The sequence below is a fragment of the Allobosea sp. AAP35 genome, from assembly GCF_001295925.1.
Lineage (GTDB): Bacteria > Pseudomonadota > Alphaproteobacteria > Rhizobiales > Beijerinckiaceae > Allobosea.
Window position 1 is genome coordinate 1 of the sequence record NZ_LJHQ01000010.1, and the last position, 56077, is coordinate 56077.

Annotated in this window: 54 protein-coding genes and 3 tRNA genes (1 of these 57 cut by a window edge); 45 read left to right on the forward strand and 12 right to left on the reverse strand. The window is 66.2% G+C overall.

What is annotated here, in order from left to right; all coding sequences use genetic code 11:
* Positions 1-109: 109 nt before the first annotated feature.
* Positions 110-844 (reverse strand): PRC-barrel domain-containing protein, encoded by a 735-nt coding sequence (locus IP69_RS04650; RefSeq protein ID WP_156323285.1) that lies wholly within the window; start codon positions 842-844, stop codon positions 110-112.
* 290 nt (positions 845-1134) lie between these two features.
* Here IP69_RS04650 and IP69_RS04660 point away from each other — a divergent pair, with 290 nt between their 5' ends.
* Entirely contained in the window at positions 1135-1350 is a 216-nt protein-coding gene (locus tag IP69_RS04660; RefSeq protein WP_054141664.1) for a hypothetical protein, read from the forward strand.
* A 33-nt stretch (positions 1351-1383) separates the two neighbouring features.
* Here the strand turns inward: IP69_RS04660 and IP69_RS21705 are convergent, their stop codons facing one another.
* Together IP69_RS21705 and IP69_RS04665 are read right to left on the reverse strand one after the other, a co-directional pair.
* Positions 1384-1548, reverse strand: a complete 165-nt coding sequence (locus IP69_RS21705) for a hypothetical protein (protein WP_156323286.1) — start codon at positions 1546-1548, stop codon at positions 1384-1386.
* Positions 1545-1766, reverse strand: a complete 222-nt coding sequence (locus IP69_RS04665; RefSeq protein ID WP_054141665.1) for a hypothetical protein — start codon at positions 1764-1766, stop codon at positions 1545-1547. Before IP69_RS04665 ends, IP69_RS21705 begins: the two co-directional genes overlap by 4 nt.
* A gap of 178 nt (positions 1767-1944) precedes the next feature.
* Between IP69_RS04665 and IP69_RS21710 the strand changes: the two genes are divergently transcribed.
* Complete coding sequence (locus IP69_RS21710; protein ID WP_156323287.1) at positions 1945-2238, forward strand: hypothetical protein; 294 nt, start codon at positions 1945-1947, stop codon at positions 2236-2238.
* 39 nt (positions 2239-2277) lie between these two features.
* Here the strand turns inward: IP69_RS21710 and IP69_RS04675 are convergent.
* Positions 2278-2352 (reverse strand) — tRNA-Lys (locus tag IP69_RS04675).
* A 79-nt stretch (positions 2353-2431) separates the two neighbouring features.
* On the opposite strand from IP69_RS04675, the gene IP69_RS04680 reads away from it, so the two are divergent.
* From IP69_RS04680 to IP69_RS04735, 12 genes are all read left to right on the forward strand, one after another.
* Positions 2432-3583 carry a hypothetical protein gene (locus tag IP69_RS04680; RefSeq protein WP_054141667.1) on the forward strand — a complete coding sequence of 384 codons (1152 nt, stop codon included), beginning with the start codon at positions 2432-2434 and terminating at the stop codon, positions 3581-3583.
* A gap of 54 nt (positions 3584-3637) precedes the next feature.
* Complete coding sequence (locus IP69_RS04685; protein WP_054141668.1) at positions 3638-3949, forward strand: septum formation initiator family protein; 312 nt, start codon at positions 3638-3640, stop codon at positions 3947-3949.
* Between the two features lie 316 nt (positions 3950-4265).
* Positions 4266-5366, forward strand: coding sequence for a pyruvate dehydrogenase (acetyl-transferring) E1 component subunit alpha (gene pdhA, locus IP69_RS04690; RefSeq protein ID WP_054141669.1), 1101 nt, complete (start codon positions 4266-4268; stop codon positions 5364-5366).
* 58 nt (positions 5367-5424) lie between these two features.
* Positions 5425-6858: a pyruvate dehydrogenase complex E1 component subunit beta gene (locus IP69_RS04695; protein WP_054141670.1), complete on the forward strand. Its 1434-nt coding sequence runs from the start codon at positions 5425-5427 to the stop codon at positions 6856-6858.
* 11 nt (positions 6859-6869) lie between these two features.
* Positions 6870-8240 carry a pyruvate dehydrogenase complex dihydrolipoamide acetyltransferase gene (locus IP69_RS04700; RefSeq protein WP_054141671.1) on the forward strand — a complete coding sequence of 457 codons (1371 nt, stop codon included), beginning with the start codon at positions 6870-6872 and terminating at the stop codon, positions 8238-8240.
* Between the two features lie 9 nt (positions 8241-8249).
* Positions 8250-8735, forward strand: coding sequence for a hypothetical protein (locus tag IP69_RS04705; RefSeq protein ID WP_054141672.1), 486 nt, complete (start codon positions 8250-8252; stop codon positions 8733-8735).
* A 27-nt stretch (positions 8736-8762) separates the two neighbouring features.
* Positions 8763-10202, forward strand: a complete 1440-nt coding sequence (gene lpdA / locus IP69_RS04710; RefSeq protein WP_054141673.1) for a dihydrolipoyl dehydrogenase — start codon at positions 8763-8765, stop codon at positions 10200-10202.
* A gap of 194 nt (positions 10203-10396) precedes the next feature.
* On the forward strand, positions 10397-10735 hold the full coding sequence (locus tag IP69_RS04715) for a GlsB/YeaQ/YmgE family stress response membrane protein (RefSeq protein ID WP_156323288.1): 339 nt from the start codon (positions 10397-10399) through the stop codon (positions 10733-10735).
* Positions 10736-10828: 93 nt separating this feature from the next.
* A complete protein-coding gene (locus IP69_RS04720; protein WP_054141675.1) occupies positions 10829-11107 on the forward strand; it encodes a GlsB/YeaQ/YmgE family stress response membrane protein in 279 nt (92 codons plus the stop codon).
* 120 nt (positions 11108-11227) lie between these two features.
* Positions 11228-12250 carry a lipoyl synthase gene (lipA, locus tag IP69_RS04725; RefSeq protein ID WP_082358970.1) on the forward strand — a complete coding sequence of 341 codons (1023 nt, stop codon included), beginning with the start codon at positions 11228-11230 and terminating at the stop codon, positions 12248-12250.
* Between the two features lie 16 nt (positions 12251-12266).
* Positions 12267-12746 (forward strand): type II toxin-antitoxin system RatA family toxin, encoded by a 480-nt coding sequence (locus IP69_RS04730; protein ID WP_054141676.1) that lies wholly within the window; start codon positions 12267-12269, stop codon positions 12744-12746.
* 42 nt (positions 12747-12788) lie between these two features.
* A complete protein-coding gene (locus IP69_RS04735; RefSeq protein WP_054141677.1) occupies positions 12789-14903 on the forward strand; it encodes a fused MFS/spermidine synthase in 2115 nt (704 codons plus the stop codon).
* Positions 14904-14911: 8 nt separating this feature from the next.
* Here the strand turns inward: IP69_RS04735 and IP69_RS04740 are convergent, their stop codons facing one another.
* Both IP69_RS04740 and IP69_RS04745 read right to left on the reverse strand, forming a co-directional pair.
* Complete coding sequence (locus IP69_RS04740) at positions 14912-15406, reverse strand: nicotinamide-nucleotide amidohydrolase family protein (protein ID WP_054141678.1); 495 nt, start codon at positions 15404-15406, stop codon at positions 14912-14914.
* Positions 15407-15410: 4 nt separating this feature from the next.
* A complete protein-coding gene (locus IP69_RS04745; protein WP_054141765.1) occupies positions 15411-16619 on the reverse strand; it encodes a bifunctional 2-C-methyl-D-erythritol 4-phosphate cytidylyltransferase/2-C-methyl-D-erythritol 2,4-cyclodiphosphate synthase in 1209 nt (402 codons plus the stop codon).
* A gap of 181 nt (positions 16620-16800) precedes the next feature.
* Between IP69_RS04745 and dusB the strand changes: the two genes are divergently transcribed.
* The 9 genes from dusB (at position 16801) to IP69_RS04790 (ending at position 28516) form a co-directional block, all read left to right on the forward strand.
* The gene (gene dusB, locus IP69_RS04750; protein WP_282568228.1) at positions 16801-17793 is read left to right on the forward strand and encodes a tRNA dihydrouridine synthase DusB; all 993 of its coding nucleotides are present in this window, start codon (positions 16801-16803) and stop codon (positions 17791-17793) included.
* 82 nt (positions 17794-17875) lie between these two features.
* The gene (locus tag IP69_RS04755) at positions 17876-18952 is read left to right on the forward strand and encodes an ATP-binding protein (RefSeq protein ID WP_054141766.1); all 1077 of its coding nucleotides are present in this window, start codon (positions 17876-17878) and stop codon (positions 18950-18952) included.
* A gap of 20 nt (positions 18953-18972) precedes the next feature.
* Complete coding sequence (ntrC, locus tag IP69_RS04760) at positions 18973-20421, forward strand: nitrogen regulation protein NR(I) (RefSeq protein ID WP_054141680.1); 1449 nt, start codon at positions 18973-18975, stop codon at positions 20419-20421.
* Between the two features lie 126 nt (positions 20422-20547).
* A complete protein-coding gene (locus IP69_RS04765) occupies positions 20548-22839 on the forward strand; it encodes a PAS domain-containing sensor histidine kinase (RefSeq protein WP_248306708.1) in 2292 nt (763 codons plus the stop codon).
* Positions 22836-24203, forward strand: a complete 1368-nt coding sequence (locus IP69_RS04770; RefSeq protein ID WP_054141682.1) for a sigma-54 dependent transcriptional regulator — start codon at positions 22836-22838, stop codon at positions 24201-24203. The genes IP69_RS04765 and IP69_RS04770 overlap by 4 nt, the downstream gene beginning before the upstream one ends.
* A 214-nt stretch (positions 24204-24417) precedes the next feature.
* Entirely contained in the window at positions 24418-24666 is a 249-nt protein-coding gene (hfq, locus tag IP69_RS04775; protein ID WP_054141683.1) for an RNA chaperone Hfq, read from the forward strand.
* Between the two features lie 5 nt (positions 24667-24671).
* The gene (gene hflX, locus IP69_RS04780) at positions 24672-26054 is read left to right on the forward strand and encodes a GTPase HflX (protein ID WP_054141684.1); all 1383 of its coding nucleotides are present in this window, start codon (positions 24672-24674) and stop codon (positions 26052-26054) included.
* Between the two features lie 117 nt (positions 26055-26171).
* A complete protein-coding gene (locus IP69_RS04785) occupies positions 26172-27707 on the forward strand; it encodes a bifunctional aminoglycoside phosphotransferase/ATP-binding protein (protein WP_054141685.1) in 1536 nt (511 codons plus the stop codon).
* Positions 27708-27988: 281 nt separating this feature from the next.
* On the forward strand, positions 27989-28516 hold the full coding sequence (locus IP69_RS04790; protein ID WP_156323289.1) for a hypothetical protein: 528 nt from the start codon (positions 27989-27991) through the stop codon (positions 28514-28516).
* Here the strand turns inward: IP69_RS04790 and IP69_RS04795 are convergent.
* Positions 28486-29211 carry a response regulator gene (locus IP69_RS04795; protein ID WP_054141687.1) on the reverse strand — a complete coding sequence of 242 codons (726 nt, stop codon included), beginning with the start codon at positions 29209-29211 and terminating at the stop codon, positions 28486-28488. The genes IP69_RS04790 and IP69_RS04795 overlap by 31 nt on opposite strands.
* A 157-nt stretch (positions 29212-29368) precedes the next feature.
* On the opposite strand from IP69_RS04795, the gene IP69_RS04800 reads away from it, so the two are divergent.
* Positions 29369-30103 (forward strand): helix-turn-helix domain-containing protein, encoded by a 735-nt coding sequence (locus IP69_RS04800; RefSeq protein ID WP_054141767.1) that lies wholly within the window; start codon positions 29369-29371, stop codon positions 30101-30103.
* A gap of 27 nt (positions 30104-30130) precedes the next feature.
* Positions 30131-32059, forward strand: a complete 1929-nt coding sequence (locus tag IP69_RS04805) for a PAS domain-containing sensor histidine kinase (protein WP_054141688.1) — start codon at positions 30131-30133, stop codon at positions 32057-32059.
* Here the strand turns inward: IP69_RS04805 and IP69_RS04810 are convergent.
* The gene (locus IP69_RS04810; protein ID WP_054141689.1) at positions 32056-32649 is read right to left on the reverse strand and encodes a phosphoribosyltransferase family protein; all 594 of its coding nucleotides are present in this window, start codon (positions 32647-32649) and stop codon (positions 32056-32058) included. The genes IP69_RS04805 and IP69_RS04810 overlap by 4 nt on opposite strands.
* Before the next feature lie 249 nt (positions 32650-32898).
* Here IP69_RS04810 and exbB point away from each other — a divergent pair, with 249 nt between their 5' ends.
* From exbB to IP69_RS04845, 7 genes are all read left to right on the forward strand, one after another.
* Positions 32899-33975, forward strand: coding sequence for a tonB-system energizer ExbB (gene exbB, locus IP69_RS04815; protein ID WP_248306709.1), 1077 nt, complete (start codon positions 32899-32901; stop codon positions 33973-33975).
* Positions 33976-33978: 3 nt separating this feature from the next.
* The gene (gene exbD, locus IP69_RS04820) at positions 33979-34446 is read left to right on the forward strand and encodes a TonB system transport protein ExbD (RefSeq protein WP_054141690.1); all 468 of its coding nucleotides are present in this window, start codon (positions 33979-33981) and stop codon (positions 34444-34446) included.
* Complete coding sequence (locus tag IP69_RS22475) at positions 34443-35369, forward strand: TonB family protein (protein ID WP_082358972.1); 927 nt, start codon at positions 34443-34445, stop codon at positions 35367-35369. Before exbD ends, IP69_RS22475 begins: the two co-directional genes overlap by 4 nt.
* Positions 35370-35955: 586 nt before the next feature.
* Positions 35956-37122 (forward strand): ABC transporter substrate-binding protein, encoded by a 1167-nt coding sequence (locus IP69_RS04830; RefSeq protein ID WP_197279679.1) that lies wholly within the window; start codon positions 35956-35958, stop codon positions 37120-37122.
* Between the two features lie 164 nt (positions 37123-37286).
* Positions 37287-39176 (forward strand): ABC transporter permease, encoded by a 1890-nt coding sequence (locus tag IP69_RS04835; RefSeq protein WP_197279680.1) that lies wholly within the window; start codon positions 37287-37289, stop codon positions 39174-39176.
* Positions 39173-39979: an ABC transporter ATP-binding protein gene (locus IP69_RS04840; protein WP_248306710.1), complete on the forward strand. Its 807-nt coding sequence runs from the start codon at positions 39173-39175 to the stop codon at positions 39977-39979. The genes IP69_RS04835 and IP69_RS04840 overlap by 4 nt, the downstream gene beginning before the upstream one ends.
* A 162-nt stretch (positions 39980-40141) precedes the next feature.
* A complete protein-coding gene (locus IP69_RS04845; protein WP_054141692.1) occupies positions 40142-40852 on the forward strand; it encodes an ABC transporter ATP-binding protein in 711 nt (236 codons plus the stop codon).
* A 23-nt stretch (positions 40853-40875) separates the two neighbouring features.
* On the opposite strand, the gene rnd is transcribed toward IP69_RS04845, so the two are convergent.
* Positions 40876-42015 carry a ribonuclease D gene (gene rnd, locus IP69_RS04850; protein ID WP_054141693.1) on the reverse strand — a complete coding sequence of 380 codons (1140 nt, stop codon included), beginning with the start codon at positions 42013-42015 and terminating at the stop codon, positions 40876-40878.
* A gap of 160 nt (positions 42016-42175) precedes the next feature.
* Between rnd and aspS the strand changes: the two genes are divergently transcribed.
* From aspS to IP69_RS04875, 5 genes are read left to right on the forward strand one after another with little or no spacing between them, the layout of a single operon-like run.
* Positions 42176-44065, forward strand: a complete 1890-nt coding sequence (aspS, locus tag IP69_RS04855; RefSeq protein WP_054141772.1) for an aspartate--tRNA ligase — start codon at positions 42176-42178, stop codon at positions 44063-44065.
* A gap of 5 nt (positions 44066-44070) precedes the next feature.
* Positions 44071-44442, forward strand: a complete 372-nt coding sequence (locus IP69_RS04860) for a hypothetical protein (protein WP_054141694.1) — start codon at positions 44071-44073, stop codon at positions 44440-44442.
* Between the two features lie 16 nt (positions 44443-44458).
* Positions 44459-44758: a hypothetical protein gene (locus IP69_RS04865; RefSeq protein WP_054141695.1), complete on the forward strand. Its 300-nt coding sequence runs from the start codon at positions 44459-44461 to the stop codon at positions 44756-44758.
* A 43-nt stretch (positions 44759-44801) separates the two neighbouring features.
* On the forward strand, positions 44802-45686 hold the full coding sequence (locus IP69_RS04870) for a glycosyltransferase family 2 protein (protein ID WP_054141696.1): 885 nt from the start codon (positions 44802-44804) through the stop codon (positions 45684-45686).
* Positions 45683-46738 (forward strand): acyltransferase, encoded by a 1056-nt coding sequence (locus IP69_RS04875; protein ID WP_054141697.1) that lies wholly within the window; start codon positions 45683-45685, stop codon positions 46736-46738. The genes IP69_RS04870 and IP69_RS04875 overlap by 4 nt, the downstream gene beginning before the upstream one ends.
* Here IP69_RS04875 and IP69_RS04880 read toward each other — a convergent pair.
* Both IP69_RS04880 and IP69_RS04885 read right to left on the reverse strand, forming a co-directional pair.
* The gene (locus IP69_RS04880) at positions 46710-47429 is read right to left on the reverse strand and encodes a CatB-related O-acetyltransferase (RefSeq protein WP_282568229.1); all 720 of its coding nucleotides are present in this window, start codon (positions 47427-47429) and stop codon (positions 46710-46712) included. The two genes, IP69_RS04875 and IP69_RS04880, sit on opposite strands and share 29 nt — an antisense overlap.
* On the reverse strand, positions 47426-49243 hold the full coding sequence (locus tag IP69_RS04885) for a hypothetical protein (RefSeq protein ID WP_156323291.1): 1818 nt from the start codon (positions 49241-49243) through the stop codon (positions 47426-47428). Before IP69_RS04885 ends, IP69_RS04880 begins: the two co-directional genes overlap by 4 nt.
* Before the next feature lie 183 nt (positions 49244-49426).
* On the opposite strand from IP69_RS04885, the gene IP69_RS04890 reads away from it, so the two are divergent.
* The 7 genes from IP69_RS04890 (at position 49427) to IP69_RS04920 (ending at position 53729) form a co-directional block, all read left to right on the forward strand.
* Complete coding sequence (locus IP69_RS04890) at positions 49427-49957, forward strand: DUF192 domain-containing protein (protein ID WP_054141774.1); 531 nt, start codon at positions 49427-49429, stop codon at positions 49955-49957.
* A gap of 85 nt (positions 49958-50042) precedes the next feature.
* Positions 50043-50119: transfer RNA gene (locus IP69_RS04895), tRNA-Pro, on the forward strand.
* Positions 50120-50217: 98 nt separating this feature from the next.
* Entirely contained in the window at positions 50218-50523 is a 306-nt protein-coding gene (locus IP69_RS04900) for an ETC complex I subunit (RefSeq protein WP_054141775.1), read from the forward strand.
* A 72-nt stretch (positions 50524-50595) separates the two neighbouring features.
* Positions 50596-50672 (forward strand) — tRNA-Arg (locus IP69_RS04905).
* Between the two features lie 192 nt (positions 50673-50864).
* The gene (locus tag IP69_RS04910) at positions 50865-52553 is read left to right on the forward strand and encodes a glycosyltransferase family 39 protein (RefSeq protein WP_054141699.1); all 1689 of its coding nucleotides are present in this window, start codon (positions 50865-50867) and stop codon (positions 52551-52553) included.
* An 88-nt stretch (positions 52554-52641) separates the two neighbouring features.
* A complete protein-coding gene (locus tag IP69_RS04915) occupies positions 52642-53391 on the forward strand; it encodes a glycosyltransferase family 2 protein (protein WP_054141700.1) in 750 nt (249 codons plus the stop codon).
* Positions 53388-53729 carry a lipid-A-disaccharide synthase N-terminal domain-containing protein gene (locus IP69_RS04920; RefSeq protein WP_054141701.1) on the forward strand — a complete coding sequence of 114 codons (342 nt, stop codon included), beginning with the start codon at positions 53388-53390 and terminating at the stop codon, positions 53727-53729. The genes IP69_RS04915 and IP69_RS04920 overlap by 4 nt, the downstream gene beginning before the upstream one ends.
* A gap of 92 nt (positions 53730-53821) precedes the next feature.
* On the opposite strand, the gene metC is transcribed toward IP69_RS04920, so the two are convergent.
* Positions 53822-55012 carry a cystathionine beta-lyase gene (gene metC, locus IP69_RS04925; protein ID WP_054141776.1) on the reverse strand — a complete coding sequence of 397 codons (1191 nt, stop codon included), beginning with the start codon at positions 55010-55012 and terminating at the stop codon, positions 53822-53824.
* 258 nt (positions 55013-55270) lie between these two features.
* Between metC and IP69_RS04930 the strand changes: the two genes are divergently transcribed.
* Positions 55271-56077 carry the 5' portion of an amino acid ABC transporter substrate-binding protein gene (locus IP69_RS04930; RefSeq protein ID WP_054141702.1) on the forward strand. Its footprint extends 219 nt past the window's final position, so the window shows 807 of its 1026 coding nt (coding positions 1-807); the start codon lies at positions 55271-55273; its stop codon lies off the right edge, out of view.

A 56077-nucleotide genomic window follows, 5' to 3' on the forward strand; every position in this document is an offset into this window, starting at 1 on the left:
CCCGGCTAAAACGCGAGCGGCCCGCCTCCGGAGGAGGCGGGCCGCGACGCACAGTCAAACGCAACTCACGTCGGCAATCAGTGGAGCAGACAACCGCCCCTATGATGACTTAGCTGCCGGGATAGTTGACGGCCGGTGCGCTGGTAAGCTGCTCCTTGGTGAGCGTGATCTTCCCATGATCGGGATGCATCATCTGGGTGCGCTGCGCGTTGGCATTGGCCGTGGCGTTGGTGTTCCCGGCCATCGTGCCGGAAGTGCCCGTCGCCACGCCGCCGGCCGGGGCTGCCGTGCCTGTCGCGGGAGCTGTGCCGGCCGCTGTACCGGTACCGGTAGCCATGCCACCAGCGGGGGCTGCGGTGCGAGCTGCGGAGCCCGCATCCATCGGCCGATCGCTCCAGGTAATCTGGCTGAACGGGATGGCAACGTCCTTCTGGCCGATGCCGAGGAATCCGCCGACGCCAACGGTGATCATCTCGACCTTGCCGTTGCGGTCGAACAGGACCTCGGTCACGTCACCGACCTTCTCGTTGTTGGTGCCGTAGATGTCGACGCCGATCAACTGGGTGGAGCGCCACATGCCCTGCCAGGAGGTATTGGCGGGAGCGACCGTGGTCGCCGAACCGGCGGCTGGCGCAGGCGTTGCGGAGGGCGCCGTCGGAGCCGTGGTGGGGGCGGGAGCAGTGGTTTGAGCGATGGCGGTCGCGCTCATCAGCGCAAAAGCCAACGATGTCGCGGCGATGTGACGTTTGAACATGAAGTTCTCCTCATAAATCGCGTTGCTGGGCATCCGCCTCAAATTCGAGGCGGGATACTTGATCAACACCTCAAGGCCGGGATGGTTCACCGTCACGACGCAAAAAACGCGCGAGAATTGCGAACAGATGGCATGGCCGCGTCGGAAATGGCGCGAGGCTTATTCGCTCGCGATCACGATCGAGGAGCGCCTGCGTGTCGGCAATCTGTGGCGGCCATCTGAACCTTCGGCGCATCTGCCGAGAGGGTGAGGCCAAATTCGGTACGCCGACTAAATATCTCGAACCGCGCTAATCGCTTCTATGGGGAACAGCTATGCGAGCTGCCGGGTTGGCGATGATATGGACTTTTGAGCGAGCATCACAGCAGGAGATCTGAAGCATGACCGAAGCATCCGTCACGGTGATATTGACCGGTCCGCAGCAGGACGCGCTCGATGCCTATCGTCGATCTGCCAATCCCGTAATCAGCCGCGATGAGGCTCTGCAGTCGATCCTGTCGGAATGGCTGGCTCACCACACCATGTCGGCGTCGCCAGATGGTGAAGCCGACGAGGGTCTGAAGCCCGACGAACTCAATGCGAGCAACGACATCTGAAGCGAGTGTCGCGGTTCGATGCCACGCCAGTCGTCAGTGGGTCTCGTCGAGCCTGAGCTGGAAGACCAGCAGGGCCTCGGCGATCGCCTGCAATTCGCCCTCTTTGTCGGGGCTGTCTGGCTCAGCCTGAAGCGCGGCAATGCGTTGCTGGGCAACCTGCCGTTCTTCCTCGGTCTGAATTGTGATCGGGCCGCTCATGTCTTGTCCCTCCAGCGTGTCGCATCGTCATGGGAACGGTCCCAGCGCGCGACCGCCTGCAGCAGCGCCTGTCTTTCGCGCTCGTCGGCCTCGGCTCGCGCGCAGGCGTCGAGGTCAGCGATCCGGCGCGTTGCCAGTTCATAATCCTCGATCGTCTCGATCTCGAAATGGGAACGGTCGGCGCCGGTATGGGTCGCCTCTTCGATCGTGCTTCGCATAGCCTTCCTTTCGGGTCGTCGAACGATGGGGGTTGGGTCCGCCTCCGTGAACTACCCGCGATGGGGAGTTGGGTTCCGCGCCGGGCGCCGCCGCGCCTTAAAGCTTCGTCAAGGTTTCGATGGGTGATTCGATCGTCTGATGCCCGAGCCCATGAAGGCGGGGCAGGGAGCCCGCGCCATGAAAACGTCCCCCTTCGGCAAAGCCTTCATCGCATTTTTGGTTGCGGGCGCAGGATTCGTATCCGCAGAGCGCGCGCAGGCGTTCTGGCAGCGTTCGCAGGTGTCGATGTGCGCAGACGCCGTCTCGGAGAGGGAGCGCGCGCGCCATCGTTGCGACGAATTGAACGGCTTTGCCGATCCGGGCTGGCCGGCGTTGGGCCTTGGCGGCGCCGGTCACCGGTCTGGTCTGCACCTGTCGCCAGGCTACCGCGACATCCCCGCCAATCGGCCACCCGTCCGCCGTCTAGGTTGACCGGTCGCCAGAGAAGCCGCGCTGCGGAAGGGAATATGTTGGTGAGCGGGGTGGGTATCGAACCCACGACCACATGATTAAAAGTCACGTGCTCTACCACTGAGCTACCCGCCCTCACGGGGGCTGACATACGGATGCCTCGGCTGCGGGTCAACATTGTTCCGGCGCTGTCTTTCATGGCAGAAGCGCGGCCATGCAGCGCACCGAACGCAATGGAGAGAGCCAGGGGGAGGCCGATCGCGGCCTCGACGATCCCCGTATTGCGTCCGAAACGCTTCAGGCAAGCGCCTGGCTGCTTTGGACGCGGTGGTTCGCCTTGGCCGCGCTGGCCTGCCTCTTGACCCTGTGGGGTTTTGCCGCGGCGCTCGATCCGTTCGGCCTGCGCGTCGGGCCCGGTCAGTCGCCGCGCCCGATCATGGATATCAACCAGCGCTTCATGTATCCGCAGCTGGTGCGGTCGGGCGGCTTCGATTCCGCCGTCTTCGGCACCTCGACGATGAGGCTGCTCGACCCCGCTACACTCTCGGACAGATTGGGCGGCCGCTTCGCAAATCTGGCGATGAACGCCGCCACGCCCTGGGAGCAGACGCAGATGGCGGAGCTGTTCACCCGCCAGGTGGCCGCCCCCAAACTGGTGCTCTGGGGCATCGACGGGACCTGGTGTGCGGCGGATGCGACCGACGCTGCCAAGCGGCTGACGCCGCGGCCGTTCCCGCCATGGCTCTATGACGAGATCGGCTGGCGCGACTGGCCGCAGCTGATGAATCTGACGACGCTCGAGATCGCCGCGCGCCTGTTGGCCCATCGCCTCGGCCTGATGCCGGCGCGCATCCGCGGCGACGGTTACGAGGTCTTCACGCCGCCCGAGGCACTTTACGATCCTGCACGCGCCCGCCGGCATCTTTATGCCGACCGGGGCGGGGTTGCCCCCATTCAGGCGCCGCTCGTCCCACCGGAACCCGTCGCTGCGCAGACGCGGGCGCAGTGGCGCTCTCCCGCTCTGGCCTGGCTCGATCAGGCGCTTGGACGGCTGCCAACCGCGACCCGCATCATGCTCGTGCTGCCCCCGACCCATTACGCCACGCTGCCGCGCGAAGGCACGGCCGAAGGGCAGCGCTATGCAGCCTGCAAAAGCGAACTCGCCGCCGTCGCATCACGTCACCGGGCGACGCTCGTCGATTACGCGCGGGCTTCCCCGATCACCAGTCGCGACGACAATTACTGGGACCCTTTGCATTTCCGTCTTCCGATCGCGCGGCGCATCGAAACCGACCTCGCGGCCGTCATGGCCGGGCAGGCACCCACCGCCGACGGGTCCGTCGTCGTCAGCGGAGAGATGCGCTGAAGCTCCGGCTCCGCGTTAACCAGTCTTCAACCAAGCCGACATAACGCTTCGGGCATGGTCATCCGCCGTGGCGTCAGATCCGTCTTCATCACACTCGCGCTCTACCTCGTGTCGGGCGCGGTGGTGGCGTATTTCATGTTCCACGCGCAGCATGGATCGCGCGGCCTCGACGCCCGCGACACGCTGCAGGAAACGCTGCGCGAGACGGAAACCGAACTGGCGAGCCTGAGCGCCGAGCGTAAACTGTGGGAACAGCGGCTCTCGCTGGTTCGCGATGAGGCCGTCGATCGCGACGTGCTCGAGGAACGGGCCCGCGACAGCTTGGGCCGAACCCATCGCAACGATATCATCATCATGGGCCGCTGACGGATCTTTGGTGGCCCCGGTCCCGGCGTTGTCCCGTTCAGATCGATTCCATGCCGCAGCTGGAAAGCACCGCCTCTGGTCATGGCGGCCAAACCGCGGACGGCGCCGTCTTCATCTCACCGGCCTGGCGTTGCCGATCATGCCCTCGCTTACGCCGGCAAATAGTCCCAGGCGTATCGATTAACTGAATTTCGGTTATTTCCGAGATTCTGTTTAATTCCAGTGGCTTGGTCGATGCTGCATTGCGAGATAGCCTCCTCGCCAAGGGTTTTGCGATCCTCTACAACCAAGGTCGCATCTTCCTGGAGGACCGCCGATGGCCGTTGCCGCGCGCAAGACGAACGCTCCCGCCGAAGCCAGGGTCGCCGCCAAGCCGGCGAAGTCCCGAGCCGCCAAATCCGTCAATGACAAGGGCGCCGGGGCCGCGCCGAGCAACATCCCGACCTTCAGCAAGGACGAGGACCTCCACGCCTATCGCGAGATGCTGCTGATCCGCCGCTTCGAGGAGAAAGCCGGCCAGATGTACGGCATGGGCCTCATCGGCGGCTTCTGCCATCTCTATATCGGCCAGGAAGCGGTCGTGGTCGGCATGCAGATGGCGTCCAAGGAAGGCGACCAGGTCATCACCGGCTATCGCGATCACGGTCATATGCTGGCCTGCGGCATGGAATCGCGCGGCGTGATGGCGGAACTGACTGGCCGGCAGGGGGGCTATTCCCGCGGCAAGGGCGGCTCCATGCACATGTTCTCCCGCGAGAAGAACTTTTATGGCGGGCACGGTATCGTCGGGGCGCAGGTCTCGCTCGGCACGGGGTTGGGCTTCGCCAACTGGTATCGCGAGGATGGCCGGGTCTCGATGGCCTATTTCGGCGACGGCGCCGCCAACCAGGGCCAGGTCTATGAGAGCTTCAACATGGCTCAGCTCTGGAAACTGCCGGTCGTGTTCGTGATCGAGAACAACCGCTACGCCATGGGCACCTCGGTCAACCGCGCCTCGGCGCAGACCGACTTCTCGCGTCGCGGCTTGTCCTTCGGCATTCCCGGCGAGCAGGTCGACGGCATGGATGTCCGCGCCGTGCGCGACGCAGCAACGCGAGCCATCGATCATGCACGCGGCGGCAAGGGGCCCTACATCCTCGAGATGCAGACCTACCGCTATCGCGGCCACTCGATGTCGGACCCGGCCAAGTATCGCTCGAAGGACGAGGTCCAGCGCATGCGCGAGGAGCACGACCCGATCGAGCAGGTGAGGGGGCGTCTGAGCCGCGAGTTCAAGGTCGGCGAGGACGAACTCAAGGCGATCGACGCCAAGGTCCGTGAGATCGTCAACGACGCGGCCGAATTCGCGACGCATGATCCCGAGCCGGATGTGTCGGAGCTGTTTACCGACATTCTGCTGGAGCCGGCGAAGGCCTGAGGCCTCCGTAAAGCCGCCTTAGTCCTTTCCGCCTCGTTCATTGACTCCGGGTGCGTTCATGCCGATCGACATTCTCATGCCTGCCCTCTCGCCCACCATGGAGCAGGGGAAGCTCGCCAAATGGCTGAAAGCCGAGGGCGATAGCGTCAAGGCCGGCGACATCATCGCCGAGATCGAGACCGACAAGGCAACCATGGAAGTCGAGGCCGTGGATGAAGGCATCCTCGCCAAGATCCTGATCGCCGACGGCACCGACAACGTCGCGGTCAACACACCCATCGGCATCATCGCCGCCGAGGGCGAGGATGTGAAGGCGGCTGCCAGCGGCGGCGCCGGCCAGTCCGACAAGCCTGCCGCCACCTCGCCGCAGGCCGCCCAGGCGGCCCCGCCGGCCGCGATGGGCGAGGCGCCCAAGGTCGCCGCCGCACCCAAGGCCGAATCAGCCGTCGCCAACCCGCCCGCCACCGCCAAGAGCTACGACGCCTCTTCGGAATTCCCGGCCGGGGCCGAGATCGTCAGCATGACCGTCCGCGAAGCCTTGCGCGACGCCATGGCCGAGGAGATGCGCCGCGACGGCGATGTGTTCGTCATGGGCGAGGAGGTCGCCGAGTACCAGGGCGCCTACAAGGTGACGCAGGGGCTGCTGCAGGAGTTCGGCGCCAAGCGCGTCATCGACACCCCGATCACGGAGCATGGCTTCGCCGGCATCGGCGTCGGTGCGGCCTTGACGGGCCTCAAGCCCATCGTCGAGTTCATGACCTTCAACTTTGCCATGCAGGCGATCGACCAGATCATCAACTCCGCCGCCAAGACGCTCTACATGTCCGGCGGTCAGATGGGCTGCCCGATTGTCTTTCGCGGCCCCAATGGCGCAGCCGCCCGCGTCGGCGCCCAGCACAGCCATGACTATGCCGCCTGGTACTCCAACGTGCCCGGCCTCAAGGTCGTCGCGCCCTACAGCGCGTCCGACGCCAAGGGCCTGCTCAAGAGCGCCATCCGCGACCCCAACCCGGTCATCTTCCTCGAGAACGAGATCCTCTACGGCCGCTCCTTCGACGTGCCCAAGGGCGACGACATCCTGGTGCCGATCGGCAAGGCCAAGGTCGTGCGCCCGGGCAAGGACGTCACCATCGTCTCCTTCAGCATCGGCATGACCTATGCGCTGGCCGCCGCCGAGGCGCTGGCCAAGGAGGGCATCGACGCCGAGGTCATCGACCTGCGTACGATCCGCCCGATGGACATCGAGACGGTCATCGCCTCCGTGCAGAAGACGCATCGCTGCGTCGCGGTCGAGGAGGGCTTCCCGCAATCGGGCGTCACCGCCGAGATCGGCATGAAGATCATGGAAGCGGCGTTCGATTATCTCGACGCCCCGGTCGCCCGCGTCACCGGCAAGGACGTGCCGATGCCCTACGCCGCGAACCTCGAAAAGCTCGCTTTGCCGAATGTCGGCGAGGTCATCGCGGCGGCCAAAGCCGTCTGCTACCGCTGAGAGGCTGACCGATGGCAACCAACATCCTGATGCCCGCGCTCTCTCCCACGATGGAGAAGGGCAATCTCGCCAAGTGGCTGAAGAAGGAAGGCGACACCATCAAGTCCGGCGACATCATCGCCGAGATCGAGACCGACAAGGCGACGATGGAGGTCGAGGCCGTCGATGAGGGCATCCTGGCCAAGATCCTGGTCCCGGACGGCACGGCCGATGTCGCGGTCAACGAGATCATCGGCGTGATCGCCGCTGAGGGCGAGGATGTGAGCGCGGCTTCCGCCCCGGCCAAGGCCGAGGCGCCGAAAGCTGAGGCTCCCAAGACTGAAGTGCCCAAGTCTGAGGCTCCCAAGGCAGAGGCTCCCAAGGCCGATGCACCAAAGGCCGAGGCCGCTCCCGCGAAGCCGGCCGAAGCTGCGCCGACTTCGAGCGGCGACCGCCCCTTTGCCTCGCCCCTGGCCCGTCGTCTCGCCAAGGAGGCCGGGCTCGATCTCGCCAAGGTCCAGGGCTCGGGGCCGCATGGCCGCATTGTCGAGAAGGACATCGAAGCGGCCAAGGCGGGCGGCGGTGCCAAGGCTGCGCCTGCATCCGCCCCTGCGGCAGCGCCGGCAGCCGCAGCAAAGCCCGCCAGCGCTCCGCTCGCCTCCGGCATGTCGGACGAGACGATCAAGAAACTGTTCGCGCCGGGCTCCTATGAGGAAGTGCCCCATGACGGCATGCGCAAGACGATCGCGCGCCGCCTGCTGGAATCCAAGCAGACGATCCCGCATTTCTACCTGACGATCGATTGCGAGCTCGATGCGCTCTTGAAGCTGCGCGCCGAGCTCAACGCGGCCGCCCCCGAAAAGGACGGCAAGCCGGCCTACAAGCTCTCGGTCAACGACATGGTCATCAAGGCGATCGCGCTCTCGTTGCGCGCCGTGCCGGACGCCAATGTGAGCTGGACCGAGAACACCATGCTCAAGCACAAGCATGCCGATGTCGGCGTCGCCGTCTCGATCCCCGGCGGGCTGATCACGCCAGTGATCCGCGACGCCTGCCACAAGACGCTCTCGCAGATCTCCAACGAGATGAAGGACCTCGCGGCCCGCGCCAAGAACCGCAAGCTGAAGCCCGAGGAGTATCAGGGCGGCACCACGGCGGTCTCCAATCTCGGCATGTTCGGGGTCAAGGATTTCGCCGCGATCGTGAATCCGCCGCATGCGACGATCCTGGCGGTGGGCGCCGGCGAGCCGCGCGCGGTCGTCAAGAACGGCGCGCTCGCGGTCGCCACCGTGATGTCGGTGACGCTCTCGACCGACCACCGCGCGGTGGACGGCGCGCTCGGCGCCGAGCTGATGGCGGCGTTCCGTGGCTATATCGAGAAGCCGATGGCGATGCTGGTGTGAGGTCACGCCATGGCAGGCGCAGACAGCGGGTCGTCCGGGGTCAATCGCCTGGCCATGGTGTCGGTCGTCATCGCGCTGATGTCGCTGGCTGCGGCTGTTCTGCAGAACGTCAATTACGCCCGCAGCATTGACAGTATCCAGCGCAACGTCCTGCGAGCGGAAAGTCTGCGGAGCTGCAAGGACATCATCGGTGTGTTCTTTGAGTTTCGGCTGAAAGCAGAGGCGGCCAACATGAGCGGATCGGCTGGCATGGCTGCCATCGAACTCAGGACCCTTGCCTATCGCTTCGGCGCGCTGGGAACCTTCCTGGCCAACTTCCAGGAGCAGCCGGCGCGGGACCGCTACACCGCGCTGGCCTGGCATCTCGACCGGATCGCGGGAGAGGCTGCCAGCCTGCCAAAGACCGAATTCGACGCGCTGTTCAACGAAGCCGACAAGCAGTTCACCGCGATCAACAATGATTGCGTCAGGGCAGCGACCGGCCATCTCCTCTGACATCACAATGACCGGGAGCGCCTGCTCATGGCTGACTACGACATCATCATCATCGGCTCCGGCCCCGGCGGTTACATCGCAGCGATCCGGGCGGCACAGCTCGGCTTCAAGACGGCCATCGTCGAGCGCGAGCATCTGGCGGGCATCTGCTCGAACTGGGGCTGCATCCCGACCAAGGCGCTGCTGCGCTCGGCCGAGATCCTGCATTACGGCCAGCACGCCAAGGATTACGGGCTGGTGCTGGAAGGCACGTTCAAGGCCGATCTGGAGGCCATCGTGAAGCGCTCGCGCGGCATCGCCGCGCGCATGAACAACGGCGTCCAGTTCCTGATGAAGAAGAACAAGGTCGACGTGATCTGGGGCGAGGCGACCCTCACAAAGCCCGGCACGATCTCGGTCGTGCCGACCAAGAAGCCGCCTGTCCAGCCGCAGGTGCCGCCGCCCAAGAACACCAAGGGCGAGGGCACGTATACCGCCGACCACATCATCGTCGCGACCGGCGCCCGCCCGCGCGCGCTGCCGGGGCTGGAGCCCGACGGCAAGCTGATCTGGACCTATTTCGAGGCGATGATCCCGGCGAAGATGCCGAAGTCGCTGCTGGTGATGGGCTCGGGCGCGATCGGAATCGAGTTCGCCTCCTTCTACCGCACGATGGGCGTCGAGGTGACGGTCGTCGAGGTGATGCCGCAGGTGGTCCCCGTGGAGGACGCCGAGATCGGCGCCTTTGCGCGCAAGGCCTTCGAGAAGCAGGGCATCAAGATCCTGACCTCGGCCAAGGTTACCAAGGTTGAGAAGGGCGCCGACAGTGTCACCGCCCATATCGAGGACGAGAAGGGCAGCAAGCTGACGATCACCGCCGACCGGATGATCTCGGCCGTCGGCGTCGTCGCCAATATCGAGAATATCGGGCTGGAGGCGGTCGGCGTGAAGACCGATCGCGGCTTCATCGCCATCGACGGGCTCTGCCGCACCAATGTGAAGGGCATTTATGCCATCGGCGACGTCGCCGGCCCGCCCTTGCTCGCCCACAAGGCCGAGCATGAAGGCGTGATCTGCGTCGAGGCCATCAAGGGCCTGCACCCGCACCCGATGGACAAGCTGATGATCCCGGGTTGCACCTATTGCCACCCGCAGATCGCCAGCGTCGGCCTGACCGAAGCCAAGGCCAAGGCCGCCGGCTACGAGCTCAAGGTCGGCCGTTTCCCCTTCGTGGCCAATGGTAAGGCGGTGGCGCTCGGCGAGGATTCAGGGCTCGCCAAGACGATCTTCGACGCCAAGACCGGCAAGCTGCTCGGCGCCCATCTTGTCGGTCCCGAGGTCACCGAGCTGATCCAGGGCTTCGTCGTGGCGATGAACCTCGAGACCACCGAGGAAGAGCTGATGCACACCGTCTTCCCGCATCCGACGCTGTCCGAGGTGATGAAGGAAAGCGTGCTCGACGCCTATGGCAAGGTGCTGAACGCCTGACATCGCATTGAAGTCTTGGTTCGGAAACACCTCGTCATCCCGGGCTTGCCCCGGGATCCATCATAGGACGCGACGGTGCCCTCCGATGGATCCCGGAGCCCCGCTTCGCTTCGTCCGGGATGACGGCGTGCGTCTGGCGCACAGAATGTGATGGCCGTCTGGACTTCGCGGCCGGCGATCCGCATATGCCCGCCATGGCGCCCCGCACCCGCAAACCCAAAGACCCCGACCGCGTCGTTCCCGACGAGAAGGTCGAGATCCTTCCGCCCGGCCGAGGCCTGCTGCTCGACTGGCGCGTCATCGTACCGACGGTGGCGCTAGGCACCGTCACGGGCTTCGCCGCCAGCCTCGTCGTCGGCGGGGGCGGGCTTGTGCGTCACGCCGTCGTTGGCCTGCTCGGCATGCTGGTCGGGCAGGGGCTCGTGCGGCTGACCGGCTGGCGCGTCCGCACCGGCTATCGCGGTCTCGATGACGCCGCCATGGCGGTGATCGGGGCGATCCTCGTCGTGCTGCTGGCGCGCTTCATCGCCTGACAAGCAGGCTTGACGGAACCTTGGCCCGCCGGGCTTGTTTGAAGCGTGGTTCCGCCAGCAAGCGCTGCGCGGACGGCTTGGGGATATACGACGATGGATACTGTTGCCGCCACCATGGCCCAGCCGGGCTATGGCTTCTTCGCCACGATCTTCATCGGCATGCTTGCCGGCTGGATCGCCGAGAAAATCACGTCGGCCGATCACGGCCTGTTCACGAACATGCTTGTGGGCGTCGCCGGCTCCTTCCTCGGCAGCCGCCTCGCCGAGTTGCTGGACATCCAGATCTTCGGTTTCTGGCGGACATTGGCGGCCGCAATCGCAGGCGCAGTCGTCGTGATCGTGATCTGGAACGCGGCACGCGGTCGCAAGTGACAGCGCTGGGGGCCCGAAAGGGCGCGCGGTCCGTGGGGCAGAGGTTGCCCTGCGCGGGCGAGGGGATTAGCTAGAGGGCGGGCGGCGGCCAGTGGGGCGCCGCAATGGACCCTATTCCCCATGGCTCTCGTCCTCGACCTGCTCAATCGCGATCCGCGCCCCAATAGCGGCAATCCCCAGGATGCGGGCAACGCCCCGGGGACCAACGCCGAGTTGCCTGCGGAGCTGCGCCATCCAGAGAAGCGCAGGCGGCCGGAAAACCCGATCCTGCGCAAGCCCGACTGGATTCGCGTCAAGGCGCCGGGCTCGCCGAAATGGGCCGAGACGCAAAAGATCGTGAAGGCGGAGGGGCTGGTCACGGTCTGCGAGGAAGCCGGATGCCCCAATATCGGCGAGTGCTGGGAGAAAAAGCACGCCACCTTCATGATCATGGGCGACACCTGCACGCGGGCCTGCGCCTTCTGCAACGTCAAGACCGGCGTGCCGCAGGCGCTCGACCCGCTGGAGCCGGCGAAGGTCGCCCAGGCCGTCGCCAAGCTCGGGCTGGAGCATGTCGTGATCACCTCGGTCGATCGCGACGATCTCAAGGATGGCGGTGCCGAGCATTTCGCGCAGGTCATCCGTGCGATCCGCAGGGCGTCGCCGGGCACGACCATCGAGATCCTGACGCCGGATTTCCTGCGCAAGCCGGGCGCGCTCGAAGTCGTGGTCGCGGCCCGGCCCGACGTCTTCAACCATAATCTCGAGACGGTGCCCGGTAAATATCTGACGGTACGCCCCGGTGCGCGCTATTTCCACTCGCTGCGGCTGCTGCAGCGGGTCAAGGAGCTCGACCCGACGATCTTCACCAAATCCGGCATCATGGTCGGGCTCGGCGAGGAGCGGAACGAGATCCTGCAACTGATGGACGATCTGCGCTCGGCCGATGTCGACTTCATTACGATCGGCCAGTATCTCGCGCCCTCGCGCAAGCACCACGCCGTGATCCGCTTCGTCACGCCCGAGGAGTTCAAGGGTTTTGAGGCCATCGCCTATGTGAAGGGCTTCCTGATGGTGTCCTCGACGCCGCTGACGCGGTCCTCGCATCATGCCGGCGAGGATTTCGCGCGCCTGCGCGCGGTCCGTGCCGCCAGGAACAGCTGAGCGGAAACGCACCCCCATGCCGATGTTCAACAACACCCGCCGGGTGAAGCACAGCCCGGAGCAGATGTTCGCGCTGGTTGCCGATGTCGAGAAATATCCCCAGTTCCTGCCGCTTTGCGAGGGGCTGACGGTGCGCCGCCGCACGCCGCAGGAGGGCGGCGGTGAGGTGCTGCTGGCCGATATGAGCGTCGGCTACAAGGCGATCCGCGAAACCTTCAGCAGCCGCGTCACGCTGGATCCCGAGAACCTCAAGATTCTCGTCGAATATGTCGACGGCCCGTTTCGCTATCTGGAGAACCGCTGGACCTTCAAGCCGCACGCGACCGGTTGCGAGATCGGCTTCTTCATCTCCTATGAATTCGCCAGCCGGATGCTCGGCCTGCTGATGGGAGCGATGTTCGACAGGGCCTTCCGCAAATTCGCCGAGGCCTTCGAACGCCGGGCCGATCTCGTCTACGGCGATATGCCAACCAAGACCCCGGTGACGGCGCTTTAAACAGTTCTTGCCAAGGTGGTCCCGAGCGATTGGGGACTGTTCATGGACGCGCCGACGACACATGCCGATAGCCGGCGCGAAGCCCGCCGCCTCGCGACGACGCTGCCGCTCTATGCCGGCACCATCTTCCTCTCCGCCTTTCTGCTGTTCGGCATTCAGCCGATGTTCGCCAAGATGGTGCTGCCGCGGCTCGGCGGCTCGCCCGGCGTCTGGTCGGTGGCCATGGTGTTCTTCCAGACCGTGCTGCTTGCCGGTTATGGCTATGCCCATCTCCTTGTCAGCCGTTTCACGGTGCGCCGTGCCGCGCTGATCCACATTGTGTTGATGGCTCTGGTGCTGCTGGTGGGGCTGCCGATCGGCATCGCGGCCGGGTTCGAGCGGCCGCCTCAGCAGGGTGAGACGCTCTGGCTGGTCGCCTTGTTCACGGCGTCGGTTGGCCTGCCCTTCTTCGCGGTGTCCGCGAACGGTCCGCTGTTGCAGGCCTGGTTCGCACGCACAGGTCACGATCAGGCCGCCGATCCGTATTTTCTCTATGCCGCCTCGAATGTCGGCAGCTTCCTTGCCCTGATCGCCTATCCGTTTCTGGTCGAGCCCTTCCTGACCCTGTCGGTGCAATCGACGGCCTGGAGCTGGGGCTTCGGCCTCCTGCTCGCGGGTATTGCGGCTTGCGCTGGTCTCGGGCTGGCTCGCGCGCCGGCCGATGTCGCGATCGCTGCCGGGGGGCTGGCCCCCACGGCGATCCCGACACGGCAGAAGCTGGCTTGGGTGGCGCTGGCCTTCGTGCCTTCGGGGCTGCTGGTGGCGGTCACGGCGCATATCTCGACCGATGTGGCGTCGGTGCCGCTGCTCTGGGTCGTCCCGCTGGCGCTGTTCCTGCTGACCTTCGTCATCGTCTTCCAGCGCAAGCCGCTGCTGCGTGCGAGCTGGATGCTGAATGCGCAGCTCGTCTTCGTCGCGGCCTTCCTGGTCAAGATGGCGTTCCAGTGGAAGATCGGCTGGGGCGGAGAACTCGCCCTGCATCTCGGGCTGTTCTTCACCAGCGCGATGGTCGCGCATGGCGAACTGGCACGTCGGCGGCCCGATGCCGCCAATTTGACCCAGTTCTATCTCTGGATGTCGGTGGGCGGCGTGCTCGGCGGTCTGTTCTGCGGCCTGATCGCCCCGACGCTGTTCAACTCGGTGGTCGAATATCCGCTGCTGATCGTGCTCGCGGTTCTATGCCGTCCCGGCTTCACGGCGATCCGATTGCCGCCTCTGGTCCGCGCCGGCCTTGCCGTCCTTGCACTGGCCAGCTTGGGCGCGCTGGTGGTTAAGGAACAACAGCGCACCGACTCCGTCCGCTCCTTCTTCGGCGTCAACAAAATCTACGATGACGAAGAGGGCCGCTTCCGCAGCCTCGTCCATGGCAGCACCGTCCACGGGGCCCAGCGACTGCGCAACGACGACGGCTCCCTCGTGACAGGCCGGCCCGAGCCGCTGACCTACTACTTCACGGGCGGCGCCATCGCCGACGGTATCGACGCGGTGCGCCAGGCACGTGGCGGCACCCTGGGGGCCGTCGCGGCAATCGGTGTCGGCACCGGGTCGCTCGCCTGCCAGACGCGCCCGGGCGAGGATTGGACATTCTACGAGATCGATCCGCAAGTCGTCCGCATGGCGACGGACGCGACCCGATTCCGCTTCGTGAGCGACTGCGCGCCCGATGCGCGCTTCGTGCTCGGCGATGCGCGACTGACGCTCGGCGATGCGGAAGCCAGCTCGCTCGATCTGATTGTGGTCGATGCCTTCTCCTCGGACTCCATTCCGATCCATCTCATGACGAGCGAGGCCATCGCGCTCTATCTGGGCAAGCTCAAGCCTCACGGCGTCGTGCTCTTCCATATCTCCAACCGCAACATGGATCTGGGGCCGGTCGTGACGGCGACAGCCCATGCGAGGGGGCTGACCACCTGGCTGAGGCCCTCGCGCCAGACTCCCGAGTTGATGGCTCAGATGAAGTATTCCCCCCATGTCGCCATAGTTGCACGCAAAGCGCAGGATGTCGGGCTCGATCCTGCGCAAGGCTGGGTCCGGCAGGAGGGGCCCGGCACGGCCCGGGCCTGGCGCGATGACTACGCTGACGTGATCGGTGCGATCTGGCGCAAGCTTGCGCCGTGATGCGCCGATCAGCGCGGGGACGCTGCCTCGCGCAGCATGTCGAGCGCGGTCAGCACCGAAAGCCGCCGGATCTCGTCGCGCGACAGGGCACCAAAGCGCATTTCGCGATGCCTTGTCCCAGCGGGGCCACAGCAGGCGAAATGGACGAGGCCAACCGGCTTCTCGGCGCTGCCGCCGCCAGGTCCCGCGACGCCTGTGATGGAAACCGCGTATGTGGCCGACAGGGCTGATCGCCCACCGGCCGCCATCGCCCGCGCCACGGGTTCGCTGACGGCGCCATGGGCGGCGAGCAGCGCGCCCGGCACGTCCGCCAGAGCCGTCTTGGCCTCGTTTGAATAGGTGACGAGGCCACCCAGCACGACGTCGGACGAGCCGGCAATCGCGGTCAGCGCGCCGGCGACCAGCCCGCCGGTGCAGGATTCCACCGTCGCCGCGGTCGCGCCGGTCGCCCGGCAGGCTTCCAGGACAGCGGTGGCGAGGCGTGTCGTCTGCGCGTCGAACATGGCTTCAGCCCTTCGTTTCGGGCAGGCGGATGGTGGCGGTGGCGAGCGCCGCCAGCCCCTCCTTGCGGCCGGTGAACCCCAGGCGCTCCGAGGTCGTTGCCTTGATCGCGACCTTGTCGATCCCGATGCCGGCGGTCGTCGCAATGGCATTGCGCATCGCCTCGCGCTGCGGCCCGACCTTGGGCGCCTCGCAGATGATCGTCAGGTCGAGAAAATCGATCCGCCCGCCACGGGCGAAGACTCGCTGCGCCGCAAATTCGAGGAAGCGCAGCGAGGTCGCGCCGCGCCATTGCGGGTCGCTCGGAGGGAAATGCGTTCCGATATCCCCATCCGCCAGCGCGCCGAGCAGCGCATCGGTGAGCGCATGCAGCGCGACGTCACCATCGGAATGGGCCAGCACGCCGCGCTCATGATCGATGCGCACGCCGCCAAGCCAGACATGATCGCCTTCGGTGAAGGCATGGACATCGTAGCCTGTGCCGACCCGCACGATGAAGGCGCGCTCCGTACCGCCGGCACGGACGAAATCCTCAGGATGGGTGAGTTTCACGTTGGCAGGGTCCCCCGGAAAGGTCGCGACGGAGTGGCCCGCCCATTCCATTAGCGCGGCATCGTCGGTGAAGCCGTCCCGGCCCGCCGCGAAGGCGGCTTCATGCGCGGCCAGCAGCGGGCGGAAGGCGAAGGCTTGCGGCGTCTGGACACTGACGAGCCGGTCGCGTGGCGGCGTTTCGGCGATGACGCCATCGGCATCGATCCGCTTGATCGTATCAGTGACCGGCAAGGCGGGGATCGCCGCCACGCCATCCGGGCCGATCGCCGCGATGGCGCCCTTGACCAGGCTCGCGGAGACGAAAGGGCGCGCTGCATCATGCACCAGAACAACGCCGTCAAAGCCCGCTTCCGCGAGGGCGAGCAGGCCGAGCCGGACCGAATCCTGCCGGGTCAGGCCGCCCTGGGTCGGCGGCGCCAGCCGCTCGTCGACAAGATCGGCGACCGCATCGGCATAGCGGGCCTCGTCGCCTGGCCCGATCACCACCGCAATGCGTGTCAGGACAGGCTGCGCCAAAAAAGGCGCCAGCGCGTGGCGCAGGACCGGCCGTCCGTCAAGCAGGCGATACTGCTTGGGCCCATCGCCGCCTGCCCGGAGGCCCCGGCCGGCGGCGACGACGAGAGCTGCGACCGATCGGCTGTTATCAGGTGGTTCGGCGGGCACGGCGCATGGTCCTGGCTGGAGTCCGGTGATAAGCGCCGCCGTCGCGATCGCCAAGCCCGAAAGGGTGCCGCGTGAAGCGGGGCGGTGATGCGCTGCACTATCTGAAGACAAGCACTTGCGCTCCTGCAGCAATGTCCAATAAATATGCATCATGCCCGTTGCCTTAAATGCAGGCTCTGACGTGACCGTCGCGCCATTTTCAGACCTCGCATCCCGCGCCTTCCTGGCGCCGATGTCCGGCGTGACCGACATCGTCATGCGCCGGATCGCCGCGCGCCATGGCGCTGGTATCGTCGTCTCCGAGATGGTCGCCTCCGACGAATTCGTCCGGGGAAGCGAGGAGGCGCGGCTGCGGGCGGAGGGCGCCGGCGTCTCGCCGCATGTCGTGCAGCTCGCCGGCTGCGATCCGCACTGGCTCGGCGAGGCAGCGCGCCTGGCCGAGGCCAACGGCGCGGCGGTTGTCGACATCAACATGGGCTGCCCGGCCAAGAAGGTCACCGGAGGCTGGGCCGGCTCGGCGCTGATGCGCGATCTCGACCATGCCGTCACCCTGGTCGAGGCTGCGGTGTCCGCCGTCGAGATTCCCGTCACCGTCAAGATGCGGCTGGGCTGGGACGATGCCTCGCGCAACGCGCCCGAGCTGGCGCGCCGCGCGGTCGCCGCCGGTGCGCGGCTGATCACGGTGCATGGCCGCACGCGCCAGCAATTCTACAAGGGAACCGCCGACTGGGCCGCGATCCGTGCCGTGCGCGAGGCAGGGGATTTCCCCCTCGTCGCCAATGGCGATATTCGCGACGTCGCCGATGCGCGGGCCTGCCTGGCGCAGGCGGGGGCGGATTTCGTCATGGTCGGCCGGGCGGCGCTGGGACGGCCTTGGCTGGTCGGCGCGATCGGCGCCGCTTTGGCAGGACGCACACCTGCGAGCCTGACGCTGCCGCAGAAGCTGTCCGTTGCCCTTGAGCATTATGAGGGGCTCCTGAGCCTTCTCGGCCAGGCGCATGGCGTGCGCCATGCGCGCAAGCATCTGGCCGCCTATGCCGATGAGGCGCTTGCCAGCGGCGGCACGGCCGATCCCGAGCGGCGGCGCGTCCTGCTCACATCGGATGATCCGCGCCAGGTGAGCATGGCGCTGGCGCAGCTGTTTTCCCCCGAGTCCAGCCGCGCTGCGGCTTGAACCAAAGGTGTTGCGTATGACGATGGCGTTCGCCGAGAACGGCGGAAAGGGCAGGGACGAACTCCTGCTCGATCCGATCGAGATGCAGGCGCTGAATGTGCTGCCGATGCCGGTGCTTGTCATCGGCGAGGGCCATCGCATCCTTTATGTGAACACCGCCGGCGAGGACTTCTTCCAGTCGAGCGCGGTCGTGCTCAAGCGCCAGCGCATCGACGACCTGATCGCCTTCGGCTCGCCCGTTCTGGCGCTCATCGACGAGGTTCAGCGTCGTGGTTCGAGCGTCAGCGAATACCGGCTTGATCTCGGTTCGCCGCGGCTCGGCGCTGATCGGGTGGTGGATGTTTTTGCATCGCCTTTGCCCAATCAGAGCGATAGCGTCGTGGTTATGCTGCAAGAACGAACAATTGCCGAAAAAATGGACAGACAACTGACCCATCGGGGGGCAGCCAGGTCCATTACAGCGCTGGGTGCCATGCTCGCCCACGAGATCAAAAACCCGCTCTCGGGCATTCGCGGCGCGGCGCAGTTGCTCGAAGCCACGGTTCCCGACGAAGAGCGCATCCTGACGCAGCTGATCTGCGACGAGACCGACCGCATCGTGAAGCTGGTCGAACGCGTCGAACTGTTCGGCGATGAACGTCCCACCGAACGTGATCCGGTCAATGTCCATGACGTGCTCGATCACGTCAAACGTCTGGCACAGTCGGGCTTTGCCCGGCACATCCGCTTCAACGAGATCTATGACCCCTCGCTGCCGCCGGTTTCAGGCAATCGCGACCAACTTGTCCAGGTCCTGCTGAACGTGATGAAGAATGCGGCCGAGGCGATCGGGACGCATGCGATCGACGGCGAGATCACGCTGACGACCGCCTATCGCCCGGGCATCCGGATGCAGTTGGCAGGATCGTCGGGTCGGATCGCGCTGCCGCTCGAGATCGGCATCCGCGACAACGGCCCCGGCGTGCCCTCCGACCTGCTGCCGCACCTGTTCGATCCGTTCGTTACAACCAAGGCTCAGGGCAGTGGCCTTGGACTTGCACTTGTCGCCAAGGTGATCGGGGATCACGGCGGCATCGTCGAGTGCGAGTCCGTCCCCCGCCGCACCACGTTTCGAATTCTGCTGCCCCTGCATCAGCTTCGCGCAAGACAGGCAGTTTAAGGCCTACAGGACCACAGTGAATGCCGACCGGTAACATTCTCGTCGCGGATGACGACGCCGCCATCCGCACCGTCCTCAATCAGGCGCTCGCAAGGGCCGGATATGAAGTTCGAACCACCGGCCAGGCGGCGACGCTCTGGACCTGGGCCGCGCAGGGCTTGGGCGATCTGATCATCACCGATGTGGTGATGCCGGACGGCAATGCCTTCGACCTGCTGCCACGCATAAAGCGCGTCCGGCCCGACCTGCCGATCATCGTCATGAGTGCGCAAAACACCTTCATGACCGCGATCAAGGCGTCTGAACGGGGGGCCTACGAGTATCTGCCCAAGCCCTTCGACCTGAAGGAACTGGTCGCGATCGTCGGCCGCGCCCTGTCGCGGCCCCGCGGCGATGGCGGTCGGGCGCTCGCAACCGAGCCCGACGACATTCCGCTGATCGGCCGCTCCCCGGCAATGCAGGACGTCTATCGCGCGCTCGCCCGCCTGATGCCGATCGACCTGACGGTGATGATCAACGGCGAATCCGGAACCGGCAAGGAGCTCGTCGCGCGGGCGCTGCATGACTACGGCAAGCGCAAGAACGGCCCCTTCGTCGCGATCAACATGGCGGCAATTCCGAAGGACCTGATCGAATCCGAGCTGTTTGGCCATGAGAAGGGCGCTTTCACCGGCGCGTTGACGCGCTCTTCGGGCCGTTTCGAGCAGGCCGAGGGCGGCACGCTCTTCCTCGACGAGATCGGCGACATGCCGATGGAGGCCCAGACGCGGCTGTTGCGCGTGCTCCAGCAGGGTGAATACACCACCGTCGGCGGCCGCACTCCGATCAAGACCAATGTCCGCATCGTGGCGGCCACCAACAAGGACCTGCGTATCTCGATCGCGCAGGGGCTGTTCCGTGAGGATCTGTTCTTCCGGCTGAACGTCGTGCCGATCCGCCTGCCGCCCCTGCGCGAGCGCGTCGAGGACATTCCCGATCTCGCCCGCCATTTCTTCACGCTCGTCGAGAAGGAGGGGTTGCCGCGCAAGCAAATCGATTCGGAAGCGATGGACGTGATGCGTCGCTACCGCTGGCCGGGCAATGTCCGCGAACTGGAGAACCTGGTTCGCCGGCTTGCAGCGCTCTATCCCCAGGAAACCATCACGGCGCCGATCATCGAGGCCGAACTGCAGCCGGCGAGCGCTTCGACCAGCTTCTCAGGAGGGTCGTCGCAGGAGCGCGCCGAGACCTTGTCGGGCTCCGTCGAGCGCCATCTCAACCAGTATTTCGGGGGCTTCGGCGACAATATTCCGCCGCCTGGCCTGTATCACCGGATCTTGCGCGAGGTCGAACCGCCGCTGATCGCAGCCGCGCTTGCAGCCACGCGCGGTAACCAAATCCGTGCCGCCGAACTGCTGGGCCTCAACCGCAATACGCTGCGCAAGAAGATCCGCGAGCTTGACATGCAGGTGGTCCGCTCGCCGCGCTGACCAGGCAAAGGTCGGCCGCCGCCTTTCATATGTCATATTTTGACAACACCGTTGCGTCGGCGCATCAGTGCCGCGCTGTGACCGGACTCGCGTCGAGTTTCGGCCGCCCGGGAGTTGTTCGAGATCGTGTCAGCCTCAGCCAGTGACGTCAGGATCGTGCCGCGCGCCGAGGATACGCCGCGTCGCGTCTCGGGATGGCTTGGTGCGACCGTCGTCGTGTTTGCGCTCGTCTCCGCCCTCGTCACTTTTCTGGTGCTCTCGGGCGTCACTCCGGTTGTTCCTGTCCATGAGGTCGTCGTCGGCGTCTTCGTCCTGAACGGCTTCCTGATCTTGCTGCTGCTGGTGGTCGTCGCCTTCGAAGCGGCGGTGCTGATCCGGGCGCGGCGTGCGGGTGCAGCCGCGGCGGGGCTGCATGTCCGGATCGTCGGGCTCTTCAGCATCATTGCCGCGCTGCCGGCGATTCTGGTCGCGATCATCGCCACGGTGACGATCGAGCGCGGTCTCGAACCCTGGTTCTCGGACCGCATGCGCGACGCGATCTTCCGCTCGGTCGATGTCGCCGACGCCTATGCGGGCGCGCAGTGCCAATCGCTCGGACGGGAGATCCGCCTGCTGGCCGACGATCTGTCGCGTGCCAAGGCGGCCTATGATGTTGACCGCAAATGGTTCGAAACATTCTTGACCGCCCGCGCGACGGCGCTGGGCGTGCCGGTGGTCGCGATCCTGCAGCCGCCCGACAAGGTCCTCGTCCGCGCCAATATCGATGTGCTGCGCGGCGCCCCAAAGCCTGACGAAGCCGCGTTCGAGGACGCTCAGTCGTCCCCCGAACCGATTTGCGTCGTGCCCTCCGCCGGCCGCATCTTCGGTGCGCTGGTCAAGTTGCCGGCCTATGACAATGCCTTTCTGCACATCGCCCGCGAGGTCGATCCGCTTGCGGTCGAATTCCCGGCCGTGGCCCGGGCGGCGGCGGCGGAATATCTGTCGATCGATGCGCGTCGCAAGGGTGTCCAGATTGCCTTCGCCTCGATGTACGGGCTGATCGCCTTCATTCTGCTGCTCTCGGCGATCTGGCTCGGTCTATCCTTCGCCAACGGCCTTGTGGCGCCGATCCGGCGCATGATCCATGCCACCGACCAGGTGTCGAGCGGCAATTTCTACGTTCAGGTGCCGATCCGCCGCTCGGAGGGGGACCTCGCCCATCTCGGCGAGACCTTCAACAAGATGACAGCCGAACTGCGCCGCCAGCGTGATGGTCTAGTCACGGCCAGCGAGGTCATCGACCGCAGGCGGCGCTTCACCGAAACCGTGCTCTCGGGCGTCTCTTCGGGCGTACTCAGCCTGGATGCAGACGGGCACATCACCATCATCAACCGCTCGGCCGAAGCACTTCTGGCGACGGGCGGCCGGCTGCTGGGCGAATCGATCGCATTGGTCGCCCCCGAGATCGCGGCCTTCGTGACCGACGCCTTGCAGGGACGCCAGCGCCAGAGTTCCGGCCAGATCGCGATCACGCGCGGCGGGCGGGACCGCATGGTCAATGTCCGCGCCGTCCGCGAAGGCGAGGGCGTCGGGGCCGGGTTGGTGATCACGTTGGACGACATCACCGACCTCGTCTCGGCCCAGCGCACCGCCGCCTGGGCGGATGTGGCCCGCCGCATCGCCCATGAAATCAAAAACCCGCTGACGCCGATCCAGCTCTCGGCTGAACGCATTCGCCGCAAGTTCGGCCGCGTGATCGTCGAGGACAAGGACATCTTCGATCAGTGCACGGCAACGATCGTGCGCCAGGTCGAGGACATCCGGCGCATGGTCGACGAGTTTTCATCCTTCGCCCGCATGCCGAAGCCGTCGCTCATGCAGGACGACATCGCCGAGACCGTGCGCCAGATCATCTTCCTGATGCGCGTGGGCAACCCTGAACTCACGATCACGGAGAACCTGCCGGAGGGATCGGTCCCGGCCCGGTTCGACCGGCGGCTGGTGTCGCAGGCGCTCACCAATGTCATCAAGAACGCGACGGAAGCGATCGAGGCCGTGCCGATGGACCAGCGCGGCCCGGGTCGCATCGACGTTGTCTTTGAGCGGCGCGAGGATGGACGGCTCGTCATCGATGTCATCGACAACGGCAAGGGCCTGCCGGCAGACCAGCGCCAGAAGCTGCTGGAGCCCTACATGACCACCCGCGAAGGCGGCACCGGGCTCGGTCTCGCCATCGTCGGCAAGATTCTCGAGGACCATGGCGGCGGGATCGAACTGCTGGATCGGCCCGATATGTCCGAGGGACGGCGCGGCGCGCGCGTCAGGCTCTGGTTCCCCGAAGGCGGGCCGCCGGCCGACGAGAACCCGGTGGGCAGCGGCGGCGACCAAGGGCATGGCGCGGCGGCAGGACGTGAAAAGCATGATGGGATACGGGCATGAGCGCTGACATTCTGGTCGTCGATGACGAGACCGACATTCGCGAACTGGTCGCAGGCCTGCTCGAGGACGAAGGCTATCGCACCCGTAAGGCGGGTTCGGCCGACGAGGCGCTCGCCGCCATCGCTGCGCGACGGCCGAACTTGGTCTTCCTCGACATCTGGCTGCAGGGCAGCCGCCTCGACGGACTTCAGGTGCTGGAACTTATCAAGCAGGGCCATCCCGATCTCGCCGTCGTCATGATTTCCGGCCACGGCAACATCGAGACGGCGGTGTCCGCCATCAAGAGCGGCGCCTATGACTTCATTGAGAAGCCCTTCAAGGCCGATCGACTCGTGCTCGTTGCAGAACGTGCGCTCGAGGCGTCGCGGCTGCGCCGCGAGGTTCGCGAACTCAAGAAGGGCTCGGTTCAGGCCAGCCGCATCGTCGGACGTTCGACCACGGTCAACCAATTGCGGCAGACGATCGAGCGCATCGCGCCGACAAATGCGCGCGTGCTGATCACGGGCGAGCCGGGCTGCGGCAAGGAACTGGCCGCGCGCACCCTGCATGAGGCCTCGACGAGGTCCTCGGGGCCCTTTGTCGTGATCAACGCCGCGACGATCACGCCCGAGACGATGGAGGAGGAGTTGTTCGGCGTCGAGGCCGGTGAGGGCCGCTCGCGCCGGGTCGGCGCGCTCGAGGAGGCCCATGGCGGCTCGCTCTATATCGACGAGATTGGCGACATGCCGCGCGAGACCCAGAACCGTATCCTGCGCGTGCTGGTCGACCAGAACTTCCAGCGCGTCGGCGGCGCAACCCGGGTCCATGTCGATGTCCGGATCATCTCCTCGACCAGCCGCGACCTGGCTCAGTTGATCGCCGACGGGCAATTCCGCGAGGATCTCTATCACCGCCTGTCGGTGGTGCCGGTGAAGGTGCCGCCGCTCTCCGAGCGGCGGGAGGATGTGCCGGAACTGATCGAATTCTTCATGGACCAGATCTCGGTTGCATCGGGCCTGCCCAAGCGCCGCATTGGACCGGACGCGATGGCGGTGCTGCAATCGCATGAATGGCCGGGCAACGTCCGAGAGCTGCGCAACAATGTCGAGCGGCTGATGATCCTGACCAAGGGTGATCACACCGCCGACATCACGATCGACATGCTGCCAGCCGAGGTCGGCGCCATGGTCCCGACGACGCCGTCGGGATCGGGCGGCGAACGTCTGATGAGCCTGCCACTGCGCGACGCGCGCGAGATTTTCGAGCGCGAGTATCTGATCGCGCAAATCGCGCGCTTCTCGGGCAACATTTCGCGCACCGCCGAGTTCATCGGCATGGAGCGCTCCGCGCTGCACCGCAAGCTGAAGTCGCTCGGGGTGGGTTGAAACCCTATTTCAGGCGCATTCTGCATGCGTGCCTGCGTGCAGCGCAGGCAATCGCTGCATTGCAAAGCAATGTTGCACTTGCGTTGTCGGCTGACTCGACGATCTAATGAACCGTCGGTGTCTCGAAGCGGCGGGCATTCGCCTGCGCCGCGAACGGGACGAAATGGATCGCGGGCTTGAACCCGATCAGCGATCCCAACAACAGGGGCTACCCATGGCCGCAGAGCGGGCACAAAATCTACAGGACACGTTCCTCAACTATGTACGCAAGCAGAAGATTCCGCTCACCATCTTCCTCGTCAACGGCGTGAAGCTCCAGGGTGTCGTGACCTGGTTTGACAATTTCTGCGTGCTGCTGCGTCGCGACGGGCATTCGCAGCTCGTTTACAAGCACGCCATCTCGACCATCATGCCCGGCCAGCCGGTGCAGCTGTTCGAGCCCGAGGAACAGGACAAGGCCTGACCCCGATGAGCGCCCGCAGCGATGCGGATGAGGCACGGGCGGCTGTGAAGCCGCTCGATGCCATCGAACGCGAGATCGCCGCCAACACCCGCGCCTATGTGATCGGCCCCTACCAGCAGCGCCGCGGCGCCAGCGACGCCAACCAGCGCTCTTTTGCTGCGCGGCTCGACGAGGCGGTGGGGCTGGCTGCCGCCATTGATCTGACTGTCGTCGAGCCAATCCAGGTCATGCTCACCGCGCTGCGGCCGGCGACTTATCTCGGCAAGGGCAAGGTCGAGGAGATCGCCGAGCGCATCAGGATCGAGGAGATCGGCCTAATCGTGATGGATTGCGCGCTGTCGCCGGTCCAGCAGCGCAATCTGGAGAAGGCCTTCGGCTGCAAGGTCATCGACCGCACCGGCCTGATCCTGGAGATCTTCGGCCGCCGCGCGCGCACCAAGGAAGGCGCGCTGCAGGTCGAACTCGCCCATCTCAATTACCAGAAGAGCCGGCTTGTCCGGTCCTGGACCCATCTGGAGCGCCAGCGCGGCGGCTTCGGCTTTCTCGGCGGCCCCGGCGAAACCCAGATCGAGGCCGATCGGCGCATCATCCAGGAGCGCATGACCAAGATCGAGCGCGATCTCGAAGCGGTCAAGCGCACGCGCGGGCTCCACCGCGCCAGCCGCAAGCGCGTGCCTTATCCGGTGGTTGCGCTGGTCGGCTACACCAATGCCGGCAAGTCGACCCTGTTCAACCGCCTGACCTCGGCGGAGGTCCTGGCGCAGGACATGCTGTTTGCCACGCTCGACCCGACCGCGCGCGCGCTCAAGCTGCCGCATGGCGCCAGGATCATGCTGTCGGACACGGTCGGATTCATCTCCGATCTGCCGACGCAGCTCGTCGCCGCCTTCCGCGCCACGCTGGAGGATGCGATCGAGGCCGACGTCCTGCTGCATATCCGCGACGTCGCGCATGAGGACACGCAGGCGCAGGCTGCCGATGTGCAAGCGATCCTGCGCGATCTCGGGATCGACCCCGATGATGGCCAGCGTGTGGTCGAGGTCTGGAACAAATCCGATCTGCTGACCCCGGAGGAGCGAGAGCGCCAGCTCGGTCTGGCCGGGTTGAAGCCTGAAGTCTCGCGTCCGGTTCTGGTATCGGCGGTGACCGGAGACGGCATGGGGCGGCTGACCGACGCGATCGAGATGCGGATCGCCCGCAGCCGGCCGATCTACCGCCTGTCGCTGGCGCCCGGCGACGGGCAATCCTTGGCCTGGCTGCATGCCAATGGCGAGGTTCTCGACCGAAGCGATGCCGAGGACGGCGCCCTGGCCCTGCGGGTGCGGCTCCCGCCGGAGCGAGAAGGGGCCTTCGGGGCGCGATTCCCGCAAGCAGAACGCGACAACTGAAGCCTGCGCGAGGCGCCATCGGATAGCGGCGCGGCTTGCGGCAGCGCAATGCTGCCGGATGGGCGGCGTTCAATGATGATGTCGGCGCGGGCCCAGTGGCGAAGGCGAGGATGCAAGATGGCCACGAGCCATGACGAGGTCGTTGCCTTCCTTAAAGCTGATGCCGAAGCTGGCGTTGCCGATGCCCGCACGATCATAACGCATATCTCGACCGTCCTGCTCATCGGCGAGCGGGCGTTCAAGCTGAAACGGCCCGTCGCGCTGCCTTATGTCGATTTCTCCACGCCGGAGAAGCGGCTGGCGGCTTGCGAGCGCGAATTGCTGCTGAACCGTCGCACAGCGCCGATGCTCTATCTCGCGGTGCACCGCATCACTCGTGAAAGCAACGGGGGGCTGGCGTTCGATGGGGCCGGCCAACTCGTCGATGCCGTGGTCGAGATGGTGCGGTTCGATGGCAACGGGCTGTTCGACACGATGGCCGGGGAGGGCCGGCTCACACCCGCCTTGATGACGGCGCTGGCGCAGCGGATCGCAGCGTTCCATGCCGAAGCCGAGATCGACCGCAGCCGGGGCGGGGCGCGGGCGATGGCGGGCGTGCTGGACATCAATGCGCGCGGCCTCGCGCTGACGAATCTGTTTTCCGCCGAGGATGTCGCCACGCTAAACGGCGCCTGCCAGGCGGCGCTCATCGGCCATGGCGCGCTGTTGGACGCCCGGGGGCGCGAAGGCAAGATCCGTCGCTGCCATGGCGATCTCCACCTGCGCAACATCTGCCTGGTCGATGGCGTTCCGACCCTGTTCGACTGCCTCGAATTCGACGAGGCGCTGGCGACCACGGATGTTCTCTACGACCTCGCCTTTGTGCTGATGGACCTCTGGCATCGGGGCCTGCAAGGCTGTGCCAACACGCTGCTGAACCGCTTTCTGGACGAGACGGGAGACGAGGAGGGCCTGCCGCTGCTGCCCTTCTTCATCGCCGTCCGCGCGACGGTACGGGCCCATGTCGTCGCACTGCAGGCGAGGGGCACAAGCGTTGACGCCGGAGCGCGGCGAGCTGAGGCGCAGTCCTATCTCGATCTGGCGCTGGCCTGCCTTTGGCCTTGCGAACCTCGGCTCGTCGCGGTCGGCGGCTTGTCGGGCTCAGGCAAGTCCTCGGTCGCGGCAGCTGTCGCGCCGGAGATCGGCCCGGTGCCCGGCGCGCGCATTCTCGCCAGCGACCGGCTGCGCAAGAGACGTTTCGGCGTGGCCGCCGAAACGCGGTTGGCGCCCGAGGCCTATCGCCCGGAGGTCTCCGCTGCCGTCTATGCGCAGATGAGCGAGGATGCGGCCCGAATCCTGCGCCTTGGCCATGGCGTCGTCACTGATGCGGTGTTCGACCGTGAGCCGGATCGCGAGCATATCGAAAAGGTCGCCATTCAGGCAGGAGTGCGCTTCCAGGGGCTGTGGCTCGAAGCCGGTCTCGACACACTGATCCGCCGCGTCGAGGCGCGTCGTCATGATGCATCCGATGCGACCGCCGACATCGTCCGCCAGCAGGCAATCCGGCGGCCCACGAGCGTCGGCTGGCCGCGGCTGGACGCCGAGGCGGGTCCCGAGGCGGTCTCCCGGGAAGCGCGCCACATCGTGGGGAGCCGGCCGCCGCGCCTGGCCTGACCCGATCCGAAACGGAGAGGACGCATTCGGCTCCTGACGCTCAGTTCGATCGCATGGTCGTGGATGCGTGACGCCACGAAAGCGCGCCCGGGAGCGGCTGGCTTGATCTTGCTCAAGGCTGACGTGCCGATACGCCCTATCATGCCCTTACATGCAGAAGGACGTTGTCATGGGCATCAAGAGGAACGGCTCGCTCCGGCCCGCGACTCTCGTCTCGGCCGCGGCGGCCGGGCAGGCGGCGGCGTGATCCTGCTGTCCCCCTGCCGGTGAGGAGCCTCGTGATGCCAGTGGGCCACGCCATGCAAGGGGGGTATACCGTCGCGCCTCTGTCGCCGGAGACGAGCGACGCCGCCTTTCTGCTGGTCGGCGCGCTGGCGCCGGGGCTGGGGATCGCGCGCTGGCGGCGCTATTGCGATGGTCCGGACGCTGGCGCGGGCGCAAGCGAGCCCCGGCTTGAGGTTCGTGTCGCGATCAATCCACGCGGGCATGTGCAGGGCTTGTGCCTGTGGTCGCAGGCAAGGCACGCGGTTCATGGCCGCATTCTTGACGTTCCCATCTTCATCGTCGCCAGTGCCGCCGACGAATCCGGCGTCGCGGCGGCGCTCGTGGAGGATCTGTGCACGATCGCCGGCCGGCTCGACTGCGCGGCGCTGCGCATCCGCAGCGAAGCTTCGCCCCGGTTGCTCGCTCAGTTTCAAGTGCCCAAGCGGCGGGATGGCCGCAGCATCGCCCTGATTCTCGATCCCCACCCGCTTCTCGACGCGCCCTGGGGGCCGTCTCAGGACGACAGTTTGCCCGTGAAGACATAGCCGATGCCGCGCACCGACTTGATCAGGGTCGGCCGTTTCGGATCGGACTCGATCTTCTTGCGCAGCCGCGCGATCTGCGCGTCGATCGTGCGGTCGAAGGCTTCGAGGCTGCGGCCATGGGTGAGATCCATCAGCACGTCGCGCGAAAACACCCGGCCAGGATAGCGCGCCAGCGCCGCCAGCATCTCGAACTCGCCGGTGGTGAGAATGATTTCCCTGTTGTCGGCCGTGACGAGTTGCCGGCAGCCGAGATCCAGCCGCCACCCCTCGAAATGGATGGTTTCATCCGCCGCAACGCGCGCCGGCGCCGCAGGCTGCCGGCGCCGCAGGACGGTCCGCAGCCGCGCCAGGACCTCGCGCAGGTGAAACGGCTTGGGGATGTAGTCGTCTGCACCGATCTCGAGACCGACGATCCTGTCGACGACGTCGTCGCGCCCGGTCAGCATGATGATCGGGACATCCGAGCGGGCGCGAACCTCGCGCGCCAGCATCAGGCCGTCCTCGCCACCGGGCAGGATGAGGTCGAGCAGGATGATGTCAATCGTCAGCCGCTGCAGACAGTCGCGCATCGCCGCGCCGTCGGCGGCGGCCGTGACGCGATAGCCTTCATCTTCGAAGTAGGAGATCAGCATCTGCCGAATGCGAACATCGTCATCCACGACCAGGATGTGTTCGTTGCGGGCTGGCTCGGTCATATCGGGCCGTTCGATTCCTTCGCCGACATCCGCGTCACAAACCGTCACATTTTCGCACGGGCTGTTACCGTGGCGGCGTTCGGCCGTTACCGGACTCGGTTCAATTCGGCACGTCGATCAATTGAAGGATGACGCGCCGATGCTTTCGCAAGCCACCATGTCACAGCCGCACGCGGCTGTCAGGCAATTCGCGACGGTTAAGCCCCGGGCCAGCCTCAACAGCCTGTTCGGCGGCCAGCCGATCGAGACCTTCGAGCCCGGTACCGCCGTGTTCTGGGAGGGCGACGAGGCGCGCCATGTCTTCGAGGTCGTGGAGGGCGTGCTGCGGGTGTTCCGCATTCTCAGCGACGGGCGCCGCGTCATCACCGGCTTCCTCTACCCCGGCGATCTGCTCGGGGTCTCGCTGAAGGAGCAGTACCTCTACACCGCCGAAGCCGTGACCCGCACAAAACTGCGGCGTTACGAGCATGGGCGCTTCCAGGACGAGATCAACCGTTCCCCCGAGCTTCGCCCGCAACTCTTCGCCTGCCTCTGCGACGAGATGGCCGCGGCCCAGGACCAGATGGTCCTGCTCGCCCGCAAGAGCGCCGAGGAGCGCGTCGCGAGCTTTCTGCTTGTGATCGCGAGGCGGCTGCTGGGCGACGAGCGCCAGCCGGTGATCGAGATCCCGATGACGCGGCTCGACATGGCCGACTATCTCGGCCTGACGATCGAGACGGTATCGCGCACGATGACGCGGCTGACCAATTGCGGCGTCATCGCGCCCAGCAGCCGCCACGCGATGGTTGTGCGCAAACTCGGCAAGCTCGCCGTTCTTGCAGGGGAGGGTGATGCCGACGATAAATGCGCGGCCGGATTCGGCGGGGTCCAGCAGGCGGTCTGGCCGAACTGAACGAGAGCGTCGAGGTTTCGTCGAGATATGAGAGACACGACTGCGAGCGAGTTCAGCCTCGAGGATTTCGCGCGCATTCTCGACAGCGCCAACATCATCGTCCACGGGTTTGACGGCGTCGTCACCCGCTGGACCAGCGGCTCGGAGGCGCTCTATGGCTGGTCGCGGGCAGAGGCGCTCGGCCAGATCGCCTTTGACCTGCTCGAGACGGTGTTTCCGCAGCCGCTGGCGGACATCGCGGCGCATCTGCGCAAGGATGGCGTCTGGACCGGGGAGCTGACACAGCGCCGGAAGGACGGCACGGTGATTTCTGTCGCCAGCCGTTGGGTCGTGACCGATTCGCGCGGGGGCGACGATTTCGCCATCGTCGAAACCAATGTCGACGTCAGCGATCTGCGCACGATGCAGGCCCATCTCGTCGCGCGCGAGGCGCATCTGCGCTCGATCCTGGACACGGTTCCCGAGGCGATGGTGGTCATCGACGACAAGGGCACCATCACCTCCTTCAGTGCCGCGGCCGAGCGGCTCTTCGGCTACGACACCAGCGAAGCGGTCGGGCGCAATGTCCGCATGCTGATGCCGCAGCCGGACTGCGACCGCCATGACGGCTACATGAACCGCTATCTCGACACCGGAGAGCGTCGCATCATCGGCTATGGCCGGGTCGTCACCGGTCAGAAGAAGGACGGCACGCATTTTCCGATGGAGCTGGCGATCGGCGAGGCGCGCGCCGCCGGCCGCCGGATCTTCACCGGCTTCATCCGCGACCTGACGAGCCGCCACAGGATCGAGGAGGAGCTGCGCCAGGCTCACAAGATGGAAGCCGTCGGCCAGCTCACCGGCGGCATCGCCCATGATTTCAACAACCTTCTCACCGTGGTCAGCGGCAATCTCGAGATGATCGAGCGGCGCCTCACAGACGACCGCTCGCGCGCCTTGCTGCGCGAGGCGCAAAGCGCGGCCGAGGACGGCGCCAAGCTGACCGCGCAACTGCTCGCCTTCGGGCGCAAGCAGCCGCTCAACGCCAAGCTCGCCGATGTCGGCCAGCTCGTCTCGCAGTTCTCGCATCTGCTGCGCCGCGCACTCGGCGAGGCGATCGAGCTGCGCACCATCGTGTCGGGCTCGCCGGGCACCGCGCTGGTCGATTCGTCGCAGCTCCAGAACGCCCTGCTCAATCTCGCGCTGAACGCTCGCGACGCGATGCCGCGCGGCGGGCGCCTGACCGTCGAGATCTCGACCGCCCGGCTCGATTCCGATTATGCGAGCATGTATCCGGACGTCCGGACCGGCAGCTATGTGCTGATTGCCGTCACCGATACCGGCAGCGGCATGTCGGCCGAGGTCCGCCAGCGCGCTTTCGAGCCGTTCTTCACCACCAAGGGCGTCGGGGCGGGCACCGGGTTGGGGCTCAGCATGGTCTATGGCTTCACCAAGCAGTCGGGCGGGCATGTCCAGCTCTATAGCGAGGTCGGGCAGGGGACGAGCGTGCGGCTGTTCCTGCCGGCGGCCAGCGCGGCGTTGCGAGACGTCCCGCCGACGGTGTCGGAGGGCCACGCGCCTCAGACAAGGCTGCCTGGTGGATCCGAGACGATTCTCGTGGTTGAGGACGATGCGCGGGTGCGGCGGGTCGCCGTCGCGCGGCTCGAGGATACCGGCTACCGCGTGCTGGAGGCAAAAACCGCCGCCGAGGCCCTGCGGATGCTGGCGTCCCACCCCGAGATCGCCCTGCTCTTCACGGATATCGTCATGCCCGGCGGCATGTCGGGCGACGAATTGGCGCGCGAAGCCCGCCTGCTGATGCCTGCTCTCAAGATCATCATGACCTCGGGCTTTGCCGAGCCGAGTGTCGTGGTGCGGGAATTTGCGGCCGAAGCGAGCTGGCTAAAGAAGCCTTACAGCGCGATGGAACTGGCGGTCCGCATCCGCGATTTGCTCGACGAGCGCCCCGCCGCTTAGGCTTGCTTTGCGTCCTCCGGCTCGTCCGGCTCGGCCTGCGGCAGTGATCGCAGGCTGATAACATCGACGCCGGCATCTTGCAGGAGCGCACGGCCGCCCATCCCCTCGAGTTCGAAGACGAACATCGCCCTGTCGCAGGGGCCCCCGAGGCGGCGGATGAGCCTGATGGCGGCCAGTGCGGTTCCTCCCGTCATCAGGCAATCATCGACGATCGCCACGCGGCGCCCGTCGATCCGGCTTGCCCTGGAGATCGCCACGCCGTCGCCGAGTTCGTAATTCGCCATCAGGGTGCGGATCACCTCGACCCTGATCGAGCCGACCTTGCGAATATCGAGCAGACCAAGACCATTGCGATAGGCCAACGCGCCGGCGATCCCCAACCCGCCGACATCGAGGCCAGCGACGATCTCGCTGTCGTCCGCCATGCGCTCGCCCAGCGCATCGACCAGCTCTCGTGTTGCGGCGGCGTCGGTGGCCAAGGGGGACAGATCGGGAAAATCGATCCCTGGTCCCGGATGGTTGCGCCAACGGCGGTATCGCACCGAAACGCTGGTGCCGTCGGTGCGGTCGATGGTCGTGACACGTTCCATGAAGCCCTGCGCCCCATCTCGCCGGTTCCCGCGCCTTCCTATGGCACGAGCGTCACCACGATCAACGGGCATGATGCAGCGGTAACGGAGCGCCGTCTTGCGGGCACGGCGCAGGAGACGCGGCACGCCGACCTTCGATGGCCCGCCCGGAAGTCATGGCTTGACATGAGCTGACGCATAGCCGACGCCTAGCCTCCACGCATCCTATTGAATGCACTAGCTTTTTTGAATTATTCCAAGGAGAAGGCGGTGACGTCCTTCAAGCTTCCGCGCTGGGTTTTGGCACGTTTTTACGCCGGCCCGCATCATGCGGCCATGGTGCTCGTCTGCCTGGCTGCGAGCCTGGCTCCCTTGCGGGCCCAGTCGGTTCCGCAGGCCCCGCCCGTGCTTCAGGGCGTGCCGATGACGGCGCTGCCGCCGGCTCCGCCTGCCGCCGGCATCGCGCCGCCCAGCGCCGCGCACCCCGCCGCACCGACAGTCATCCCGGTGCAAGCGCCGTCCGCCGTCCAGCCCGCCGTCCAGCCCGCCGCGCAACCGCCCGCCTTGCCGACGTTGCCGCATGATCTGTCGCCCTGGGGCATGTTCATGGCGGCCGACATCGTCGTGAAGGCGGTGATGGTGGGGCTGGCCTTCGCTTCGGTGGTGACCTGGACGGTCTGGCTTGCCAAGGCGCTCGAACTGGCGAGCGCCAAGTCCACTGCAGGACGCGGCGTGCGCCGGCTCCAATCCGCAGCCGACCTGCGCGAAGCGTCGGCGACCATCGCCGGCAAGGGCGGGCGGCTGCGCGGTGACGTCGGAGCACTGCTTTCAGCTGCACTCGACGAGACAGGGCGGTCTTCAGATCTGGGCGAAGACGGCATCAAGGAACGGGTCTCGATCGCACTGTCACGCATCGAGGCGCGGGCCGGGCGCTCCATGGCGCGTGGCACCGGTCTTCTGGCCACGATCGGCTCGACCGCGCCCTTCGTTGGACTGTTCGGCACGGTCTGGGGGATCATGAATTCCTTCGTCGCCATCAGCCAGTCCAAGACCACCAACCTCGCCGTGGTGGCGCCGGGCATCGCGGAGGCGCTGCTGGCGACCGCCATCGGGCTGGTTGCCGCGATCCCGGCGGTGATCATCTACAACGTGTTCGCTCGGGCGATCGCCGGCTACAGGGCGCTGCTCTCGGACGCTTCCGGTGAGATCCTGCAGCATCTGTCGCGCGATCTCGAGCGCCAGCGCCGCCAGATTGCCGCCGCAGCGATGCCGGCGCCAGCGCCGACGCGCGCGCCACTGCATGCGGTCGCGCCCGCCTCCGCGCTACCGCGCGTCCATGCGGAGTAGACCATGGCCGTTTCCCTCAAGGACTCGCATGACGGCGATCTCGGCGAGGTCAGCGACATCAACGTCACGCCCTTCATCGACGTGATCCTCGTGCTGCTGATCATCTTCATGGTCGCCGCTCCGCTCTCCACGGTCGATGTCGCCGTCGATCTCCCGGTCTCGAATGCGCAGCCTCAGCCGCGTCCGGACGCCCCGATCTTCCTCACCGTGAAGAGCGATCTCTCGCTCACGCTCGGCAATGATGGCGTGCCGCGCGAGGCGCTGGGCGCCACTCTAGACCGCCAGACCAGCAACGACCGCGAACAACGCGTCTTCCTGCGCGCCGACGGAGCCGTCGCCTACCGCGAATTGATGGGGGTGATGAACCTGCTGCGGCAGGCGGGCTATCTGAAGATCGGGCTGGTCGGCCTTGAGGACATGGGGCAGGGCGCTGACCAGGCAGCGCCCGCAGGCGGAGCGCTCCAGCAATGAAAACGCTCGCGGATACGGCCGGCCGCATGAACATTGCCGGCTCAAGGCTCTGGCCAGCCGTTCTGCGCTGGTCCCTGGCCATTCTTATCGTGGCCGGCGGACATGGTGTGGCTGGCTGGATGATCGTGACCTGGCAGCGCGCAGAGGCCGCCATGGGAACGCCCCCCGCCGCCGTGATGATCGAACTGGCGCCGATGGCTGTCGCTCCAGAGGCGCCACCGCAGGAGGCCGCCCCCGGTCCCGAGATGGTCGAGGCCCAGCCCGAACCGCAGCCGGAACCCGTCATCGAGAAACCGCCGGAGCCGGACCCCCCGCCGCCTGAACCGGAACCTGTCGTCGAACCTCCGCCGGTCGAGCCGCCGCCGGTCGTCGAACCGCAGCCCGTCGCCCAGCCGGAACCGGAGATCAGGATCCCGGAACTGCCGATACTGCCTGATGCAGCCGCCGTGCTGGCTCCGCCGCCACCGCCTCCCAAGCCGCGCCCCAAGGTCGTGGAGCGCAAGCCGCCGCCCAAGCGTGTGGTTGAGCGCCGCAAGCCAGTCAACCAGGACAAGCCCCCGGCCGAGCGCACGAGTGCGCCCATCGCGCAGGCGCAGCCCGCGCCGGCCGCTGCAGCACCATCACGGGGCGCGTCATCGGCGACCTCGGCCTCGGCGGCGAGCTGGCGCGGGACGCTGCTGGCACATCTCAACCGGTACAAGCGCTTCCCCGACGGAGCCAACCCGGGCACCGTCCAGGTCTCCTTCAGCATCGACCGTTCGGGCCGTGTGCTGGCCGCGCGTCTCGTCAGGAGTTCGGGCGATCGCGCACTCGACGACGAGGCGGTGGCGATGATCCGCCGCGCCAGTCCGCTTCCCGCCCCACCGGAAGGGCTGGGCGGCAGCGCGATCGCGCTCGCCGTGCCAGTGAAGTTTTCACGCTGAGGGTGATCTGTTGGACCGGCGGCGGCAGGCGCGCGCGACGCGGCCGCCTGATCGGTGAGATCGTCGACGCCACAAAAAAAGGGCCGCGCGTGAGCGCAGCCCAAGTCTAGGGAGGAAACGCCCAAGGAGGGCGACGCAGCATCGCTGCTGCGGTGCACCAGACATAGGGAGGGCCTCCCCATTCGACAAGCGCAAAAGGACAGCATGCTTGTCCTATTTTTGGGCACGCAGGTAGATCGGTTACGGCTCCGCCCACGGACTGTGACATGGACGGCCGTAGGGCCCCCTGACCGCCCCTGCCGTTTCGCGGAGCTGCCGCTTATTGGCGCTTCACCGTTTCGTCCCGCTGCCTCGGGGACGCGCAATGCCTGCCGCTAATTCAGCGTTGACAGGGCTGCGGAGCGTCCTCAGTTTCATAGGCATACAAACGAATTTGCTGGCTGACGCAAAGTCGATGGCATGCGACATCTGTCAGCGAACCAGTCCGTTGAAGAATCCTGGGGCACCCGCCACCGGGGCAGATAGGGGAACAGCAATGACGATCGACCGTCGGAGTCTTCTGGCCGGCGCTTCTGCCGGAGCCACGATGCTCGCCCTGCCAACATGGGCCGCCGCGCAGGGAGCCGGGCCCATCAAGGTGGGTGAGATCAACAGCTATACCGCCCAGCCCGCCTTTCTGAAGCCCTATCGCCAGGGCTGGGAATTGGCACTGGAGCAGATCAACGCCGGGGGCGGCGTGCTCGGCCGCAAGATCGAGACGATCTTTCGCGACGATGGCGGCAAGCCGGAGGATGCCGTGCGCCACGCCGGCGATCTGATCAATGCCGAGAAGGTCGATCTGCTCTCGGGCGGGTTCCTCTCCAATGTCGGCCTCGCGATCGCCGACTTTGCCAACCAGAACAAGCGCCTCTATGTCGCCTCGGAGCCATTGTCCGATGCGCTCGTCTGGGCGCGGGGCAACCGCTACACCTTCCGCTTGAGGCCCTCGACCTATATGCAGGCCGCGATGCTGGTCGAGGAAGCCGCCAAGCTCCCGGCCAAGAAATGGGCGGTGGTTGCCCCGAACTACGAATACGGCCAGTCGGCCGTGAAGTGGTTCAAGGAACTGCTCAAGAAGGCCAAGCCCGATGTCGAGTTCGTCGCGGAGCAGTTTCCTGCGCTCGGCCGCATCGATGCCGGCGCCACCGTGCAGGCGCTGGAAGCTTCGAAGCCCGACGCCATCTTCAACGTCACATTCGGCGGCGACCTGACCAATTTCGTGCGCCAGGGCAATACGCGCGGCCTGTTCGAGGGCCGCACCGTCGTCTCGATGCTGACCGGCGAGCCGGAATATCTCGATCCGCTCAGCGCCGAGGCCCCCGTGGGCTGGATCGTCACCGGCTATCCCCAGGCCGACATCAAGACCCCGGAACACGTCAAGTTCCGCGAGGCCTATATGAAGAAGTTCAATGATTATCCGCGCCTGGGCTCGGTGGTCGGTTTCGACACGATGAACTCGATCGCCGCCGCCCTGACCAAGGCCGGCTCGACCGACACCGAGAAGCTTGTCGAGGCGCTCAAGGGTCTGAAATTCCCCTCCGCCTTCGGGGCGGCCGAGTATCGCGCGGTCGATCACCAGTCGACGCTGGGCGCCTATGTCGGCAAGACCGCGCTCAAGGACGGCAAGGGCGTGATGGTCGACTGGCGCTATGCCGACGGGGCGAAGTATCTGCCGAGCGATGCCGAGGTGAAGGCGCTGCGGCCGGCGGGGTAGGTGGTATCCCGATCGCAATCGAAACGCCGTCATTCCGGACAAGCCGCGTCAGCGGCGCCGCTCTGGAATCCATCGTAAGGCACGACAGCGCTCTATGATGGATTCCGGGTCGCAACTGCGCTGCGCCCGGAATGACGCGAGAGCTTGGCCCAGGCGGTTTCTGCATGATCGACCTCATCCTCAACCAGACGCTCAACGGCCTGGCCTCCGCCTCGTCGCTGTTTCTCGTTGCCTCGGGGCTGTCGATCATCTTCGGCGTCACGCGGATCGTGAATTTCGCCCATGGCTCGCTCTACATGCTGGGCGCCTATCTTGCCTGGACGCTGGTTGGGCGCTTCGGCCCGGCCGATGCGCTCGGCTTCTGGGGCGGCGTGGCGCTCGCCGCCGTCCTGACCGGCCTCATCGGCGTGGTGATCGAGGTCCTGATCCTGCGCCGGATCTACCAGGCTCCGGAGCTGTTCCAGCTGCTCGCGACCTTTGGCGTCGTGCTGATGCTTCAGGACGTGACGCTCGCCGTGTGGGGAGCCGAGGATAAGCTCGGGCCGCGCGCGCCGGGCTTCAGGAGCTTCGTCGTCATCTTTGGCAACCGCTTCCCGACCTATGAGCTGTTTCTGATCGCCGTCGGGCCGATCGTGCTCCTGATCCTCTGGCTTTTGTTCCAGAAGACCCGCTGGGGCACGCTGGTGCGAGCCGCGACGCAGGACCGCGAGATGGTCGGCGCGCTCGGTGTCAACCAGCGCCTGCTCTTCACCTCGGTCTTCGCCTTCGGTTCGATGCTGGCGGGATTGGGCGGCGCGCTCCAACTGCCGCGCGAGGCCGTGACGCTGCACATGGACCTCGCGATGATCTCGGAGGCCTTCGTGGTGGTCGTCGTCGGCGGGCTCGGCAGCGTCACGGGGGCCTATCTCGCCGCCGTGCTGATCGGTATCTTGCACGCCTTCGGCATCCTGATCTTTCCCAAGATCACGCTCGTCCTCGTCTTCCTGGTCATGGCGGTGGTGCTGGTGGTCAAGCCCTATGGACTGATGGGCAAGGCTCCCGTCGGGCACAGCCGCGCCCATGGTCCAGCCGAGCCGCTGCTCTTGCCTGCCGACGGCGCGACCAAGCTCGCGGGCCTGATCGGCCTGCTCATCCTGGCTCTGGCACCGCTGGCAACGCCCGACCATATCCTGGTCACGCTGACCGAACTGGTCATCTTCGCGCTCTTCGCCGCGTCCCTGCATTTCATGATGGGGCCAGGCGGCATGGCCTCCTTCGGCCACGCCGCCTATTTCGGCCTCGGCGCCTATGGCGCGGCGCTGGCGGTCAAATGGCTCGGCGCGCCGATGGAGCCGGCGCTGCTGATGGCGCCGTTCCTGGCGGGCATTGCCGGCGTCGTCTTCGGCTGGTTCTGCGTGCGGCTGTCGGGAGTCTATCTCGCCATGCTGACGCTGGCCTTCGCGCAGATCGCCTGGGCCACCGCCTTCCAGTCGGTCGATCTCACCGGCGGCGACAACGGCATCCTCGGCGTCTGGCCCTCGGCCTGGGCGGCTTCCAAGACGGCGTATTACTATCTGACCCTCATCATCTGCGCGGCGGCGGTCCTGGCGCTGCGGTTCACGATCTTTTCGCCCTTCGGCTACGGCTTACGGGCGGCGCGTGACAATGCGCTGCGCGCCGAGGCGATCGGCCTCGACGTCGTTCGGATCCAATGGGTGGCGTTCGCGGTCGCGGCCTTCTGCGCCGGCATCGCCGGCGGGCTCTTCGCCTTCTTCAAGGGCTCGGTTTTCCCGACCTATATGGCGATCCCGCGCTCGGTCGATGCGCTCCTGATGGTGCTGCTGGGTGGCGTGCAGACCGTATCGGGACCGATCATCGGCGCGTTCGCCTATGCCGGGCTGCATGAGCAGCTCATGAAGGCCACGATGTACTGGCGCTTCGGATTGGGGCTGTCGATCGTCCTGCTCGTCGTGCTGTTCCCGCGCGGCCTCGTGGGGACGGCGCTGGCCCTGCGCGAGCGCTGGGGCCGTGGCGGCTCTGAACGGACTGCGACGCTGGCGGAGGTCAAGCCGTGAGCGCCGTGCGACCAGCCCAGATCGCGACCGCAGCGTCTTCGAGCGAACCGGTGCTCGTCGTGCGCGATCTTGCCAAGGCCTTCGGCGGCGTGCGCGCTGTCGATGGCGTCTCCTTCTCGGTGTTGCCGGGCACGATGCTGGCGCTGATCGGCCCCAACGGCGCCGGCAAGACGACCTGCTTCAACATGCTCAACGGCCAGATCAGGCCCGATGGTGGCGAGGTGCTTCTGGCCGGGCGGCCGATCACGGGACTGAAGCCGCGCACCGTCTGGCGTATGGGCGTCGGGCGCACCTTCCAGATCACGGCGACCTTCACCTCGATGACGGTGCGCGAGAACGTTCAAATGGCGCTGATCTCCCATGCCGGCGAAATCTGGAGCCCGCTCGGGCGCGCCCGCGACCGCCATCGCGACGAGGCCGACGCGCTGCTCGCCCAGGTCGGCATGTCCGCTCAGGCCGAGCGCGCCTGCGGCGTGCTGGCCTATGGCGACCTCAAGCGCGTCGAACTGGCGGTCGCGCTCGCAAACCGGCCCAGGCTCCTGCTGATGGACGAGCCTACCGCCGGCATGGCTCCGCGCGAGCGCATCGAACTGATGGCGCTGACTGCCGACATCGCCGCCGCCAAGGGCATCGCCGTGCTGTTCACCGAGCACGACATGGATGTCGTCTTCACCCATTCCGACAGCGTCATCGTGCTCGATCGCGGCCGCCTGATCGCTCATGGCACGGCGCAGGAGGTCCGCCAGGACCCCAACGTCCGCGCCGTCTATCTCGGCTCCGGTGCGACCTCGGGAGGGCACTAGCGTGACCGTTTCGCGTGGAAACTCCACGTCATCCGGGACGACCGAAGGTCGTCCCGGGATCCATCGTCATGCTCGACGTCGCCCTGTGATGGATCCCGGCGCGCGCCTCCGCGATGGCCGGGATGACGGTGCGTTTTGCGGTCGGTTGATGGGAGGCCGGCGATGACCGCCATGCTGGAGATCGCCGGGCTCGATGCCTATTACGGCCGCGCCCATATCCTGCAGGGTGTCAGCTTCGCGATGAACCGCGGCGAGGTGCTGGCGCTGATGGGCCGCAACGGTGCCGGCAAATCGACCACGATGAAAGCGATCATGGGTCTGGTGCCGCCGGCTGCCGGCTCCGTGACTTTCGAGGGGCAACGGGTCGACGGGCGCGAGCCCTTCGAGATCGCCCGGCTGGGCATCGGCTATGTGCCCGAGGACAGGCGCGTCTTCTCCGAATTGACCGTGATGGAGAATCTATCGGTCGCCCAGCGGCCTGCCCGCAGCGACGCGCCGCACTGGACGCCGGAGCGGCTGTTTGCGCTGTTTCCCAATCTCGGGCGCATGCGCGACAGGCCGGGCGGCGCGATGTCGGGCGGCGAGCAGCAGATGCTCACGATCGCGCGCACGCTGATGGGCAACCCTCGGCTCGTCTTGCTCGACGAGCCTTCGGAGGGGCTGGCGCCGGTCATCGTCGAGGAGATGGCCCGCACCATCCTGGCGCTGAAAGGCGAGGGGCTGACCGTGCTGATCTCGGAGCAGAACCTGCATTTCGCCGGCAATGTCGCCGATCGTGCCGCGATCATCGAAAAAGGCATCATTCGCTTCACCGGCACGATGGCCGAGTTGAAAGCCAATGACGCGGTCCGGACACAGTACCTCTCGGTATAGACAAGCGTCCGGCTCGTCGCAGCTCAGCCGGCGACGACGCGTCCGCGAACGATACGCAACCCCAATTCGCCGCTCTTCAGCGCCAGAGCCTTCTCGCCGAAAACGCCGCGGCGCCAGCCCTGCAGGGCCGGCACATCGGCCTCGTCATCGGACGCGATCGCTTCGAGATCGTCGGAAGAGGCGATGATCTTGGGCGCGACGCGCTCGGCCTCCGCCACCGCCTTGAGCAGTACCTTGAGCAGATCGAGCACGGCGCCGTTTCCGCCACGCCCGCGCTCCCGCTCCAGCCGAGGCAGGGTCTTGGGGTCGAGCGCCATAGCGCGTTCGATCGCCGCGAGCACATCGCTGCCCGACCGCGAACGTTCGAAGCCGTTGGGCACGGAGCGCAGCTCCGCCAGCGCCTCGACGGAGCGCGGCGCACGCGCGACGATATCCATCAGCGCGTCATCCTTGAGCACGCGCTGGCGTGGGACATCGCGGTGCTGCGCCTCGCGCTCGCGCCAGGCGCAGAGCTCGATCAGGGCGGCGAGTTCCTTCGGCTTGCGGATGCGGCCCTTCAGCCGCAGCCAGGCGTTCTCCGGCTTGACCTCATAGGTGGCGGGCGAGTTCAGCACCGCCATCTCCTCGGCGACCCAGGCCTCGCGGCCGGTGGTTTCGAGATCGGCCTTGAGGGCCAGATAGATGTCGCGCAGATGGGTGACGTCGGCCTCGGCATAGACGAGTTGCGCCTCGTTGAGGGGGCGGCGCGACCAGTCGGTGAAGCGCGAGGATTTGTCGATGCGCGCCTTGGCGAGGTCGTTGGCGAGTTGCTCATAGCCGACCGAGTCGCCATAGCCGCAGACCATCGCGGCGACCTGCGTGTCGAACAGCGGCGTCGGCAGCACCCGGCCGAGCATCCAGACGATCTCAAGATCCTGCCGGGCGGCATGGAAGACCTTGACCACGGCCTCGTCGGTCATGAGGGCAAAGAACGGCGCCAGGTCGAGATCGGGCGCCAGCGGATCGACCAGCACGGCCTCGTCGGGCGAGGCGAGCTGGATCAGGCAGAGCTTGGGATAATAGGTCGTCTCCCGCAGAAACTCGGTATCGACCGTGACGAAGGGGTGGCGGGCCAGCCGCGCGCAGGCGTCGGCGAGGTCGGCGGTGGTGGCGATCAGGTTCATGCTCCGGGCTTAGCGGAGCAAGGGCGGCGCCGTCGAGTCCACAACCGGCATATCACGCCTGAATCCTTGACAAGCCGCGCGCCCGCGTGTGCTTACGCGACGAGCATCGGCCAGCCGTGAGCGGGCCATTCGCGCCTTCAAAGAGAGCCGTTCCGTGACCTTGCATCGTTACCGTTCCCACACCTGCGGCGCCCTTCGCGAGGGCGATATCGGCTCCCAGGTTCGTCTCTCGGGCTGGTGCCACCGCATCCGCGACCATGGCGGCGTGCTGTTCATCGACCTGCGCGACCATTACGGCATGACGCAGGTCGTCATCGACCCGGACTCCCCGGCCTTCACTGAAGCCGAGGCGCTGCGCTCGGAATGGGTCGTGCGGATCGACGGCAAGGTCAAGGCCCGGCTTGCCGGCACCGAGAACGCCAATCTGCCCACCGGCGCGGTCGAGGTCTTCGCGACCGGCATCGAAGTGCTTGGCGCGTCGGCCGAACTGCCCATGCCCGTCTTCGGCGATCTTGAATATCCCGAGGACACGCGGCTGAAATACCGCTTCCTCGATCTGCGCCGCGAGAAGCTGCACAACAACATCATGCTGCGCACCAAGGTCATCGATTCGATGCGCACGCGCATGAAGGCGTCGGGCTTCTCGGAGTTCCAGACACCGATCCTGACCGCCTCCTCACCTGAGGGCGCGCGCGATTTCCTGGTGCCGAGCCGCCTGCATCCCGGGAAATTCTACGCACTGCCGCAGGCGCCGCAGCAGTACAAGCAGCTCCTGATGATGGCGGGCTTCGACCGCTACTTCCAGATCGCGCCCTGCTTCCGCGACGAGGACCCGCGCGCCGACCGGCTGCCGGGCGAGTTCTACCAGCTCGACGTCGAGATGAGCTTCGTCGAGCAGGAGGATATCTTCGCCACGATGGAGCCGGTGATCTCCGGCATCTTCGAGGAGTTCGGCAACGGCAAATCCGTCACCAAGACCTGGCCGCGCATCCCCTATGCCGAGGCGATCGCGAAATACGGCTCCGACAAGCCCGATCTGCGCAACCCGCTGGTGATGCAGGACGTCTCCGAGCATTTCCGCGGCTCGGGCTTCAAGGTATTCTCGCGCATCCTCGAGGACGAGAAGAACCGCGTCTGGGCCATTCCCGGCCCCAAGGGCGGCAGCCGCGCCTTCTGCGACCGGATGAACTCCTGGGCTCAAGGGGAAGGCCAGCCGGGGCTGGGCTATATCATGTGGCGCAATAAGACTGTCAGCACGATGGAGGACCCTGGCAACGGAACACCAGCGGACATCGAAGCTGCAAAAGCTCGTGCGGGCGCCAAGATGATTGCAGCGTTTGAAGATGGCGCTGGCAGCTACGAAGCCGTTGGCCCCATTGCTAACAACATCGGTACCGAGCGTGCTGAGGCGATCCGAATTGCTATGGGCCTTCAGCCGGGCGATGCCTGCTTCTTCGCCGCCGGCAACCCCGACAAGTTCTACAAGTTCGCAGGAGCTGCCCGCAACAAGGTCGGCCAGGAACTCGGCCTGATCGATGAGAACGCGTTTGCCTTCGCCTGGATCGTCGATTTCCCGATGTACGAGTACAACGAGGACGAGAAGAAGGTCGATTTTTCGCACAACCCCTTCTCGATGCCGCAGGGCGGGATGAAGGCACTGACCGAGGAAGACCCGCTCTCGCTCAAGGCTTTCCAGTACGACATCGCCTGCAACGGCTTCGAGCTGGCGTCGGGAGGCATCCGCAACCACAGGCCCGAGGCGATGGTGAAGGCCTTCGAGATCGCCGGCTATGGCGAGGAGACGGTGATCGAGCGCTTTGGCGGCATGTATCGCGCCTTCCAGTATGGCGCCCCGCCGCATGGCGGCATGGCGGCCGGTGTCGACCGGATCATCATGCTGCTCGCCGGGGCCAGCAATCTGCGCGAGGTCGCCCTGTTCCCGATGAACCAGCAGGCGGTCGACCTGTTGATGGGGGCGCCGGCCGAAGCCTCGCCGAAGCAGTTGCGCGAGGCGCATCTGCGCATCAACGCCCCCGAGAAGAACGGCTGATTTCCATGACCGTCACGTTCCCCGCGCGATCGCTCGCGCTCGTCTGTGCCATGGCGCTGCCGCTGGGCGCTTGCGTCTCCGGCCCAACCAATCCCAGTGCCGCGCGCGCTGCCGAACTCGCCAGCCTGGTCTCGCGCTCGGTAGCCTGCCGGGCCGGGGCACCGCGGGCCAATACGCTGGATCGCTTCATCGCGTCGGAAAAGGCGCGCGGCGCGACGCCCGAACAGATCGCCAGCGCGCGCTCGACTTATGTCACGGTCTCGGAGGCCGAGACGATCAACCAGGGGATCAAGCCCCAGGCCTGCCCGCCCGAAGAGCGAGCGGCCGTGAGGGAGAAGATGAGCCTCGTGCGGGCCGGCGATTTCAGCGCGTTCTGAGCCTCGCATCAACGTCATGGCTCTGCCGAAACACCGCCTTGCCCTGCCGCTTCTGCTCGGGCTTTCCGCCTGCACGACCACGGCGCCGATGCCGGGCACGCCGGAATTTGTCGCAGCGCAGGTTTCGCGCGCCTATGATTGCGGCCTGAGGGTCGATCGCGGTCGGGTGGTGAGCCAGTTGTCGCGCGACGAGCGCTCGCGCTTCATGGCCGCCAACGCCGCCTTCGCGGTCAAATCCTACAAGGCGCCGCGCGCCTGCGACGGGGCCGAGCGCGTCCGGGTCCAGCGTGAGGTCGCTGCCCTGGCCAGGCGCTGAATTTCGCTTGCGTCCCCCGCGTCATCGCGGCCAAAAAGTGTCGATGTCCGCCGCCAACCCGATCACCGCCATCGTCGTCGCCTATGACAGCGCCGAGGTCCTCCCGTCCTGCCTGGCGGCGTTGGCCGCCGAGGGCGTACCGGCCATCGTCGTCGACAACGCCAGCGGCGACGCCAGTGCGCAGATCGCACGCGCCCATGGCGCGACCGTCCTCGTCAACGCCCGCAACGAAGGCTATGGCCGCGCCAACAACCGGGGCGTTCTTGACTGCACGACGCCCTATGCGCTGATCGTCAATCCCGACGTCGAGATCAGGCCCGGCGCCGTCGCCGCGCTGCTGGCCGCAGCCGAACGCTATCCCGATGCCGGCCTGCTGGCGCCGCGCATCGTCGAACCCTCGGGCCGCGTCTTCCTGCAGCCGCGCTCGCTGCTCTCGCCGGCGCATCTCAACCGGGCAGGGGCAATGCCGATCCCCGAGGGCGATGCCTGCCTGCCCTTCCTGTCCGGCGCGTGTCTGCTGATCCGCCGCGAGCTGTTTGCATCGCTCGGGGGCTTCGATCCGGCGATCTTCCTGTTCTACGAGGATGACGATCTCTGCCGGCGCCTGCGCGATGCCGGTCACGCGCTCATCCATGTCCATGAAGCCGAGGCCGGACATGGGCGGGGCCGCTCGACCGCGCCCTCGGCCGCACGCCGCTTCAAGGCGCGCTGGCACCTCGCCTGGTCGGAGGGCTATATCGCGACAAAATATGGTCTGCGGCAGCCGGGCCTGAGTTCGCTATTCGAAAATCTTGCCAAGGCTGCCGGGTACGCCCTGCTGCTGAGGCGCGAAAAAACCGCTGCGCATGCCGGTTCGGCCGCAGGTGCGCTCGCCTGGCGACGCGGCCGCTCGGCCGTGGCGCGCGAAGGGCTGGAGGCGTCGCCATGAACAGGCTGCGCGCCGTCACCATCGGCGAGGCCATGGCTCGGCCGCATAACAATTTCGGCCTGCTGCGTCTGGTTCTGGCGCTGGCGGTCGTCGTTTCGCATGCCTTCAGTGTCGCCACCGGGCGCGGCGAGGACGAACCCTGGTTTCAGACGACCGGGTTCACGCTGGGCGAGCATGCCGTCAACGGCTTCTTCGCGATCTCCGGTTTCCTCGTGACGATGAGCTATCAGCGACGTGGCTGGGGCGACTATGTGCTGGCGCGGGCGTTACGGATCGCGCCTGGGCTGATCGCGGCGACCTTGCTCGTATCGCTCGCGCTCGGCGCGGCGATGACGCGGCTCGATCTCGCAAGCTACCTCGCCGATCCGCGCCTCTGGCGCTTCGTCATCGGAACGCTGACCACCTTCAAGAGTGCGGCCGCCTTGCCCGGCGTGTTCGAGAACAACCCGCTGCCCTTCCCGATGGGCACGGTCTGGACGCTGAAATACGAGACGATCTGTTATCTTGGCGTGCTGGTGGCCGGCCTGGCCGGCCTGCTGCGCCAACGAAACCTCGCGCTGTGCATCGGCGGCGCCCTGCTGGCAGCCACGCTGTTGCGGGAGGTGGTCACGCCGGAGGGGCCCAAGGGCGTCGAGACGGCCCTGCGCCTGCCGCTGATCTTTCTGGCCGGCGGGTTGATGTATCTGTTTTCCGATCGTGTCCCGGTTTCGCTGACGGGCCTGGCAGTGGCGCTGGTCGTGCTGCTTCTGCTGTCGCCGACACCGCTCTACAAGCCTGCGCTCTATCTGGTCACCGCCTGGGGTGCGATCGTCGTCGCGCTTGCTCCCGCGCTGACGCGCCGGCGCACCGAGCCGAAAGCCGATCTGTCCTATGGCGTCTATCTCTATGGCTGGCCTGTGCAGCAGGCGTGCCTGGCCCTGTTTCCGACGGCGGGGGCCTTCATGCTGTTCTGGCCGGGCCTGGCTGCGACGCTCATCGTAGCCTGGCTGTCATGGCATTTCGTCGAGAAACCGGCGCTTTCGCTCAAGCGCCGGTTTTTGCGAGAGTCCTGATCGCTGCATCCAGGTCTTCGACCCGCTCCGACATGAGGAGCGGTATCAACGCGCCCACGGTCTTGCGGGGCAGATGCCACCAGCGGCTGGCGAGCAGCAGGGCGACCCGGCCCTCGTCGAAACGATGCCGTATGATCCGTGCCGGATTGCCCGCCACGATCGCGTAAGGGGGCACGTCGCGGGTGACCACGGCCCGCGCCGCGACCACCGCGCCGGTGCCGATGGTGACCCCCGACAGCACCATGCATTGCGAACCGAGCCAGACGTCGTGGCCGATGGCGACATCGCCTCGCGTCACATGGGCGCCTGAGATGCCCACCGCTTCCGGCCAGAGGCGGGGAAGTTCGGGAAACGGATATGTGGTCGACCAGTCGGTGCGGTGGTTGCCGCCGAGCAGGATCTCGACGCCATCGGCGATCGAGCCATATCGCCCGATCGTCAGCCGCGCGCCGCTTTCGGGGAAGCGGACCTTGGGCCGGCCATAGGTCCAGGCGCCGACCGCGACCCGCCCGGGATGTCGCGCTATCAGCTTCGCCAGATGCAGCCGGGTCTGGTTGTCGGGGTTGAACCGCTTGCGCAGCAGCCCGTTAGCAGCGGGCGCAAGCCCGGCCCACCACGCCACCAGCGGGCCAGGACGCCACGCTGCGTCGTCTGACGGCAACGCAACCGCCGGATCGGGCGTCATGGTCAACGCGAATCGGCCTTGAGGTCGATCTTGTCGAGGATTTCCGTCGGATCGGTGATCGCGATGACGTCGGCCAGCCCCAGTCCTCCGGCCGATTTGGCACTGGCCTCCAGCGTCAGCGTCCCGGGACTGGCGACGAAGCGTGCGATGGCCGCCGTCAGCGTCTTGGCCGCATCCGAGGGACCCAGGATCGAGGCGAGCCCCAGGCTGGCGATCATCGCGTATTGTTGACGCATCTCCTCGGGCTTTCGGCCGGCCTTGCGTGCCTCATTGGCGATCAGCTTCTCGACCAGTCCGAAATTCTCAAGCCTGATCGCAAGGCCGCGCGCCGTCGCGCCCAGCGCCGCGACCTGCGCCAGCGCTGTGTCGCTGGAAAACAGATCGCGGGTGACATTGCCGAGCGTGCCCGAAAGATTGAGACGCGCCAGCCCGTCGCCGCCGAAGGCGATCTCGCGGATCGCCAGTTCGTTGCGTGCAGCCTCCCAGGCCAGGTCTATCCGGGCGGAAAGATCCAGCGAGCGGATGCCCATCGCCAGCAGGTCGCGGGCGGCGGGATTGCCGGTCCCGTCCACGATCGGCGCAACCAGCTTGTCGAGCGTCATGACGATGCTGGTGGGGATGCCGTTGAGCTGTTCGCCTGTCTTCATCTCGAAGCTGCCGAGCCCGACGCGGATCGGCTGGGCGCCAGGCTTCATGGCCGGAGCATCAATGGCCATGCCGGTGAGCCGCATCGTGCCGAGCGTCGGAATGTAGCGCCGCCAATCGATGCTGTCGGCCTCTGCCGTCGGCCGGGCGATATCCTCGCGCAGCGCCTTGATCACCGGCTCATAGGAAAAGCCGGAATAGCTGATCGACTCGACGACTCCCTTGCCGCCGCCGCCGGCGAAGGCGAGCCCTTCGAGCGACAAACCCGATTTCGCGGCGCTATCGCCGCCGTAGGCGATGCGCGCAATCCTGACCTCGACAGGCTCGGGCCTCGCGCCGGGCTTGCCCGGGCCTGTCTGGTCGACGACATTCATCGACAGGTCGCGAATTTCGCCGCTGCCGTAATCGACCCGGTCATAGAGGGCGAGCAGCGATTGGGCCTGGCGCTTCTGCGCCTCGCGCCGGGCGGGGTCGGCCTTCGCCGAGGCGGGAGGGACAACCTCCTCCGACAAGGCAACGACGCGGCTGAGGACCTCGCCCAGCGGCTCCTCACCGACCGCGGCGGAAAACGCGCGCCCGATCATCTTGCCGAGGCTGATCTTGCCGGCCGCTCCCATGTCGATCGTGTAGCCGTCCTGCTCGAAGAGGCGCACCAGCGGCCGGGCGGGCTCCTGGCTGCCGGCCGGGGCGCGCTCGGTCATGACGCGCGCGATCTGGCGCAGATCGAGACCCTCGAAGGCCATGCGCTGCAGCGTGCCGGTGATCTTGCCCGATTGCGGGGAGGTGCTGGTCAGTGTGCCGCCGGCTGCCGAGCCGCGCCCGATGCCGCCATCGCGGATCTCCCCGAAGCGCACATCGCGATAGGTCGTTGCCTGCGTCTGCTGGCCGAGACGGTGCTCGAAGACGAGTTCGGGGGCGGTGATCTCGGTCGCCATCAGGCGGTCGATGCGAGACACCGCGCTGTCGCCGCTCTTTGTGTCGAGCAGCGCACGGAACGCCTCGCGCTCCAGCGTCGCGCCCTTGACCAGAAGCGTCGGCGCCGAAACCACGACCGTTCCGAAATCGAGGCGGACATTGTCGAGTTGGAAGTCGGCGGCCGCTGCCGGCTGCGCGAACGCCAGGCCCGCCAAAGCGAGGGCGGCGCTGAGCCGGTGACGAAGGCGCGGGGCGGTCATGACAGTCTCCTGTTTTGTGGCGGCGACCCTGCCGCAAGCCGGGCGGGAAGGAAAGCCGCCGATACTGGAGATGCTGACGAAAAGCTTGACCGCCAAGTGTGCCTCGAACGCTATCTGTCGCAGATTCGCCATCTGCGGCATCATAGGTTCGCGAGGCGCACACAGGCTTTGGAGACGAAAGCGATGCAGGCTACCTCCCGTTTTTCCGCCGTCCGCGTCGCGGCGGTCTGCCTCGCGCTGGTCGCTGCCTTCGCCGGGCCATTGCCGGCTGCCTCGCAGACGTCGCAGCTCGTACAGGCTCCCGGCGGACCCGGGGCTGCGGCACCGGCGAGCGCGGCGCTGGAGACGCTTGCGATCGTCAGCGGCGACAAGCGCCATGGCTTCCAGGTCGAGGTGATGCGCACGCCCGAGCAGCGGGCGAGGGGGCTGATGCACCGTCGCTACATGCCGGCCGATCGCGGCATGCTGTTTGACTTCGCCCGTGTCGAGCCGGTCGCGATGTGGATGGAGAACACCTATATCCCGCTCGACATGCTGTTCATCCGGGCCGACGGGACGATCGCGCGGATCGCCGAGAATACCGAGCCCTTGTCGCAGCGCACGATTCCCTCCGGGGAGCCGGTGCTCTCGGTGCTCGAGATCAATGGCGGCGTCAGCCGAACGCTCGGCATCAAGCCGGGCGATCGCATCGAGCACGCGCTGTTCAAGCGCTGAGTTGTTGTGCTGAGCCCTTGCGGGCTTTCGCTTGCGGCGCGGGGGCGGGACGTGATAGCCAACGCCCACGCGTGGAATGACAAGTCGGGGTATAGCGCAGCCCGGTAGCGCATCTGCTTTGGGAGCAGAGGGTCCCAGGTTCGAATCCTGGTGCCCCGACCATTCCGGGCGTGTCAGGGGTCGTGTCCAGCGGGCCGGACGTCGTCGACGAGCCGGCCGATCGGATCTGGCCAAGGTTTCAGGTGAGGCCCGAGGCAGCCATGACCGCACGCATCTACCGCCCCGCCCGTACGGCCATGCAGTCGGGGACTGCCAAGACCGAGCGCTGGCTGCTGGAATACGAACCCGAGCAGCCGCGCCAGATCGAACCGCTGATGGGCTGGACCTCTTCGGGCGACATGAAGAGCCAGCTGAAGCTCTGGTTTGACAGCGAGGCGGAGGCCGTCGCCTACGCCACGCGAAACGGCGTTCCCTACCGCGTCGAGCAGCCCAACGAGCCGGTGCGACGGACTGTTGCCTATTCGGACAATTTCAAGTTCTCGCGTCTGGGACAGTGGACGCACTGATTTTTGGACTCACTGGATTTCTGGGACGCATCGAACGCATGAGACAGGCGGAGGTCTTCAACCTTCGCTTCAGGGCCCGTAGCTCAGATGGATAGAGCAGCAGCCTTCTAAGCTGCTGGTCGCTGGTTCGAATCCAGCCGGGCTCGCCATTTCTTCGCCTTTTCAACCGCTTGCCGCGACGCAGCATGCGGCGTAAACCGCGCGGGCCGGCGCTTCTGCAAGCTGTGCCTTGATCGCGCCTGAAAAGCCCGCCATCGCGTCTGGCTTAAGGGGCCAGCCGATCCCGGCATCATTCGCCCTTCTTTGACAGGCGCGGCCCGCCGAGTCGCGAGGATCTCACCATGCTGTCGCTCAGTCCCGTGCTCGACCGTCTCTCGACCATGGCCTGTGCCAGCCACGCCCGCGCTTGCGCGTTCCTCGTCTTGCTGTCGCTGGCCGCCTTCCTGCCGGGCTTCCACACCCTGCAGCCGCTTGATCGTGACGAACCGCGCTTCGCCCAGGCGAGCAAGCAGATGCTTGAGACGCGCGACTTCGTCGATATCCGTTTCCAGGACGAGGCCAGACATAAGAAGCCCGTCGGCATTTACTGGCTGCAAAGCGCGGCCGTGGCGGCCGGCGAGGCGCTGGGCGTGCCGGAGGCTCGCACTCAGATCTGGCTCTACCGCATCCCCTCGCTGATCGGCGCGATCGCCACTGTGCTGTTGAGTTACTGGGCGCTGCTGGCCTTCGTCGGCCCGCGTCAGGCCGTTCTGGGTGCGGCGCTGATGGCAGCCTGCGTGCTGCTTGGCGTCGAGGCCCGCATCGCCAAGACCGATGCCCTGCTGGCGGCCTGCGCGGTTGCGACCATGGGGGCGCTGGCGCGGGTCTGGCTCGACTGGACGCGTTCGCTTGCCTTTGTTCCGAGTTCTCGCAACTGGCTGGTGTTCTGGGGCGCCACTGCACTGGGGCTCCTGCTCAAGGGGCCGATCGTACCCATGATCTGGGGGCTGGCCGTGCTTGTGCTCAGCCTGCGCGAGCGCAGCTTCCGCTGGCTGGCGCCCTTGCGCTTCGGCCGGGGTCTGCTGCTCTGCCTTGTGGTGGTCCTGCCCTGGTTCCTGCTCATCGCCTGGAAGACCGGTGGGAGCTTCTTTGCCGAAAGCGTCGGGCAGGACATGCTTGGCAAGGTCGCCGAAGGCCAGGAAAAGCATTGGGGGCCGCCGGGGCTCTACCTGGTCATTTTCTTTGGCACCTATTGGCCGGCGGCCGCGTTCGCGGCAATGGCCGTGCCCTTCGCCTTTGCCCGCAGGCGCGAGCCGCAGATCGCCTTCCTGCTGGCCTGGATTGTGCCGTCCTGGCTTCTGTTCGAAGCGGTGCCGACCAAGCTTCCGCATTACGTGCTGCCGCTCTATCCGGCGATCACGGCGCTTCTCCTGCTGGCGCTCGTCAATGGCGGGATCGATCGCTTTCGCCGCGGTTCGGTCGCGACGGCGCTGCTCGTGGTGCTGGTCCCTCTGGTCCTGATCGGCGTCATCCTCGGTGCGAATCGGTCGCTCGACGGCACGCTGCCCTACCAGGCGATGCCGTTCCTGCTACTGGCGCTGCTGATGACAGTCACCGTCGTCGCCGCTTTCCGACGCAGCGACTTCGAGGGCGCGCTCTGGCGAGGCGTCGTGGCAAGCCTGCTCCTGAGCAGCGGCGTCTACGGCTTTGCGGTCGAGAGCTTGCGGGCCTTCAAATTGTCGCCGCGCCTGGCCGAGGCGGCTCGTTCGATTGGCTGCGCCGACCCGGCGATCATGACGGTCGGCTATCGCGAGCCCAGCCTGGTCTTTCTGACGGGCACAGATTTGGCGATGGGGGTCGACGGCGCGGCGGCGGCTGGGTTCCTGAACCAGCCGGGCTGCCGCATCGCCTTTGTCGAGGGACGCCATGCGACCGGCTTCGAGGCGGCGATCACGCAGATGGAGCTGACGCCGCGATTGATCACCACCATCACCGGCTTCAATCTCAATGGCGGCCGCCGGCTGGCGATCGCCGTCTATGCACGGCCTTGAAACCGGCGTAGGGCACGGCGCTTGAAACTTCATTGCCCTGTCGGCGTCGCTCACGCAGGCGCAGGCCGCTTTTCCGGATGACCCTCTGTTGACCGATTCTTCTTCCGCTCCGCCGATATTGAGTATCGTCGTTCCTGTCCGCAACGAGGTCGGCAATGTCGGGCCCTTGCTCGCCGACATCGAAGCGGCCTGCGCGAGCCTGGCGACCTTCGAGATCATCTTCGTCAATGACGGCTCGAGCGACGGCACGGCCGCGGCGCTCACAGCGCTCGCCAGGAGCCGCCCCTGGCTGCGGATCGTCACCCATGCGCAGTCCTGCGGCCAGAGCGCGGCGGTGCGCAGCGGCGTGCGTCATGCCCGGGCTCCGATCGTCGCCACGCTGGACGGCGACGGCCAGAACGATCCGGCCTTCCTGCCGGCCATGCTTGAAGCCCTGCAGCAGGCGGGGATGAAGGCCGGTCTCGTCCAGGGTCAGCGCGTCGGTCGCAAGGACACCGGCTTCAAGAAGCTGCAGTCGCGCATCGCCAATGGCGTGCGCGGGCGGCTGTTGCAGGACGGCACGCGCGATGCCGGCTGCGGGCTGAAATGTTTCCGGCGCGAGGCCTATCTGGCGCTGCCCTATTTCGACGCGCTGCATCGCTTCATGCCGGCCCTGATGGTGCGAGAAGGCTATGGCGTCGTGCATGTCGATGTGCGCGACCGGCCGCGCCTCACCGGCGTTTCGAATTACGGTTTCTTCGACAGGCTCTGGGTCGGCATCCTCGATCTTGTCGGCGTCTGGTGGCTGATCAGACGCCGCAGGCGCGTGCCGCAGATCGTCACGGAGGCCCAGTCGTGATCATCTCGATCGGCCATGCCATCTCCGACTACATCTACGACGTCTTCGTGCTGAAATTCGACTTCTGGCTCGCCTTCGGCATCGTCGCGCAACTGCTCTTCACCGCGCGCTTCCTGGTGCAGTGGCTCGCCAGCGAGCGCGAGGGCAAGTCGGTGATGCCGCTCTCCTTCTGGTATTTCTCGATGGGGGGCGGACTGATGACCCTGATCTACGGCATCGTCCGGCGCGAGCCGATCATCATCATGGGCCAGGCGCTGGCGATGGTGATCTACACGCGCAACCTGATCCTGATCTTCCGCAACCGTCGCCGCAAGACCGGCTCGGGCGACGCGATGTAAGCCATTTCATCGCGAGCGCAGCGCAGGCTTCCAGCTTTTGATTGTCCGGCTGGACTGCTTCGCTGCACTCGCAGTGACATTCGTCCAGCGTCTCAGGCCGCCGCGCGCAGCCTCGCGAAGCCGGCGTCGAGATCGGCCTTGAGGTCGTCGAGATCCTCGAGGCCGATATGGATACGCACGGTCGGTCCTTTGAAGGCCGGCGTCGTCACGGTACGATACGCTTTGCAGTCGAAGGGCAGGACCAGGCTCTCATAGCCGCCCCACGACGCGCCCATCCCAAACAGCGAAAGCCCGTCGAGCATCGCCGCCACCGCTGTCATCGAAACCGGCGCCAGTTCGATGCCAAACAGCGAGGAGGCGCCGGTGAAGTCGCGTTTCCACAGGGCATGGCCGGGATCGTTCGGCAATGCCGGGTGCATCACGCGCGCGACTTCGGGCCTGGCCGCCAGCCATTGCGCCATGGCAATGCCGGCCGGCATCTGCTCCTTGAGGCGCAGTGCCATGGTGCGCATGCCGCGCAGCGTCAGGAACGCATCCTCCGGCGCGATGATGATGCCAAGCTGTTCCCAGCTCTGGCGCAGCCTTGCATAGAGTTCGGGCGTGCGCGCCGAGACGGTGCCGATCAGCACATCGGAATGGCCGGCATAGTATTTGGTGCCGGCCTGGATGGTGATATCGACGCCGGCCTTGTGGCTGTCGAAAAACAAGGGCGTCGCCCAGGTGTTGTCCATCATCACCAGGATGTCGTGGACATGGGCGGCGGCGGCAATGGCGGAGATGTCCTGCATCTCGAAGGTCTGCGAACCGGGGGCCTCGGTCCAGATCGCCCGGGTGTTGGGCTTGAACAGGCTCTCGATCCCGGCGCCGACGGCAGGATCGTAATAGGTCGTCTCGATGCCCAGGCGTTTCAGCATCGTCTCGCAGAAATTGCGCGTCGGCCGGTAGACGCTGTCGGTCACCAGGACGTGATCGCCCGCCGACAGGAAGGCGAGGAAGGGCAGGGTGCAGGCCATCAGGCCCGACGGGGTCACCACCGTGCCGGCGCCGCCCTCGATCGTGTTGCACGCTGCAACCAGCGCGTCGATCGTCGGATTGCCCTGCGTGCCATAGGTGTAGCGCGACCGGCGCGCCAGAAAGTCAGCCGTATTTGGGTAGACCACCGTCGAGCCGCGCACGATCGGCGGGTTTACGAAGCCATAGCTGTCTGCGGGGTCGCGACCGGCCAGGACAAGGCGGGTTCGCTCGTTCAGGCGAGCGAAATCGGATTCAGGCAGCTTTTTCATGCAATGGCAGCGCAGCTTCTTCGGAAGGGACAGGGGGTCAGGCTTGACCACCCCCACAAACTCGCATGTGATGTATGCAGTGGACAAGGGGCGGCGTCGGTTGACGCCCTTGCTTGACGCTCATGTAGCGCTCTGGCAATCGACAGTCGGGACGTCGCTCATTTCCTGTGCAATCGAACGGACCAAGATCCGGCGGCCACGGAATTGGGCACGGTCTGCTGGCCATGGTCAGCGCATGACATTCAATGGGAGAGTTTGATGAAAACATTCATGGCAGCGGCCGTAGCCGGGCTCGGGTTCGCAATCGCGGCGACGACGGCGTCCGCGCAGGCGCCTGCGACCCTGGCGCAGGTCAAGCAGCGCAACATGGTGAACTGCGGCTCCAACACTGGTCTCGCCGGCTTCGGCGTCCCCGATGCTCAGGGCAACTGGGGCGGTCTCGACGTCGAATTCTGCCGCGCGGTCGCGGCGGCGGTCTTCAACGATCCGGCCAAGGTCAAGTTCATTCCGCTCTCGGCTAAGGACCGGTTCACGGCCCTGCAGTCGGGCGAAGTCGATCTCCTGGTCCGCAATTCGACCTGGACCATGACGCGCGACGCCTCGCTCGGCATCGCCTTCACCGGCGTCAACTACTATGACGGCCAGGGCTTCATGGTCCGCAAGAAGCTCGGCGTGACGTCTGCGCTGCAGCTTTCCGGCGCCTCGGTATGCACCCAGCAGGGCACCACGACCGAACTCAACCTTGCCGACTTCTTCCGCGCCAACAACCTGAAATACGAGGTTGTCGCGTTCGCTTCGTCGGACGAGACGGTCAAGGCCTATGACGCCGGCCGTTGCGATGCCTTCACCACCGACGCCTCGGGCCTCTATGCCGAGCGTCTCAAGCTGACGGCTCCCGACGACCACGTCGTTCTGCCCGAGATCATCTCCAAGGAGCCCCTCGGACCGTCGGTTCGCAACAATGATCCGCAGTGGTTCAACGTGGTGAAGTGGGTTCACTTCGCCATGATCAATGCCGAGGAACTCGGCGTGACCAAGGCCAATGTCGACGAGATGATGAAGTCC

Excerpts from the sequence above, each read along its gene's own strand:
- IP69_RS04900 (WP_054141775.1), top strand. The coding sequence starts at position 50,218 with ATGACCGCACGCATCTACCGCCCCGCCCGTACGGCCATGCAGTCGGGG.
- IP69_RS04705 (WP_054141672.1), top strand. The coding sequence starts at position 8,250 with ATGGCAGGCGCAGACAGCGGGTCGTCCGGGGTCAATCGCCTGGCCATG.
- IP69_RS04800 (WP_054141767.1), top strand. The coding sequence starts at position 29,369 with ATGTCACAGCCGCACGCGGCTGTCAGGCAATTCGCGACGGTTAAGCCC.
- IP69_RS04875 (WP_054141697.1), top strand. The coding sequence starts at position 45,683 with ATGAACAGGCTGCGCGCCGTCACCATCGGCGAGGCCATGGCTCGGCCG.
- IP69_RS04790 (WP_156323289.1), top strand. The coding sequence starts at position 27,989 with ATGCCAGTGGGCCACGCCATGCAAGGGGGGTATACCGTCGCGCCTCTG.
- IP69_RS04685 (WP_054141668.1), top strand. The coding sequence starts at position 3,638 with ATGGTCATCCGCCGTGGCGTCAGATCCGTCTTCATCACACTCGCGCTC.
- IP69_RS04755 (WP_054141766.1), top strand. The coding sequence starts at position 17,876 with ATGCAGGCGCTGAATGTGCTGCCGATGCCGGTGCTTGTCATCGGCGAG.
- IP69_RS04860 (WP_054141694.1), top strand. The coding sequence starts at position 44,071 with ATGACCGTCACGTTCCCCGCGCGATCGCTCGCGCTCGTCTGTGCCATG.
- IP69_RS04845 (WP_054141692.1), top strand. The coding sequence starts at position 40,142 with ATGACCGCCATGCTGGAGATCGCCGGGCTCGATGCCTATTACGGCCGC.
- lpdA (WP_054141673.1), top strand. The coding sequence starts at position 8,763 with ATGGCTGACTACGACATCATCATCATCGGCTCCGGCCCCGGCGGTTAC.
- pdhA (WP_054141669.1), top strand. The coding sequence starts at position 4,266 with ATGGCCGTTGCCGCGCGCAAGACGAACGCTCCCGCCGAAGCCAGGGTC.
- IP69_RS22475 (WP_082358972.1), top strand. The coding sequence starts at position 34,443 with ATGAAAACGCTCGCGGATACGGCCGGCCGCATGAACATTGCCGGCTCA.
- IP69_RS04785 (WP_054141685.1), top strand. The coding sequence starts at position 26,172 with ATGGCCACGAGCCATGACGAGGTCGTTGCCTTCCTTAAAGCTGATGCC.
- exbD (WP_054141690.1), top strand. The coding sequence starts at position 33,979 with ATGGCCGTTTCCCTCAAGGACTCGCATGACGGCGATCTCGGCGAGGTC.
- IP69_RS04715 (WP_156323288.1), top strand. The coding sequence starts at position 10,397 with ATGGCGCCCCGCACCCGCAAACCCAAAGACCCCGACCGCGTCGTTCCC.
- IP69_RS04870 (WP_054141696.1), top strand. The coding sequence starts at position 44,802 with ATGTCCGCCGCCAACCCGATCACCGCCATCGTCGTCGCCTATGACAGC.
- IP69_RS04865 (WP_054141695.1), top strand. The coding sequence starts at position 44,459 with ATGGCTCTGCCGAAACACCGCCTTGCCCTGCCGCTTCTGCTCGGGCTT.
- IP69_RS04835 (WP_197279680.1), top strand. The coding sequence starts at position 37,287 with ATGATCGACCTCATCCTCAACCAGACGCTCAACGGCCTGGCCTCCGCC.
- IP69_RS04770 (WP_054141682.1), top strand. The coding sequence starts at position 22,836 with ATGAGCGCTGACATTCTGGTCGTCGATGACGAGACCGACATTCGCGAA.
- IP69_RS04830 (WP_197279679.1), top strand. The coding sequence starts at position 35,956 with ATGCTCGCCCTGCCAACATGGGCCGCCGCGCAGGGAGCCGGGCCCATC.
- IP69_RS04740 (WP_054141678.1), bottom strand. The coding sequence starts at position 15,406 with ATGTTCGACGCGCAGACGACACGCCTCGCCACCGCTGTCCTGGAAGCC.
- IP69_RS04735 (WP_054141677.1), top strand. The coding sequence starts at position 12,789 with ATGGACGCGCCGACGACACATGCCGATAGCCGGCGCGAAGCCCGCCGC.
- IP69_RS04890 (WP_054141774.1), top strand. The coding sequence starts at position 49,427 with ATGCAGGCTACCTCCCGTTTTTCCGCCGTCCGCGTCGCGGCGGTCTGC.
- metC (WP_054141776.1), bottom strand. The coding sequence starts at position 55,012 with ATGAAAAAGCTGCCTGAATCCGATTTCGCTCGCCTGAACGAGCGAACC.
- ntrC (WP_054141680.1), top strand. The coding sequence starts at position 18,973 with ATGCCGACCGGTAACATTCTCGTCGCGGATGACGACGCCGCCATCCGC.
- IP69_RS04885 (WP_156323291.1), bottom strand. The coding sequence starts at position 49,243 with ATGACCGCCCCGCGCCTTCGTCACCGGCTCAGCGCCGCCCTCGCTTTG.
- IP69_RS04660 (WP_054141664.1), top strand. The coding sequence starts at position 1,135 with ATGACCGAAGCATCCGTCACGGTGATATTGACCGGTCCGCAGCAGGAC.
- hfq (WP_054141683.1), top strand. The coding sequence starts at position 24,418 with ATGGCCGCAGAGCGGGCACAAAATCTACAGGACACGTTCCTCAACTAT.
- IP69_RS04720 (WP_054141675.1), top strand. The coding sequence starts at position 10,829 with ATGGATACTGTTGCCGCCACCATGGCCCAGCCGGGCTATGGCTTCTTC.
- IP69_RS04910 (WP_054141699.1), top strand. The coding sequence starts at position 50,865 with ATGCTGTCGCTCAGTCCCGTGCTCGACCGTCTCTCGACCATGGCCTGT.
- IP69_RS04700 (WP_054141671.1), top strand. The coding sequence starts at position 6,870 with ATGGCAACCAACATCCTGATGCCCGCGCTCTCTCCCACGATGGAGAAG.
- IP69_RS04680 (WP_054141667.1), top strand. The coding sequence starts at position 2,432 with ATGCAGCGCACCGAACGCAATGGAGAGAGCCAGGGGGAGGCCGATCGC.
- lipA (WP_082358970.1), top strand. The coding sequence starts at position 11,228 with ATGGCTCTCGTCCTCGACCTGCTCAATCGCGATCCGCGCCCCAATAGC.
- IP69_RS04695 (WP_054141670.1), top strand. The coding sequence starts at position 5,425 with ATGCCGATCGACATTCTCATGCCTGCCCTCTCGCCCACCATGGAGCAG.
- IP69_RS04810 (WP_054141689.1), bottom strand. The coding sequence starts at position 32,649 with ATGGAACGTGTCACGACCATCGACCGCACCGACGGCACCAGCGTTTCG.
- IP69_RS21705 (WP_156323286.1), bottom strand. The coding sequence starts at position 1,548 with ATGAGCGGCCCGATCACAATTCAGACCGAGGAAGAACGGCAGGTTGCC.
- IP69_RS04730 (WP_054141676.1), top strand. The coding sequence starts at position 12,267 with ATGCCGATGTTCAACAACACCCGCCGGGTGAAGCACAGCCCGGAGCAG.
- IP69_RS21710 (WP_156323287.1), top strand. The coding sequence starts at position 1,945 with ATGAAAACGTCCCCCTTCGGCAAAGCCTTCATCGCATTTTTGGTTGCG.
- hflX (WP_054141684.1), top strand. The coding sequence starts at position 24,672 with ATGAGCGCCCGCAGCGATGCGGATGAGGCACGGGCGGCTGTGAAGCCG.
- IP69_RS04805 (WP_054141688.1), top strand. The coding sequence starts at position 30,131 with ATGAGAGACACGACTGCGAGCGAGTTCAGCCTCGAGGATTTCGCGCGC.
- IP69_RS04795 (WP_054141687.1), bottom strand. The coding sequence starts at position 29,211 with ATGACCGAGCCAGCCCGCAACGAACACATCCTGGTCGTGGATGACGAT.
- rnd (WP_054141693.1), bottom strand. The coding sequence starts at position 42,015 with ATGAACCTGATCGCCACCACCGCCGACCTCGCCGACGCCTGCGCGCGG.
- IP69_RS04665 (WP_054141665.1), bottom strand. The coding sequence starts at position 1,766 with ATGCGAAGCACGATCGAAGAGGCGACCCATACCGGCGCCGACCGTTCC.